Source organism: Novosphingobium sp. SG707 (assembly GCF_012275515.1).
GTDB lineage: Bacteria > Pseudomonadota > Alphaproteobacteria > Sphingomonadales > Sphingomonadaceae > Novosphingobium.
Genome location: NZ_JAAZQL010000009.1, coordinates 108,554 through 166,224, shown reverse-complemented (window position 1 = coordinate 166,224; position 57,671 = coordinate 108,554). Strand labels below are relative to the sequence as shown.

Genomic DNA, 57,671 nt, shown 5'->3' with positions numbered 1-57,671 from the left:
CGTGCGGCCAGTAGACATGGTTTGCTCCTATTGTTGGCGGCCGTTTCTACGGTCCGCATTCTGGCCAAAAGTGATTCTGCACCTCTGGCCGATTGAGCCCCATGTCTAGCCTCTCGCAGTTGCAGCGTAAATGCCGAAATTGCGAAAGACGTATTCACTCTTCCTCATCATCATCCCGCTTGTCGCCCATGCCCAGCAGCTTGAGCTTGCGGTGCAGGGCCGAGCGCTCCATGCCGATGAAGGCGGCCGTCTTTGAAATATTGCCGGAAAAGCGCCGGATCTGAACCCGCAAATATTCCCGCTCAAAGTTTTCCCGCGCCTCGCGCAGGGGCACGCCCATCAGCGAGGACATGCCGGAATCTCCGGCCAGACGCCCGCTGTTGATTTCGGCAGGCAGCATATCGACCTCGATCCGCCCCAGTCTTTCACGCGGGGCCAGAATCACCGTGCGCTCCACCACATTGCGCAACTGGCGCACATTGCCCGGCCATTCATAGGCCTGCATCGCGGCCATCGCCTCGATGCTGATATCGGGCGGGGGCATGCCCTGATCATTGGCATAGCGGGCAAAGAAATGCTGGACCAGCACGGGAATATCCTCGCGCCGCTCGGCCAGAGGCGGCACCGCCACCGGCACCACGTTCAAGCGATAGAACAGATCCTCGCGGAAGGTCTTTTCGATGATTTCCTTTTCCAGATTGCGGCTGGTCGAGGACACCACACGCACATCAACGCGGATCTGGCGATTGCCGCCCACGCGGACAAAGGCCTGCTCGGTCAGAACCCGCAGGATGCGCGCCTGGGTCGACAGCGGCATATCGCCCACCTCGTCCAGATAAAGCGTGCCCCCATCGGCCAGTTCGAGCAGACCTGCGCGCACCAGCTTGCCATTGGCCTCCTCGCCAAACAGTTCCTCTTCGAAACGTTCAGGCGTGATCCGGGCCGAATTGACGCTGACGAAAGGCTTTTCTGCCCGCCCGCTCCACGAATGGAGCAGACGTGCCGCCACCTCCTTACCCACGCCCGATGGGCCGGAGATCAGCAGGCGGCTGCCGGTATTGGCAACGCGTTTAAGTGTGGCGCGTACATGGTTGATTGCGCTGGATGAACCGTGAAACTCCGTCCCCTGCGCCGTATCCAGTTTCAGCCGTGCGTTTTCCCGCCGCAGCCGCTCCGTTTCCGTAGCGCGTTCGACCAGATGCAGCAGGCGCTCGGTCTCAAAGGGTTTTTCGATGAAGTCCATCGCCCCGCGCCCGATCGCGGCCACCGCCGTGTCGATATTGCCATGGCCCGAAAAGATGATGACCGGCAGGTCAGGCTCACGCGTCTTGATCGCGTCCAGCACCTCCAGCCCGTCCATCGGGCTGCCGTGCAGCCACACATCGAGCAGCACCAGCGAGGGCCGCCGCCGGTCCACCTCGTCCAGCGCGGCGCGGCTGTCACCGGCGGTCCGGCATTCATAGCCTTCGTCCGACAGCACACCCGCCACCAGTTCGCGGATGTCCTTTTCATCATCAACGATCAGGATATCGACAGCCATCAGGCTTTTCCTCTTTTCATTCGGCTCATTCCCCCGGCTCCATCACCTTGCCCGCACTCAAAGGATCGCGGGCGAAGCGCAGGGAGACGACGGAGCCACCGCCCTCGGCGCTGGCGAAATTCATGTCGCCGCCGTGTTCTTCGACAATCTTCTTCACAATGGCCAACCCCAGCCCCGTGCCCTTTTCGCGGGTGGTGACATAGGGTTCGACGATACGTTCGCGGTCCTGCGGCAATCCGATGCCATTATCGGCCACCACCGCCACGATGCTCTCGCCCTCGTCGATCAGGCTCAGCCGGATCGCGCCGCGATAGTCCTCGCCCGCCTGCTTCTGCTTGGCCTCGACCGCCTCGGTGGCGTTTTTCAGCACATTGGTCATCGCCTGACCAAACTGATGCCTGTCGCAACCGATGAGGCCGATATCGGAGGGCGCATCGATGGAAAAATCGATGTCTGAGCGCGCAACCTCCTGCAGGAACAGCGATTGCCGCGCCAGATCGACCGGGTCCTCGGAACGGAACACCGGTTTTGGAATGCGGGCAAAGGAGGAGAATTCGTCCACCATCTTGCGCAGGTCGCCCACCTGACGAATGATCGTCGCGGTCAGTTCCTCGAACAATTCGGGATTGTCGCTGATCTGCTTGCGATAGCGGCGCGACAGGCGTTCGGTGGCCAATTGGATCGGGGTCAGCGGGTTCTTGATTTCATGCGCGATGCGCCGCGCGACGTCCGACCATGCCGCCTGCCGTTGATCGAGCAATTGGCGGGTGATGTCTTCAAAGGTGATCACATGGCCGCCCTGCGCCTCGCCCGAGGCGCTGTTGTTGGCCGTCACCTTCACCGCAAGTGTGCGCAGATCGCCCCCGCGTTCGGAGGACACGCCATGCTGGACCACGCCCTCGCGCTTGCCTTCATCGACCATGCCCGCAATCGGCGGCGAAATCTCGGCCAGCGCCTGACCCACCGGCGCGCCATCGCTGCGCCCCAAGAGCAACTTTTGCGCCGAGGAATTCATCAGCCGCACCGCCCCGCCAGCGTCCAGCGAGATGACGCCCGCGGTCACCGACTCCAGCACCGCCTCCATCAGCGCGCGACGCTCGTCGATCTGCTGATTGGCGCGGACGAGGGCGGCCGTCTGGCGCTCGATCTGCTCGGTCATGCGGTTGAACGCGCGGTTGAGCAGGCCGATTTCCTCGGCCCCGCTGCGCCCGGCGATGCGGATTTCATAATTGCCCGCACCCACCCGCTGGGCCGCCGCCACAAGGTCATAGAGCGGCTGCACCTGTCTGTCGGCAAAGCGCAGGGCAAAGACCACCGACAGGCCCACCAGCACCAAGGATATGACAAACAAGGCAATGTTAAACCGCAATTGCAGCAACCGCGCCCTTTGCGTCAGCACCTGATAGGCCTTCACAATATTGTCGGCGCGCTTGCCCTGGCTGATCGCCAAAAGGTCGGATGTGCGCGCGGCATAGAGGTAAAGCCCGGTCCGCTGGTCGATGGCCGTCACCGCCTCAATGCGATCCGCCTTGGCATTGACGACGATCGCCTCGCCGCCATCCACCCGGCGGCGATCCTCGGGCGAGATCTGAACCCGCGCATCATCACGCGCGGGATCGACAATCGCCACGGTGATCATCCGCCCATCGGCGCCCTTTTGCAGGATCGCCACCTCGTCCAGCCCGCGTTGCAACACCTGATAGGAGAGTGCCCGCTGGAAATCGAGGCTGACGATGCTGGTCTGGCTCAGGATATAGCGCAGGTCGCTGGTCATCGCGATGGCCTCGTTCGAGACATCGCGCTGTGTCTGTTCGTAATAGCCGCGCGCCAGCTTGTTGGCGTTTTCCAGAAGCCCACGCGAATTGTCGGAAAACCAGAATTCCACGCCCGACTGAAACAGCCAAGATGCAAAGATCACCACCAGCAGCGTGGGCACCGCCGCGATCAGCGAGAAGAGGAACACCAGTTGCGTGTGCAGCCGCCCCTTGCCGCCCGGAATGCTGGCCCCGCGCCGCACCGCGATCCAGCGCCCGATCAGCACAAGGATCGCCATCGCGGGCAAAAGCATGCCCACCAGCAGCGAAGCGGTCATCCCGCCCGAGAGCAACTGCCCCTTTTCCGCCTGATCCGACACCGCCAGCCATGCCGAAAGGCTGGCCGCCAAAAAGCCGAAAACCGAAATGCCCCAGACGTAGGGCTCCAGATTGGCGCGCCGCGCATAGACCAGCGTTCGCCGCCACCATCGGGGCCATCGTCTCGGTCTTGCCTTATCATCGCTCACCATCGTGGCAGTATTACAACGCCCCTGTGGCAAGAATGCAAGAGGAAACCGACGCATTACCCCAAAGGTCGCCCCTGCCCTAAGGTCGGCGCAGGAAGGAATCGGGGTCTATAGCCAGTTCGCCCAGGCGTTTGCGCAACGTGTTGCGGTTGATCCCCAGCATTTGCGCCGCCCGCAATTGGTTGCCCCCGGTTGCGGCCAGAATGCGGTTGAACAACGGCCTTTCAAACGCCGCCAGTGCCGCGTCATAGACAGTGCCGGAGGGCGGATTATGCTCGCTCAGCCACCGTTCGACCGCGCCGTTCAGATTGAGCGGGGCCTCGATCTGCTCCTCGGCCCGCGCGGCGGAGGCCAGCATCGGCTCCAGCGCAGCAGCATCAATCACATCCTCGCGCGCCAGCAGCGCCAGACGATAGATGAAATTGCGAAGCTCGCGCACATTGCCCCGCCATGGCTGGCGCATCAGCATCGCCTCGGCCTCGGGCGCCAGACGCCGCCGGGGCAAGCCCTCTGTGGCCGCCAGCGCGAGGAAATGCCGAGCCAGCGCCGCAATATCATCCGCCCTTTCGCGCAAAGGCGGCAGATGGATCGGCACGACGTTCAAGCGGTAATAGAGATCCTCGCGGAATTGCCCCGCCGCGATCATCGGCTCCAGATCCTTGTTGGTGGCCGCCACGATGCGCGTGTCGATGCTCACCTCGTCGCGCCCGCCCACGCGGCGAATGCTGCCCGATTGCAGCGCGCGCAGCAGGCGGGTCTGGGCCTGCATCGGCATATCCCCGATTTCGTCAAGGAACAAAGTGCCGCCCGCCGCCTGCTCGAACTTGCCGATATGACGGGCGACGGCGCCGGTAAAGGCGCCCTTTTCATGGCCGAACAATTCGCTCTCGATCAGGTCAGCGGGAATGGCCGCCGTATTGACCGCCACGAAAGGCCCCTTCTGCCGATGCCCCAACTGATGGATCGCCTCGGCCACCAGTTCCTTGCCCGTCCCGCTCTCGCCCAAAATCAGCACGGTCAGATCATTGCGCAGCACGCGCGTAATCATCCGATACACCGCCTGCATCGAAGCCGAACGCCCCACCAGCGGCAAGCCCTGCCCCGGCCCCTCGTCCACGCCCCCGCTCAACGAAGAGCCCTGCGAGCCCGCCGCCTGACGCACGGTGCGCACCAGTTCGTCAATGTCGAAAGGCTTGGGGAAATATTCAAACGCCCCGGTGTCCGACGCGCGCACCGCCGTATCCAGCGTGTTCTGCGCCGAGAGCACGATCACCGGCAGATCGGGATGTATCTCGCGCACGCGGCCCAGCGTCTCGATCCCGTCGCCATCGGTCAGCATCACATCGGTGACCAGCGCGGAAAACTCCCGTGTGGCCAGCAGGCGGTCGCGCTCGACGATTGAATCGCAGCGCACCACCGAAAAACCCTCGGCCTCCAGTGCGGCGGTGATGACGATGGCGATGGACTCATCGTCCTCAACCAGCAAAATGCTCATAGATCCTATCCGTTCAGGGCGTCTGGGGCCGATTTGCGCCGGGGCCTGCCCGATCCGCCCGGCGAGGCCATCGGCAGATGCAGGCGGAAATGAGTCCAGCCCCCCGCCTCGTCGCGGTCATGGGTGATGCGCCCGTTCATGTCGCGCATCAATTTGCGCACCAGCGCCAGACCCAGCCCCTGCCCGGTCTTTTTGCTGGTGACGAAAGGCTCGAAAATCTGGTCGCGCACCGAAGGATCGACGCCGGGGCCATTGTCCGACACGCGCACCTCGATGGGCAGACGCACCGCCTTGCCGCGATCGGTGGCATGCAGTTGCAGACCCGAAACGAAGCGGGTGCGCACGATGATACGTGAATTTTCCACGCCCTGCGTTGCCTCGCGCGCATTGGAGAGCAGGTTGATAAGCACCTGCACCAGCCCGTGCGCGCTGCCCAGAACGGGGGGCAGCGAGGGGTCGAATTCTTCCTCGATCCGCGTCCTACCTTCCTCCTTGGCCCCGCCCGCGGCGGCCAGAATGGTGCTGGCGCGGCGGATGGTTTCATGCAGGTTGCACGGCTCGACCGGATCGGCGGTGCGGCGCGAAAGCGTCTGCATCTGGTCGATCAGCTTGGCGATGCGATCCACCTCATCAGCAATCAGGATGGTGAGCGCACGGTCGCTGCCCTCCACCTTGCGCGCCAGCAATTGCGCCGCCCCGCGAATGCCCGCCAGCGGGTTCTTGATCTCATGGGCCAGCACCTCCGGCCCGCGCAGCCGCCCGTCGCCATCGCCCGGCATCGACTGGCCCAGCGGCTCGACCGTGGCGCTGTCGGCCAGAGTGACCATCATCCAGCCCGGCGCATCCATCACCGGTGTGGTGGCAATGTCGAGCCGTCGGCTGCCCTGGCCCAGAACGTGGGCATCGACCTGTCGCGCGGTGATCGGCGCATCGCTTTCATAGACGCGCTGCATCAGGCGTTCATCATCCAGCGCCACGACATCGACCAGCGAACGCCCCAGCAGGCGGCGCTGGCTCTGGCCCAGAAACTGCTCGGCGGCCGGATTGGCCATCGAGATCTTCTGCCCCGGCGCCAGCAGCATCACCGCCTGAGGCAGGCTGAGCAACATGCGCCGCGCGTCGGGCGCGGGGGGAATGGCGTGGGGCTGATCGGGCGCCATCAGGCCGCGTCTTGCAGCAGCGGCGTGAAAAATTCGTGGAGCGCGGCTTTTACGTCGCGCGGGTCATCCATGAAATTAGCCTTGTTGCGAAACGAGGCCGATCCATGCAGCCCATGCGTATACCAGCCGATATGCTTACGGAACATATTGACGCCGGTCTTGATGTCATAATGGGCGAGCATATCCTCGTAATGCTCGAGAATAACGCCATATTTCTCGGCCAGCGAAGGCTCATCCAGACGCTCGCCCGTCGCCAGCCAATGCATCATCTGCCCCAGCAGCCAGGGCCGCCCATAGGATCCGCGCCCGATCATCACGCCATCGGCGCCCGATTGCTCGACAGCGGCGGCCACGTCCTCGATCGTGCAAATGTCACCATTGACGATGACGGGAATATCGACCGCCTCCTTCACCCGGCGAACAAAGGCCCAGTCGGCACTGCCCTTGTACATCTGATTGCGGGTGCGGCCGTGGACCGTAATCATCTTCGCGCCCAGATCCTGCGCGGTGCGGGCCAGTTCGGGTGCGTTGAGACTGTCATGACACCAGCCCATCCGCATCTTGACCGTCACGGGCACGTCCACCGCCTTGACGCAGGCCTCGATCAACCGCGCGGCCAGATCGGGCACGCGCATCAGCGCAGACCCTGCATCGCCATTAACCACCTTCTTCACCGGACAGCCCATATTGATGTCGATGATGGCGGCGCCCTTGTCAGCCGCGATCTTGGCCGCCTCGGCCATCTGGTCCGGCTCGCAGCCGACGAGCTGCATCGAGACCGGCTCCTCCATCGGGTCCCACGCGGCCTTCTGGATCGACTGGCGCGTTTCGCGGATCGCGGCCGGGCTGGCGATCATCTCGGTCACGTTCAACCCCGAACCATAGCGCCGCACGATGCGCCGAAACGGCAGATCGGTGACAGCCGTCATCGGCGCCAGCACGACCGGGCAATCGATCTGGACAGGGCCGATATGGATCGGTTTCAGAGTGGGGGGGATGGGAGTGTCTGTCATGAATGTTCTGCTATGGGGCGTGCCTAAAAAGTGGGCAGCGCATAAAGGATTGCGCGCCGCACAGCAAGGGATTACCGGCGCGATCCATGAGCAGCGCCCCGACTCAAGCAGATACCCGTAGGTCAGCCATCGTTGTGGCCGCAGGAGCGGGCCTGCGCGCGGGACAGCCCGTGCCCAAGCAATTCGCCCCATGGCGCGGCAAGCCTGTGGTGCGCCATTCGGTCGAGCGTCTGATGGCCGCCGGCGTCGCGCCGATTGTGGTCGTTATCCCCGAGGGCGCGCAGGATGTGGCATCGGCGGCGCTCGATGGTTTGCCGGTGCGGTTGATTACGGGCGGCGCCTCGCGGCAGGATTCGGTGCGTGCGGGGCTGGAGGCTCTGGCCCCCGATGCGCCCGCTATCGTACATATCCATGATGCGGCGCGTCCGATCCTGCCTCTGGCGGTGGTTGAACGGCTGGAAAAGGCGCTGGTGGAACAACCGGGCGCGATTCCGGTTCTTCCTGTCGTGGACAGCTTGTGCAATGCCTCGGACAATCTGATGGGGGCGCCCGCCCGCCGCGAGGCCTTGCGCCGGGTCCAGACGCCGCAGAGCTTTCGCTTTGCCGATATTCTGGCCGCGCATCGCGCGTGGGATGGCCCAACCAATGCAGGGGATGATGCGCAGGTTGCTCAGGCCTATGGTCTGGGCATCGCTCTGGTTGATGGAGATGAAGCCTTGCACAAGCTGACCTATGCCAGCGATTTTGCCGTATCCGGTGCCAAGGGCCTGCCCCCGGTTCGGGTGGGCACGGGCTATGACGTTCATCGGCTGGAAGATGGCGAGGAATTGTGGCTCTGCGGGGTCAGGATCGAGCATCATCAGGGCCTTAGCGGCCATAGCGATGCCGACGTGGCGATCCATGCGCTGGTCGATGCGATCCTGGGCGCCTGCGCGCGCGGCGATATCGGCCAGCATTTTCCGCCCAGCGATCCCCAATGGAAAGGCGCAGCTTCGGACCGTTTTCTGGCCCATGCGGTCAAGCTCGCGGGCGAAGTCGGCTATGTCATCGGCCATGTTGATGTGACCATCATCTGCGAGGCGCCCAAGATCGGCCCCCACCGCGAAGCCATGCGCGCCCGTCTGGCCGCGATCATGGGCGTCGATGTGGGGCTGGTCAGCGTCAAGGCCACGACCACCGAAAAGCTGGGCTTTACCGGGCGCGGCGAAGGCATTGCAGCGCAGGCGGCGGCAACGCTGTTGCTGGCCTGATGGCGCGGCTCCTTGCCCTGACGGCTTCGGCTCTGTTGGTGATCGCTCCCGGCATGGCGCGCGCCGCCGAGCCTTGTTTGTCGCCCGCCGAATTTTCCTCGCTGGTGGGCTTTGCCCTGCCCGGCACGATTGCCGGGGTGGCCCAGCGCTGCGGCCCCTCCCTGCCCGATGGCGCGTTTCTGCGCGGCCCCGCGCGGGGCATGATCGAGCGCTATGCCGCCGCCAAGCCCACGCTCTGGCCCGGCGCCAAGGCCGCCATCAACAAGTTGAGCGCGAACGCGCCCACCGATATTTCCGCCCTTTTGGGCCAATTGCCCGATCCGCAGCAACAGCAGATCGTGGAAACCATGGTGACCGGCATGGTCGCCGAAAAGCTCCCCATCGCCCGCTGTTCGGAATTGGACCGGCTGCTGGCGATCCTCTCCCCCCTGCCGCCTGAAAGCACGGCTGAGGCCATCGGCCTTGCCATCGGCCTCGGGTCGCGCGCCGGACAGGCGCGCTTCGGCAAAATTGTGATTTGCACACAATGACTCAAGCTTCCTTCTTCGCTCCCGACATTATGGAAATGGCCGCGCAGGTGATCGCGGAAAACCGCGCGCTGGGCCGCAAGGTCGTGCTGGCGGAAAGCTGCACCGGGGGCCTCGTCTCGGCGGCGCTGACCGAAATCGCGGGTTCCTCGGCGGTGGTGGAAAGCGGTTTCGTCACCTATTCCAATGCGGCCAAGCAGAAGCTGCTTTGCGTTTCGCCCGATATTATCGACACGTTCGGTGCGGTGTCCTGCGCCTGTGCATGGGCGATGGCGCAAGGTGCGCTGAAGAATTCGGACGCCGATGTGGCCGTCGCGATCAGCGGCATTGCCGGGCCTGATGGCGGCACAGCGCAAAAGCCGGTCGGCCTGGTGGTCTTTGCCAAGGCCGAGCGCAACAGCGAGGAAGTGCTGGCCGAAGAGCGCTTCTTTGCCCCCACCAGCCGCAGCGAGATCCGCGCCGAGGCGGTCAAGGTCGCGCTTGAACTGCTCTTGCCGAAAATGGAGGCCCCGACCGAGGAGGAGTGATCCTCAGGCCGGTTCACCGCCATAGAGTTTGGCCGCACGCTCTTCAAAAGCGGCCACCATCTTGCGGAACGCCTTGTCGAAATATTGCCCGGCAAGGCTTTCGAACAAGGGGTTGCGGAAAGTGAAGCTGACGTCGAATTCCAGCTCGCAGCCGCCATCGACATCGCGAAACTTCCAGACATTGTCCAGATCGCGCATCGGCCCGTCGAGGTAATGCACGGTCAGCTCGCGCGGGGCATCGAACACCACGCGGCTGGTGAATTTCTCGCGCAGCATTTTGAAGCCCACCAACATGTCGGCCACCATTTCGTGTCCGTCATTGCTTTTCACGCGGGTGGCCACGACCCAGGGCAGGAATTCGCCATACCGGCCCACATCGGCCACCAGATCGAACATCTGCTTGGCCGAATAGGGCAGGCGGCGCGTCTCATGAATACTCGGCATCGCGGGATCAGGCTTTCGCCGCCGCCTTGGCGAGCTTGGCCTCGCGGGCGGCGCGCATTTCGGCAAAATCCTTGCCCGCGTGATAGGACGAGCGGGTCAGCGGGCTGGCCGCGACCTGAAGGAAGCCCTTGGCCCGCGCAATCGCGCCATAGGCGTTGAAGGCGGCGGGCGTGACGAATTCCTTGACCTCGGCATGCTTGGGCGTGGGGCGCAGATATTGGCCCATGGTCAGGAAGTCGATCTGCGCGCTGCGCATGTCGTCCATCACCTGATGGACCTCCAGCCGCTGCTCGCCAAGGCCCAGCATGATGCCGCTCTTGGTGAAGATCAGCGGGTTGTGGGCCTTCACCTCCTCCAGCAGGCGCAGCGAGGCATAACAACGCGCGCCGGGGCGGATGGTGGGATAGAGCCGGGGCACGGTTTCCAGATTGTGGTTGTACACATCCGGGCCTGCGGCAACGATGGCCTCGATCGCGGGGCGCATCTTGTTGCGGAAATCGGGGGTCAGGATCTCGATCGTCGTATTGGGCGTGGTGCGGCGCAATTCGTTGATGACCTTGACGAACTGGCCCGCGCCGCCATCGGGCAGATCGTCGCGGTCGACCGAGGTGATCACGATATGCTCCAGCCCAAGCTTGGCGGCGGCTTCGGCCACATGGGCCGGTTCGTTCAGGTCGACCTTGCGCGGCATGCCGGTCTTGACGTTGCAGAAGGCGCAGGCCCGCGTGCAGACATCGCCAAGGATCATTACCGTGGCATGCTTTTTCGTCCAGCATTCGCCGATATTCGGGCAAGCCGCCTCTTCACACACCGTGTTCAGCCCCAGCCCGCGCATCAGGTCGCGCGTGGCGCCATATTCGCGGCTGACGGGGGCTTTAACGCGAATCCAGTCCGGCTTGCGCTGAACCGTGGAATTGGAATCGGGCGAAGGAGGCGTGGAGAGGTCGTTCATGACCCGGCAGATAGGCGCATGATGCAGCTCTTTCCAGAGTTAAGTTTGAGTTTCTGCTGGCCTTCGGACAGGCTTCGGGGCAATCGGCAGCCACGGGCATGACGGGCCGAATCCCCGATGCCCTCCATCGTCAGGAGAACGAGATGTCAGATACGGGTAACGCCCCCGCCACCCCGCCCCTTGACCGTCTTATCGCAGGGTATCACCGTTTCCGCGAAACCGGCTGGAACCCGCATCGCGAACGCTGGAGCACGCTGCGCGAAGGGCAGCAGCCCGAAGTCATGGTGATCGCCTGTTCCGACAGCCGGGTCGATCCTTCGCAGATCTTTGATGTCGATCCGGGCGAAATCTTTGTCGTGCGCAATGTCGCCGCGCTGGTCCCGCCGTTTGAAACCACGCCGGGCCATCACGGCGTTTCAGCCGCGCTGGAATTTGCCGTGCAGGTTCTGAAGGTCCGCGAGATCATCGTGATGGGCCACGGTATGTGCGGCGGCTGCAAGGCGGCGCTGACACAGGAGTTGTATGGCGCCGAACCGGGCCAGGGCGGCTTTGTCGCCAACTGGATCTCGCTGCTCGACGACGCGCGCGATGAAGTGGCGCACAAGCATGGCACCGAGGGCCGCCCCGCCGAGCGAGCAATGGAGCAGGCAGGCGTCAAGGTCAGCCTTGAAAACCTGCGCAGCTTCCCTTGCGTGGCGCAGAAGGAGGCAAAGGGCAGCCTGAAGCTGCGCGGCGCCTTCTTCGCCATTTCGGACGGCCTGCTGCATCTGCTGGATGAAGCCACCGGCGAGTTCGCCCCGGTCGAATAACAGCCCATAACGAAAAGGGGGCGGCGGTTTCCCGTCGCCCCCTTTTTTGCGGGTTGAAAGCGTAAGCCTTACTTACCGGCAGCCTTCTGGGCCGCATAGAGCGACCAGAGTTCAGCCATCGGCTTACGCGGCCCTTCGACCTGCGCGAAAGTGGCCTGCGCACCGGCGTAATCGCCCGCGTCCACTTGCGCGATGCCCAGACGGGTCAGCACGACCGGCTTGTCCACGCCCGGCTTGTTCAGAGCAATCTTGTAAAGGTCGATCGCCTTGGCCGATTCGCCATAGGACAGGAACGCATCGCCCGCGCCCGACACGGTGCCCACGGTCGCATTGGCGGCGCGCGCATCCTTTTCAAAACCGGGCAGCGAGGCCTTGTCCGGGCCGATACGGCTGTTGGCGGTCTTGAGCGCTTCGGCATAGAAGGTCTTGGACGCGTCCAGCTTGCCCGCGGCCACACCGGCCTCGATCACGGCCTTCACTTCGGCCGGGTTACGGCGGGCGTCAGCGGCCTGAACGAATTCGCCATAGTCGCGCTCTTCGGCCCAGCTGTTGGTGCGCGCCATCAGGCGCATCAGGTCAATCGTGTCCTGCGAGGGCAGCTGACCCAGATCGCGCAGCACGGCAATCGCGGCCGACCAGCTCTTGGTCACGGGATAGGCCTTGACCAGCTTGGTCGAGAAATTCACAGCCTGACCGTAATCGCGCGCTTCATAGGCAAAGCCCAGACCGCGACGATACCAGTTTTCCGGCGCCGCCGTCCCGGCAATGTCGATGGCCTTGTTCAGCTCGTCAAAACCGGCCTTCGACTGCTTTTCCTCGAAATTGATTTCGGCCAGCCACACATGCGGCTCGGCTTCCTTGTTGCCGGCGGCGATCGAGGCGTCGAGGTTCTTGCGGGCGCCCGCATTGTCCTTGGCCTGAAGCGCCATCTGGGCCAGCGCGAAGTGCAGCTTGGGCAGCAGGTCGGGCGGGGTCTTGCCGCTGTCGACCATCATTTGAATACCCTTGCCCTGAAGCGTATCGTCCTTGGCCAGGCTGCCAAGCTGGATGCCCCAGTTGCCCGCCGTGAACTTGTCGTCGGGCTTGGTCGCGGCGGCCAGAACCTTTTCATACTGCGCGCGCAGATCGGCAATGCCTTCGGGGCTGGGCGCCTTCTTGACCTTTTCCAGAGCGGTCTGGAACGGCACGCCCACAGCCAGAAACGGCTTGGAAAGGTCGGGACCAGCCGGAGCCGCCATGGCCGGGGCCGCCACCATCACGCCAGCGCCCGCAACAGGCAAAGCCAGCGCCACGGCCACAGCAAAGCGCGAAAGGGAAAGCTTCATTGCAATCTATCTCCTCTTGGCATGGCAACCAGCGTGCCGCCCCAAACTCAACGTTGCGCTTGTTAAGGCAAATCCGCGTCAATGCAACTATAGCCTTAATGGCCTGTCGCGTGTGAACCACGATTGAACTACGACTTTGTGCGCATGGCTGCGGATTTGCGCAAGCATCGCGCCGGGCATGGGCCGTCCAGGTGCGTCCACTTGTGGAAAACGCATTCGATCCGGCCCACTAGGCGACGCAATCGCTGGCCATAGGCGACGCCATGGCCTAGAGACGTTCAATCCGGGCCAGTCCCACAACAATCGAAGAATGAAAACACGCGCGTGAGCGACGAAACCACCTTGTCCGCCAGCCCCATGGGCGAATTTACCCGCGTCGATATCGTCGACGAGATGAAGACCAGCTACCTCGATTACGCGATGAGCGTGATCGTGGCGCGCGCGCTGCCCGATGTGCGCGATGGTTTGAAGCCTGTGCATCGCCGCATCCTGTGGACCTGCCACGAGAACGGCTTTACCCATGCCAAGGCCTATCGCAAATCGGCGCGTATCGTCGGCGACGCGATGGGCAAGTATCACCCGCATGGCGACGCGGCGATCTATGACGCGCTGGCGCGTATGACGCAGGACTGGTCGATGCGCCTGCCGCTGATCGACGGTCAGGGCAACTTCGGCTCGATGGACCCCGATCCGCCGGCCTCGATGCGTTATACCGAAGCGCGTCTGGCCAAGGTGGCCGACAGCCTGCTGGCCGATATCGACAAGAACACCGTCGATTTCGTCGACAACTATGACGGGTCGGAGAGCGAGCCGCAGGCCCTGCCCGCGCGCTTCCCCAACCTGCTGGTCAATGGCGCGGGCGGCATCGCGGTCGGCATGGCCACCAACATTCCGCCGCACAACCTTGGCGAAGTGATCGACGGCGCGCTGGCCACCATCGACAATCCGGCGATCACCACCGACGAGCTGATGAAGATCATTCCGGGGCCGGACTTTCCGACCGCCCCGCTGATCCTGGGTCAGGGCGGTGCGCGCAACGCCTATAACACCGGGCGCGGCAGCATCATCATGCGTTGCCGTCATGAGATCGAGACGGGCCGCAATGATCGCCGCTCGATCGTGCTGACCTCGATTCCCTATCAGGTGGGCAAGTCGGGCCTTGTCGAAAAGATCGCCGAGGCGGCCAAGGACAAGCGCATCGAGGGCATTTCCGACATCCGCGACGAATCGAACCGCGAAGGCGTGCGCGTCGTCGTGGACCTCAAGCGCGATGCCACGCCCGAGGTGGTGCTCAACCAGATCTGGCGCAACACGCCCGCCCAGTCCTCCTTCCCGGCGAATATGCTGGCCATCCGTGGCGGGCGTCCGGAAGTGCTGGGGCTGAAGGATATCCTCACCTCCTTCATCGCCTTCCGCGAAGAAGTGATTACCCGCCGCACCAAGTTCGAGCTGAACAAGGCGCGCGACCGGGCGCATATCTTGCTGGGTCTGGTGATCGCGGTCACCAATCTGGACGAAGTGGTGCGCATCATCCGCGGCTCGCCCAATCCGGGCGCGGCGCGCGCGGCCCTGTCGGCGCGCGAATGGCCGATGGGCGAAATCGCCTCCTATATCCGTCTGGTCGAGGCCATCGAGGAAGGCAGCGACGAGCTTTCGGCGCCCACCTACCGCCTGTCCGAAACGCAGGTGAAGGCCATCCTCGACCTGCGCCTGCACCGCCTGACGGCGCTGGGCCGCGACGAAATCGGCGACGAGCTGGAAGAACTGGCCAAGGCGATTGCCGAATATCTCTCGATTCTGGCCGATCGGGCCAAGCTCTATGGCGTGATCCGTCAGGAGCTGATCGAGGTGCGCGCCGCTTTCGCAACGCCGCGTGTGTCGGAAATCACCGCCGCCGCCGATGGCATTGACGATGAAGACCTGATCGAGCGCGACGACATGGTCGTCACCGTGACGATGGACGGCTATATCAAGCGCACGCCGCTCAGCACCTTCCGCGCGCAGGCGCGTGGCGGCAAGGGCCGCGCGGGCATGGCCACCAAGGAAGAGGATGCCGTGGGGACGATGTTCGTCACCACCACCCATAATCCGGTGCTGTTCTTCTCGACCGCCGGCAAGGTCTATCGCCTCAAGGTCTATAAGCTGCCCGAAGGCGGCCCGGCCACGCGTGGGCGTCCTATCGTCAACATGCTGCCCGCGCTGGACAAGGATGAAACGATCGCAACCGTGCTGCCTCTGCCCGAGGATGAGGCGGATTGGGGCGCGCTTTCGGTGGTGTTTGCCACGGCCAAGGGCAATATCCGCCGCAACAGCATGGATGCCTTTGCCAACATCCCGTCGAACGGCAAATTCGCCATGCGCTTTGAAGAAGGCGACGATGACCGCCTGATCGGCGTGGCCTTGCTGTCGCAGGATGACGATGTTCTGCTGGCAAGCCGTCAGGGCAAGGCGATCCGCTTTGCCGCCGATGAAGTGCGCGAATTCACCAGCCGCACCTCGACCGGCGTGCGCGGCATGTTGCTCAAGGGCGACGATGAAGTGATCTCGCTCTCGATCCTGCACCGCGTGGGCACCAGCAGCGAGGAACGCGAGGATTACCTGAAATTCGCACCGTGGAAGGGCGAAAAGGAAGGCGAACCCTCGATCTCGGCCGAGCGCATGGCCGAATTGGCCGCGCGCGAGGAATTCATCCTCACGGTCTGCACCAATGGCTATGGCAAACTGTCCTCAGCCTATGAATATCGCCGGACCGGGCGCGGCGGGCAAGGCATCACCAATATCGACAATATCGCCCGCAATGGCGAAGTCGTGGCCAGCTTCCCCGCCGTTCAGGCCGATCAGCTGATGCTGGTGACCGATCAGGCCAAGATGATCCGCCTGCCGCTTTCGTCTCTGCGGGTAATCGGGCGCGGGTCGGCGGGCGTGCGCCTGTTCAATGTGGCCGATAATGAGCATGTCGTTTCGGCGGTCCGTCTGGCCGAGAGCGAAGCCGAGGATGAAAGTGTCGAGGAAGCGGCGCCGGAAGATCAGGCGGGCGAAGGGACGGCGGGCGAATGAGCCTGCCGCCTGTTGCCCATAAAGTGCTCACTGCGCCGCAAATGGCGCAGTTCCTTGCCGATGGCGTGTTCAAGGGCGCGCCGGTGGATCTGGCCGATGGCTATATCCACCTCTCGGCCGAGCCGCAGTTGGCAGAAACCATCGACAAGCATTTCGCCGGTATGGGCGATCTGTTTATCGCCACGGTCGATCTGGCGGCGCTGGGCGATGCGGTGAAGTGGGAAGTCTCGCGCGGCGGGGCGTTGTTTCCCCATGTTTACGGGGATTTGCCGCTGTCGGCTGTGGTTGCGCATGGGGCGTTGGTGCGCGCGGGCGATGGTTCGGTGGTTTTGCCTGCGGCGTGAAGATGCGAGGGTCTAGACCCTCGCGCTCCCGTTACTGTCTGCGCTGTGCCATGGCGGCGGCGGCGTGTATCGCGCCCTGCGGGGCGGATATGCCAGCGCCGCAGGCTTTATTCCTATCCCCCAACACCACGCCGGAAGCCACCCACCCATTAATGGGATTGCAAAGGGACAAGTCCCTTTGCCCGCCGGAGGCACCTTCCCTTCCCCAACCTTGCCCCCCTCCCCCACAATAGCTAAGGCCCCACCCCATGACATATGACGTACACATCATCGGCGGCGGCCTGGCGGGAACCGAGGCGGCATGGCAATTAGGCAAGCGCGGTTTCAAAGTTCGCCTTTCGGAAATGCGCGGAACCGGAGAACGTAGCCCGGCCCATCAGGGCGACGGGCTGGCCGAACTGGTCTGCTCCAACTCCTTGCGCAGCGATGATGACACCGCCAACGCGGTGGGCCTGCTGCATTACGAAATGCGGGCGCTCGACAGCCTCATCATGCGCGCGGCGGACAAGGCGCGAGTTCCGGCCGGGTCTGCTCTGGCCGTGGACCGCGATGTGTTCAGCGACACGATCGAGGCCGAACTGACCGCCCTGCCCAATCTGACGCTGACGCGCGAGCGGATTGATACGCTGCCCGATGCGGGCCTGACGATTGTGGCCACGGGACCTTTGACCGCCGCGTCGCTGGCCGAAAAGATCGGCGCGGCAACGGGCGCGGATTCCCTCGCCTTTTTCGACGCCATCGCCCCCATCGTCTATGCCGAGACGATCAATATGGACATCGCCTGGCGCGCGGCGCGCTGGGACAAGGGCGCCGAGGCCAGCATCGCGCTGGGGTCGGACGGCAAGGATTACATCAATTGCCCGATGAACAAGGCCGAATATCTGGCCTTCCGCGAGGAATTGCTGAGCGGCGAAAAGACCGTTTTCAAGGAGTGGGAAGCCAACACCCCCTATTTCGACGGCTGCATGCCCATTGAGGTCATGGCCGAACGCGGCGAGGACACGTTGCGCTTCGGCCCGATGAAGCCGGTCGGTCTGGACGATCCGCGCAGCGTTTCAGAAAAGTTTCCCAAGGGCCGCTGGCCCTATGCCGTGGTGCAATTGCGGCAGGATAACAAGCTGGGCACGCTGTTCAACATGGTCGGCTTTCAGACCAAGCTGAAATATGCCGAGCAGACCCGCGTGTTCCGCATGATTCCGGGGCTGGAAAATGCCGAATTCGCGCGGCTTGGCGGCCTGCACCGCAACACTTTCCTCAATTCGCCCACTTTGCTGGACCGGCAATTGCGGCTGAAATCCTCGCCCCACATTCGATTTGCCGGACAGATCACCGGCTGCGAAGGCTATGTCGAAAGCGCAAGCGTCGGCATGTTGGCGGGCATCATGACCGCCTGCGAACTGGCGGGCCGCGATTGGGCCGAGCCGCCGCGCACCACGGCGCTGGGCGCCCTGCTGGCCCATATTACGGGCGACGCAGAGGCGGACACTTATCAGCCGATGAACATCAATTTCGGCCTGTTCCCGCCCATCGTCACGGAAAAGAAGATCAAAAAGCCCGCCCGCAAGCTGGTCTATACCGAACGTGCGAAGGCCGATCTGGCGCCTTGGCTGGCGAGGATCGCTTAATCCGGGTCATCATCGTCTGTGGCGGGGCGGCCCTTAGGCGCAGCCTTGCCACAGGCGCAATCAGCCTTGGCCTTGTCGCGCTCGGCCTTTTTCGCATCCTGCGCAGCGTAATAGGCGTTCAGTTCCGCGCGGCTGAGGATACCATCGCCATTGCGATCGATCTCCTTGAAACGATTGGACGTCTTGACCGCCCATTCCTCAAAGCTGAGCAGATTGTCGTGGTTGACGTCCAGCTTTTGGAATGCCTTCACGCGGGTTGAAAGCATCTCGTTGCGATTGATCGAGCCGTCGCGGTTGCGGTCATAGCGGTTGAAGCGCCTGTCCTCCTTGGACATCACCTTCTTGGCCGCATTGGGCAAGGCCGGGCCGCGCCCATGCGGATCGGCATCGGGCAGCTCGATAGCTCCCTCGCCCGGCGGGCCGGAAACGACCGGCAGAGGTGCGGCGCGTTCCAGACTGGCCCGCCCCTGCCACCAGAAGAACCCCGCGCTCACCAGAACCAGCGCCGAAACCGCGCCGATGACCAACCGCCCCATTCAACTCCTCTCAACCTATAGGGAAAGTACCTTAGATCCCCAGCATTCCAAGCCGCAAAAGTGTAAAAAGCGAAATGTTTTCCGCGCCCTGACGCCCCTTGGTCCGCGCGGCCAGCCCATGCAGAACCACCAGCGGGCGCATCTTGCGCGGCAAACGAACCGCGCGCCAGCCATGGGCCTCGATCATATCGGCCACTGCGGCCTGCTCCTGCGCATCGCCCAGATGAGCCGCCAGATCGCCCAGCGCCCAGCCCCGGGCCATGCTATCTGCCCCCTCGCCCAACGCGGCGCAGGCGGCAACGCGCCCTTCAATCCACGCTTCGAACGCCGCGACCGGCAAAGGCGCCTCGCCCAGCAGGGCCTCCCAGCCATCGACCAGCCCCATCAGCGCGCCATGTCCACCATCCCAGCAGGACAGAGCCGCCAGCAAAGGCTCGCCCCGCGGCCATTTGTCCGCCGAGTCGCGCAGCCGATCGCGCCACCATGCCAGCCTCATCTGGGCCAGAATCGGTTCACGCGCGCCGCGCACCACGCCCGCCAAGCGCACATCCAGCGCCAGCATCGTCAGCCACCGCTCACGCGTGGCCACCGGCGCATAGGCCACCGCAAAGCGCCAGGGCGCGGGCAAACTATCGAGAAGATCCTGAGACATTGGCGGGCCTTTAGCCCAAGGCGGGCGCGATTACAGCCCCAGATCCGCCAATTCCTGCGTATCGGGCCAGAGCATATCGACCATTGCGTCCAGTTCGGTAAAATCGACATGGCGCTGCATCGGATCGTAACGGTTCAACACCATCGGCTTGGCCTGCGGGCGCAGCAGGCGACGGCGCAGAGCCTTTTGCAGTAAGGTCAGGCGCTGAACAGCCTCGACCATCGCCACTTCGGGCGTCTTGCCGCGAATGCCGGCCCATCGCGCCTCAACCTGGCCCACGCGCTCCATCACCAAGGCGCTGTAATCCCGATGCGGCCCGCGATGCATGGGCAGCGCCAGCTTGATCGCCGCCGAATCATGGGCAGGCAGCAACAGACCATTACGCCGGAAATCGTCGAACCCCACCCGGTCGCGCCCGATCGTATCGAACATCGGCCCGAAGCAGCGCTGAGAAAGCAATTGTTTGGGCAGAATGTGGTGGCGCTGCAGTTCGGGGTCGTAATCGGGGCTGTCCGATTGATTAACAGCGCGGAAGGGCAAAGACGGACGAGCCCGATGACGAATATGGCTCAGCGCCGCCCTTGCCGAGGGTATGGGGCCAAGCCCCGCGACTGGCGACACTGTGGCGACGATTTTCGTCAGCGTGCTAGACATACCCGAAGAATTTTTCCATTTTCCTCGGGAGTTACCCCGAGAATTTCCCCATCCGGCCCTTCAACTTCAACGGGCTCCTTCACCGTCCAGCCGTCCACCAAACTGTGGATAAGTCTTACGGCAACCTTGCCAGCCAAGCCGGGCTGTTTGGCAAGGAGTGGCTCGATTCGCAGTTCGAGTCCAGCAAAAAAACTTAACCCCTCACTAACCACGTTGCCCGCCCCATCGCGCGCCAAGGCCGTCAGGCCCAATGCGGGAAAGGCACCGCCCTTGAGCCAGCCCGGAACGATCCGCCGGAAATGCTCAGCGCTCATGATTGTGCGGGCCGGGCCCCATGCCACCCCCATCGCCCCCGGCAGATCGAGCAGGCCCAGCACCACCCCGGCCATCACCTGGACCACGGGCAATTGGCTGCCCCCGCCGGAAAGATGCTCGCCCGGGGCAAGGCGCAGCCATGCCGAATGATCCAGATCGGTGTCCGCCGCCACACCATAGCGCGTCGCCACCTCGGGCGCGGCCCCGGCCCCGGACAGGCCGGACACATCGAAAGTCAGACCGCTGGACAGCAATTCGAGCCAGTCATCATCGTCCTTTGGCCGGTGCGAGACCGTAAAAACCCGTGCAGCATCAGCAGCTTGCTCCAAAAGATCAAGCACCGCCTGCGCCTTGGGCGTACGCCCTTGCGGAAACTGGACATAAAAAGCGGAGGATGTGGGGGACGGAACTGTCATCAATTCAACCGCGCTATGGCCTCCAAAAAAATGGCGTCACAAAGGACGTATGGCATTTTTCGTTTCATGACGTCGAGTCCCGGGCATTATAACCAAAATGGAACAACGTCGGGGCAACATTCGTATCATCTTATGTATGCTCCATGTTTAACAAATCCCCTACCCTTTCTGTCGGGCGAAAGATGGTCTAGTCCCCTCCATTATGCATGCAGATTTGACACAATGGATCCGCCCCGAATCTTCTCTGTCGGGCAAGGCCTGGCGCTGGCGCGGGGGCAATATGGACATGGCGCAGACCGCCTCGGGCGGGCTCAGCGATGACATCATCACCCAACTGCTTCTCGCCCGCGGCGTTGCGCGTGAGGATCTGCCCCGTCACCGCGCGCCCACACTTCGCGCCTTTCTACCCGATCCGTCCGAATTCCGCGATATGGAACTGGCCGCCCGGCGCATGGCCGACGCCATCGAACGGCGTGAGGCGATCACCATATACGGCGATTATGACGTGGATGGGGCAACCAGCGCGGCTTTGCTGATCCGGCTGATCCGGATGCTGGGCCATGACGCGCGCCATTACATCCCCGACCGCCTGCTCGAAGGCTATGGCCCCACCGGCGAGGCGCTGGTGCGTCTGGGGGCCGAGGGTGCGCAACTGATCGTGACGGTCGATTGCGGGGCCATGGCGCATGAAGCGCTGGCCATGGCGGCGCAGGCGGGCGTGGAGGTGATCGTGGTCGATCACCACAAATGCAGCGCCGAATTGCCGCAGGCGCTGGCACTGGTAAACCCCAACCGGTTGGATGAAAGCGACATTGGGGCGGCGCATGGCCATCTGGCGGCGGTCGGCGTGGCCTTTTTGCTGGGCGTGGCGCTGGTGCGGGTGCTGCGCGGGCGGGGATGGTTTGCCGGGCGGGCGGAGCCGGATCTGTTTGCGCTGCTCGATCTGGTGGCGCTGGGCACGGTGGCCGATGTGGCCGCGCTGCATGGGCTGAACCGGGCGCTGGTGGCGCAGGGGTTGAAGGTGATGGCGCGACGCGAGAATATCGGCATGGCCGCGCTGATCGATGCAAGCCGGTTGAACCGCGCGCCTACGGCCACCGATCTCGGCTTTGCGCTGGGGCCGCGGGTGAATGCGGGCGGCCGCGTGGGCGAGGCAACGCTCGGCGTGCGCCTGCTGACCACGCAGGACGCCGAGGAGGCGCGCGAGATCGCCGCCCAGCTCTCGCGGTTGAACGAAGAGCGCCGCGCCATTGAAATGGCCGTGCAGGAGGCCGCCGAGGCGCAGGTGGAGCGGCAGGGCAACCGCAGCGTGGTCGTGGTATCGGGCAAGGGATGGCATCCCGGCGTGATCGGCATCGTGGCGGGGCGGATCAAGGAAAAGACCGGCAAGCCCACGCTGGTGATCGCGCTGGACGATGATGGCGTGGGCAAAGGTTCGGGCCGCTCGATTTCGGGCGTCGATCTGGGCGCGGCGATCATTGGTGCGCGCGAACTGGGCTATCTGGTGGCGGGCGGCGGCCATGCGATGGCGGCGGGCCTGACCGTGGCGCAGGACCGGCTGGAGGATTTTGCGCAGTGGCTGGACGACCGTCTGGCGGGCGATGTCGGGCGGGCGCAGGGGGCGCAATCGCTGCTGCTCGATCTGGCCGTGGCGCCGCGCGGGCTGCAGCCCGAACTGGTCGAATTGCTGGAGAGCGCGGGCCCCTATGGCATGGGATGGCCGGGGCCGCGCGTGGCGGTGGGGCCGGTGCGCGTGGTCAAGGCCGATGTGGTGGGTGCGGACCACCTGCGCATGATCGTGCGGGGCGAAGATGGCGCCAGTTTCAAGGCGATGGCCTTTCGCGCGGCCCAGACCGAAATGGGCCAGACGCTGATCCATGGCGATCATGGGCGCAAGCTGTGGCTGGCCGGGCGGGCACGAATCGACGATTGGGGACCGCGTCGGGCCGCCGAATTGCATGTCGATGATGCGGCATGGGCCGGTTAACAATCAAAGCGCTGATATTTCAAGATTTATGATAATTTTTGCGTTTTTTCCGATAGTAACGCGTTTTGTGACTTGACCAACCGGCCCCCTCTCCATAAATGCGCGGCCTCACCAAGGCGCAAGCCGAGGTTGGCCCCTTCGTCTAGCGGTTAGGACGCGGCCCTTTCACGGCTGAAACACGAGTTCGATTCTCGTAGGGGTCACCATTGCATAGCTTACCTTGGTTTCAAGGTCGGCCCCTTCGTCTAGCGGTTAGGACGCGGCCCTTTCACGGCTGAAACACGAGTTCGATTCTCGTAGGGGTCACCATTACATAGCCTGCCTTGGCTTCAAGGATGGCCCCTTCGTCTAGCGGTTAGGACGCGGCCCTTTCACGGCTGAAACACGAGTTCGATTCTCGTAGGGGTCACCACTTGTAAATCAGAGCCATCGGCCCCTTCGTCTAGCGGTCAGGACGCGGCCCTCTCACGGCTGAAACACGAGTTCGATTCTCGTAGGGGTCACCATTCTCTCCATCCATGCAGCACCTGCGCAGCCCGCGCCAAGGTACCCTTGCGAGGTCAGGCCGGGCGCATCCTGCGATGATGGGAAGAGCATAAAGCTCTCCCCATAGCTATCGGTCACAGCCGGAAACGCACCCCGCCCGTTACGCTTTCGCGCTTGCCCGCAACGCCCAGTTCGCCCGTGGCGTTAAGGAAAAAGCTGGCGCCCGGCGTCAGCCTGTATTCGACGCCCGCCGCCATGGTGACATCCAGCCGGTTGCGCCCCACGCCCAGCGCCGTCAGACCGGGCGTATAGCCCGCCAGCCCCGCCGTGGCATCGGCCTGGCCGCCCTCGGCCCGATAGCGCGCGCCCAGCGTCAGGAAGCGCCGCCAAGGCCCGGCCGCATCAGGTGCGGTTTCGAAACTCAGCCCCGCATCGACAAAGCCCTGCACCATCCTCGCCGCGTTTACAGACAGGGCAAAGGGATGAGGGCTGACCTCATCAATCGCGCCGCGCTTGGTAATGACCCATGTCGTGCCGATCTGCGGGCGGACGACCCATCCCCCGCCCAGAGGCACCGCATGGCTGATCGAGGCGTCGAAAGACCAGCTTGGCAGCAAATAGCTGCTCATGATCGTCCCGGCGCCGGGCACATAACGGCGGGTCTTGGCCAAGGCCCTGTCGTAATTGGCCGAAAGGGTGAGCCGGGTGATTTCGCCAAAGCGCGCCGCCACACCGCCGATCACCCCGCGCGCCTTGGTTGAAGCGCCCAGCATCGCGACCGACTGATCCTGATCCATCCAGCCCATATAGACCGAAGCGGCATAATTGCCCCCGGCAACGCCCAGTCCGCCCAGCACGCCAAAGCCATTGGTCGTGGCCGAGCTCACACCTTGCGCCTGATTGCCGGAGAACTGGCGCAGGCTGCCCAGCATCTGGCCAAAGCCGAAGAGATGCGGCGTCCCGTTCACCTCGCCCTCACCCATGGAGCGCGAGGCCGCCGCCTGCGACAGGGCGGTTTCTGCGCCGATCTGCATGGCGTCGGCATAAGGTTCGGGCGTCAATTGCGCAAAGGCCGAGGCGATCGGCGCGGCATTGCCGTCCTGAAGCGCCGAAAGCGCCGGGAACAGGGCCGCCGGAGCGCTGTTCGCAGCCATGGCATTGTTGACATAGGCAATCGTATTGCGGACCTGCGGCGTATAATTGGCCGGATTGGCAAATTGCACCAACAGCCCCATATCGCCATTGGCCAGTTTGCGAACCGCCCCGGTGATGCCCGTCACCGTGTCATAGGTTCCTGTAACACCCCCGCTCGCGCTGATCAGGTTGAGCGTTGTGCCCACCTTCACCGGGGCAGAGGCGGCGATCTGCAAAGTGCTGCCCGGCAGGATCGTCAGCCTGCCGTTGACGATCAGCTTGTCCGAAACCGTGGGCGTAATTTCGAACAGCGAAGTCGATCCCCCGTTCAGCGTCACATTGCCGTTCACTGTCATGGTGCCGGGCGAAGCGCCGGGGCTCAGCGTGCCGTTGACCACGACATTGCCGTTGACCGCGCCCGCCGAACCGAAAGTGGCGTTGCCCCCCACAGTAAAGCTGTCCGCATTCATCACCGATCCGGCCAGCCCCACCAGCCGCCCGCCCGTCATCATCACGCTGCCAAAGGTGCCGATGCCCGAGACCGTGGCAAAGCCGCCCGTCTGGGTCATCGAGGCAATGTTGCTCACCGAGGCGAAGGCGACGGGGGCCGCCTGCGAACCGCCATTGACCGAGAGCGTGTTGATGCCCGCGCCGCCATTGATGCTGCCGGAAAACGCGCCGTTCATGGCGATGGCGTCATTGCCCGCCCCGGTGGCCAGGCTGCCCCGGATCATGCCGGTGTTGACCACCGACATGTCCCCGCCATTAAGAATGATGTCGCCCGTGATCGTGCCGCTGTTGGCAAGGCTGAACCGCTGTTGGTCCAAAAGCGAAATCAGCATGGCATTGTTGGTGATCACCTGAATGAAGGCGTTTGTGACAGGGTCGAACCCGTTGCTGTATCGCACATAGCCGTTGATCGTGCCCGAATTGTTGATCGCAAGGGTGGAGCCCGCCGCGCCGGTCATCGAAAGGTCGATCCCGCCAATGATTGTGCCGCTGTTGGCGATGATGCTGTTGCCCACGGTCATGCCGCGCAAAAACACGGATGAGGCGCCGCCGGAATTGAGAATGGCGCCGCTGTTGCTGAATGAGAAACCGTTGTTCGTAAACAGGGTGAGGTTGCTCTCCGCCCGATAGACCGTGCCGATAGTGGCCGAATTGTCGAAGGCGGAGGTCAGCAGGAACAGGCGGCCCACATCAGCCCGATTGGAGAAGCTGCCGAGAAATCCGTCCAGAGCGCGCGGAAAAGTCGGCGCAGAAAAGTTGAACGAGGAAACCATGCCGGTCGTGGCCAACTGATTGATGATCGCGCCGTCGCCGCCGACATAGATAGTGTCCGTATAGCCCGACGGCCCGGTGATCGTGACCTGCGAGGAAGCGCCTGAGGCCAGTGTGAATTCGTTGGTGAAGCCGGGAAGCAGCGCGCCGCCCAGCGACACCGTGGCCGTCCCGCTGCGCTGATGGCCGATCCAGTTGACGCCTGCCCCGCCGTTGATCGTGCCCGTCACGCCGAAACCCGATCCGGTCTCCACCAGATAGTCATCGGCGTTGCCAAAGTTCAGATTGCCGTTGATCGTGCCGCCCTTGGCAACATAAAATCCGGGCATGTTGTAAAAGCTGGACGCCCAGTAGTTCAGATTGACGTTGCCGTTGATCGTGCCCGAATTGATGATCGTGCCCCCCGCGGTGCGGATCGCATCGCCGAAGCCGGTGATCGTACCGCCCGCCAGATTGGTCAGCATGTAATATGGGCTGTAACTGCTGTCGTTGGTGATGGCCGCGCTTGCGGTGCTGGTCAACGTGCCGCTGTTGGTGATGGAGGCGGTGGTGTTGACGGTATTGGTGCCGATGACGACCGCCGAATTGCCTGCGGTGATGGTCCCGTTGTTCGTAAGTGTGGAGGCGCGCACCCCATAGCCGACATTCGAGGTGATCGTGCCGTTATTGGTCACGCCGCCGCCCGTATACACCGCCGCTATTATGGTGGCGCTGTTGTTGAGATCGGTGAAACTGATCTTGCCATTGTTGATGACATTGCTCGATTGCAGGAAAACAGACCCATATCCGGGCCAGTACGGACTGTTTTGCAGCGTCATCGAGAGCGCGCCATTATTCGTTATGGTCAGCGCCGTCGGAAGGGTGGTCATGCCGGGCTGCATGACGGCGGCCTCCTGTATCGCCACCGCGTTGGTGGCGGCAATCGTGCCGTTGAGCACCACATTGCCCTGCCCCGCCAGATTGACCGTGGAGCCGAAGGCGCCGTTCGTGTTCAGCGTCAGCGCCGCGCCGCCTGCGACCTGATAGCCAAGGCTGGTGAAACCACTTCGCATGGCCAGCGTCGCGCTTTCATTGCCGGTCACGTCATAGCGCAGCACCGAATTGGACGCGCTGACCGTGCCGTTGATCCCGGCATAGCCACTGGTACCGCTGCCCGAAATGGTGGTGATCAGCGCATCTCCCGAACCCAGCGTGAGGTTGCCGTAGAGCATGCCGCCCGTCTTGGCCCAATATTTGTTGTAGGAGCCGTAATAGGACGGCGCAGGCGAGAGAAGATTGACATTGCCGTTGATCGTGCCCGCATTGGCCACCGACACCAGAGCGGAGGTGGAAAGACTGGATATCGCGGCGGTGGAGCCCATGATCAGGCCGCCCTCACGATTGTCGATGAACGAATTCATATCGAGCAGCACACCGGTCGCGCCGCTGATCGTCCCGGTGTTGACCAGCGAAGAGGCAAAGAGACTGGCCCCGACCGTGGCGCCGGTGATGGCGCCGCTGTTGGTGTTGTTGGTATTGGGGGTACCGTTGGTTTCGGTCAGCACCAGCCCCGTTCCGCCCAGCGAGAGGATCGCGCCGGTGTTGCTCAGGCTCTTGGCGTTCTGGTCATAGACGCCGGTGCCGTTGGCTATGATCGTGCCATCGTTGACGAAAGAGGCCAGGCTGGAGCCCTGCGCGCCGATCTGGATCGTGCCGAACAGCGTTGCCTTGTTCACCAGCGAACCCGCGCCATTGATGCCAAGACCATTATAGGCGGTAAAGCCCTGCCCCAGGGTGACCGTTGCGCCCGAAGCCACATTGGCATTCATCACGAAAAAATTCGTGGGCAGCGTCAGAGCATTCGACAGTTCGGCATTTTTCAGGAAATTAACCTGCAGCAAGTTCGTGCCGGCGCCGCCGTCCAGCGTGCCGTTGATCCCGGTCACCAATGCGCCATTCACGTAATTGGCGACCACCGTATCGTCCGCGGGGCCCAATAGGACATTGCCGTTGATCGTGCCGGCCGAGGAGTCCAGCATCGCGCCGTCCATGCCCAATGTGGTCACGATATTGCCGTTGATCGTGCCGGTGTTCGACAGCGTCAATTTGCCCGAGACCGAGATCGCATCGGCACCGGGCAAAGCATTGATGGTGCCCAGGAAATAATTGTTGATCGACACATTGGAGCCGATGATGCCCATTCCACCGCCGGTATTGGTGATGAGCCCCAGGTTGTTCAACGCCAGGGAGGAGCCGTTGGCAATGGTGGCCGCGCCCTTGCTGGCGATGGTTGCGCCGGCATCGTTTTCTATGGTCAGATAGTTGCCGGAGTAAATCGCGCCGCCCGCGCCGTCATTGGCGATCACGTGCGAATTGATGATCGTGTTGCTCAAAGAGGCGGACTGCGCGGAGGCGATGCTGATCGTGGCGGCGTTGCTGGCGGAATGGATGATGGAATTATTGGAGATCAGATAATTGCTGTCGACGTTGCCCTGGCTGATCGCGGAGAGGCTGCCGCCTTCGATTGTGCCGCTGTTATGGATCTGGCCGAAACGGGCCGCAATGGCGCCGATCGTCCCGGTGCCGGTGTTGATGATTGAATCGAGCCTCGCATAATTGCCGCTGGTGGAAATGGCCACGCCGCTCGTGCCGCTGATAGTCCCTTCGTTGTAAACCATTACTCTGGTGGGGGAATAGATCGAATAGGGTCCGGGGCTCTGCGTCAGGGCAATGCCGGTGGTGCCCGAAACGATGCCTGTCGGGGCGACGCTGATCGAGGCATAGGTGCCGCTGAAATCGTAGGTGCTGACCAAGGTCGTGCCCGAGGTCACGGCAATGCCCGGCGCGCCATAGGCGGTCACGATGCCGTTCACGGTAATGACGGCATTGCGTGAATAGTACCCATTGGGCGAGGGGATCGCCACGGTAATGGCCGAGGCGCCCGTATTCGTCACCGTGGCATCGCTGACCACGGTCAGCGGGGCATAGTAGGCGGTGAGGGTTACGCCATTGGTGGTGGTGCCGGTGCAGGTGATATCCGTGAGCTGCGGGTTCGGACTGGGCGAACATTCCGCCCACGCCCGAACCGGGGCGCCCACGGCCAGAGCGGCAAGGCTGATACGCGCGACGAAAAGCGCCGCTCGATACGAGCGACGGCCATTACTGTTCTGGATCACCAGTTGCCCCTGTCTTTGCTGTGCGGGACTATGGTATTATGCGTATAGAATAGAGTCATTACAAATTGTTCAAAAATTAATATTTTTTATAAACCGCAAACATCCAGCCTACGCGCCCGCCGCCTGCCTGACCATTGCCGTAGATTTTATGGCCATCTTCTTTCCTGCTGCCACGGCCGCCTTTGCCCGAGGCGATGACCGGCCTTCACCCGCGCCGAGCCTGCGCAACAGGGCAAAATGCCGGGGCAGCGCCGCCTTGCGAACAATGAGGCGTCAGGCGCAGAGAGCCGCGCCCATGGACACCGCCATCCCATCCCGCCCCTGTGCCGAGAGAATTTGCCACCGGCTTGATGTTTCGCGCTATTCTTGCGCTCAATGCTTGGCGGTTTCATAAAACTGTCATACGCCTTCCCCATGCGCTGATGGCGAGCGTCTGGCCTGATGCAGGCGCCAAGGAATGGACGATCCGAGCAATGCGCGACAGCAAGCTACCCTGGCCTGCCATCATCCTCGAATTCCTGACGCTTTTGCTGCTCTATCTGGATGGAGCGGGCTTGCTGATGGTGACTCTGACCGGGGCGTTCTGGACCTTTTCACTGCTGGCTGTGTGGTGGTGGTGCAGCGATCAGGCCGAACCGGACGCCCCGCGCGAAATCGAGGGCAATGCCCGCCAGCAACAGCTTGAACAGGGCCATATGGTGCGGCGCGCGCTGATTTCGGCGCTGGAGGGCACGGGCGCGCCGATGATGCTGGTGGACCGGGCGCGAATCATCGACGCCAATGCGGCTGCCCGTTCGGCTCTGGGCGAACATATTCTGGGGCAGGACCCGCGCATTGCGCTGCGCCATCCCGATGCGATCCGCCTTCTGGACAGCGCCGATGATGAAACCGCCACTGCCAGCATCCGAGGCCTGACCCGCAGCGGCAGCCTGTGGCAATTGACGCGCCGCCCGGTCTATCCCGGCCTGTGGGTGATCGAGGCGCGCGACCGCACCGCCGAGGCCGATATCAGCCGCGCCCACACCGATTTCGTCGCCAATGCCAGCCATGAATTGCGCACCCCCCTCTCCTCGGTCATCGGCTATGTCGAAACGATCAGCGAGAGCGTAGGCAAGATGGATGGCGCGGTGATGCAGCGCTTTCTGGGCACGGTATTGCGTGAGGCGCGGCGGATGCAGGCGCTGCTCAATGATCTCATGTCCCTATCGCAGCTTGAGGCGGAAAAGCATGATGCGCCAACCTCGCAGATTGATCTGACGCCGCTGGCCGCGCGGGTGGTGGGCGAATTTGCGCCGCCGCCGGGCAATCCGGCCCGCGTCGAATTCGTCAAGCCCGATGAGCCGTTCGAGGTCGCCGGCGATGTGAAGCAGATCGAGCAGGTCCTACGCAATCTGATCGACAATGCGTTGAAATATGGCGACGCGGATCAACCGGTGACGGTCGCGCTGACCCATGCGCCGCGCGGCATGGCCGAATTTCTGGTCACAGACCGGGGCGCGGGCATCTCGGCTGACCATCTGCCACATCTGACCCGGCGTTTCTATCGCACCGATCCGGGCCGCAGCCGGGCGGCGGGCGGCACCGGGCTTGGTCTTGCGATTGTCAAACATGTGGTCGAACGCCATCGCGGCAAGCTGGACATTACCAGCAAGGTGGGCGTGGGCACCAAGGTTTCCGTGCGCCTGCCGCTGATCCCGGCCAAAGAGCAAAAAGTCACAAGTTCGTCATAGTCCTGTCATGAAAGCGATGCATGGCGCTTTCAAGGCTGGTTGGAACGGACATGGATGTTGCCTTTTGTGACATGTATGTGACGATCATTCCATCACAGCTTGAACAGGGAATTGCGTCCAGTGGCAGAACATACGGTCAAAGCCTTTGACGAGGAAATCACCACGCTGCGTGGGCTGATCGCCGAAATGGGCGGTCTGGCCGAACTGGCGATTGGCGAAGCCGTCGAAGCGCTGACGAAGCGCTCGCAGGAACTGGCCGCGCAGGTGATCGAGCGCGACAAGAAGATCGACCGGCTTGAGGCCGAGGTTGATCGGCTTGCCGTCAAGATCATCGCCCTGCGCGCGCCCATGGCCGACGATCTGCGCGAGGTGCTGGCCGCCCTGAAGATCGCGGGTATTCTCGAACGCATCGGCGATTATGCCAAGAACATCGCCAAGCGCGTGTCGCGGATCGAGGGGCGGCTGAATTCCGAGCCCCAGACGCTGATCCCCGCGATGGCCGAAATCGCGGGCGAGATGGTGCATGATGTGCTGACCGCCTTTGCCGCGCGCGATCCTGCGCTGGCGGTGGACGTGATCGAGCGCGATGCGCGGGTCGACGCCTTTTATGACAGCATTTTCCGCAACATGGTCTCGTTCATGATGGAGAATCCCTCCACCATCACCTCGGCCGCGCATCTGCTGTTCATCGCGCGCAACATTGAGCGGATTGGCGATCACGCCACCAATATTGCCGAACAGGTCTATTACGCGGCCACCGCCGAATATGTGGTCGACCGGCTGGAACGGCCGGAAAACTGAACGTTAACAGGGGGCACCCATGAAACAACCCCGGCTCTTGCTGGTAGAAGATGATCCGGCGCTGGCGGAACTGCTGGAATTCCGTTTTCAGGCCGAGGGCTATACGGTCCTGTCCACGCCCGATGGCGACGAGGCGCTGTTGCTGGCCGCCGAGGAGGCGCCCGATCTGGTCCTGCTCGACTGGATGATCGAGGGCACCAGCGGAATCGAGGTCTGCCGCCGCCTGCGCCGCGACAAGGCCACCGCCCATGTGCCCATCATCATGCTGACCGCGCGCGGGGCCGAGGACGATATGATCCGCGGCCTTGAAACCGGGGCCGATGATTACATCACCAAGCCCTTCAGCCCCCGCGAGCTGATCGCGCGTGTTTCGGCCATCATGCGCCGCATCCGCCCGGCGCTGGCGGGTGAACAGATCACCGTGGGCGACCTGACGCTGGACGCCACCGCGCATAAGGTGACGCGCAAGGGCACGATTCTCGCGCTGGGGCCGACCGAGTTCCGCCTGCTCAAATTCTTCATGGAACATCCCGGCCGTGTCTTCTCGCGCGGGCAATTGCTCGACGCGGTGTGGGGCACGGACAGCGATATTGAATTGCGCACCGTGGACGTCCACATCCGCCGCCTGCGCAAGGGTATCGAATTGGAAGGCGCGGTGGACCCGGTCCGCACGGTGCGTTCGGCAGGTTACGCTCTCGAAGCGGTCTGAACCCCGCCAAACCCTGAATCAAAAAGGGCGGCTCCAAAAGGGCCGCCCTTTTTTATATCATGCGCCCGGCATCGGCGGCACCGGCAGATCCGGCGCATCGCTGTCGTCCTCATGCACTTCAACCAGCCCGCGGCCGACATGGCTGCGGCTGCGGCTGTAGAAGTAATAGACGAAGAGCCCGACCACGCCCCAGCCAAGGAACAGGCTGATCGTGGCCTTCGACAGGCTGATGAAGAGATAGATGCAGCCCGCGATCGAGATGGGCGCCACGATGTTGACGCCCGGCGTGCGGAACGGACGATGACGATTGGGATCGGTCCGGCGCAGCACCATCACCGCCACCGACACCGCGCCAAAGGCGAACAGGGTGCCCGAATTCGACACGTCGGCCAGCAGGCCCACCGGGAAGAAAGCGGCAAACAGCGCCACGAACACACCCGTCAGCACGGTGATGACATGGGGCGTATGGAACTTGGGATGAACCTTGGAGAAGAATTCGGGCAGCAACCCGTCGCGGCTCATCACAAAGAAGATGCGGGTCTGGCCGAACATCATCATCAGGATCACCGAGGGCAGCGCCAGAATGGCCGCTGCGCCCACCAGCCAGCCGACGAAGGGATGGCCCACCTGGCGCAGCGTCCAAGCCAAGGCCTCCTTGGAGCAGACCACGGCGTTTTCATTGAGCGCCTTGCAGGCGTCCGACAGCGCGGCCGTACCGGGCGAGAGCACTTCGCCATGCGCGCCGAAAACGGGCTGTGCGCCCACGGTGCCGATCACGCCTGCGGCCACCAGCATGTAGAAGATGGTGCAGATGGCAAGGCTGCCGATCAGGCCGATCGGCATGTTGCGCTGGGGGTTCTTGGTTTCCTCGGCCGCGGTCGAAACCGCGTCAAAGCCGACATAGGCAAAGAAGATCGAGGCGGCGGCCCCCGAAATACCGGTAAAGCCAAGCGGAGCAAAAGGCTTGAAATTGCCCGATTTGATAACCGGCAGCGTCAGCGCGATAAACATGGAAAGGGCAACGATCTTGATCGCCACCAGCGCGGCATTCACCGTCGCGCTCTCCTTGGTGCCCAGCACCAGCAGCCCGGTGATGATCGCCGCGATCAGCATCGCGGGAAGATTGATGATACCCCCGTCGAATGGTCCCCGCACCAGTTCGAGGGGGACCGTAATATGGAAGGTATTTTGCACAAAGCCGATCATATAGCCCGACCAGCCGACCGACACGGCACCCGCCGCAATGGCATATTCCAGAATGAGCGCCCAGCCCACCATCCATGCCACCAGTTCGCCCATCACCGCATAGGAATAGGTGTAGGCAGAGCCCGACACCGGCACCATGCTGGACATTTCGGCATAGCACAGAGCGGCCACGGCGCAGACAAAACCGGCGATAATGAAGCTGAGCATCATGCCCGGCCCCGCCTTTTGCGCGGCCTCGGCCGTCAGAACGAAAATACCCGTCCCGATCACCGCGCCCACGCCCAGCATGGTCAATTGAAAGGCGCCCAGAGAGCGATGAAGTGATTTTTTCTCAGCCGTGGCCAATATGGCATCCAACGGCTTGACGCGACCGAACATGCAGTTCCCCTGAACGCAATAAGCAATGGGCAAGAAAATTAACGGATCGCGCAACATTCGCAAGGGCGGATTATGCGTAGTCCACCGGTGGATTATCCATCTTGCCTTGTCGCGGCGCCAGAGTCACGCATTGATGGCGCGTACCGATGGCGCTTTACCCCATGCCCCGCGCCGGGCTAGAAGCGCCCTTATGTCTACGACCTTTCAGATCGATACGGCCACCAGCCGCGCCAACCCCACCCCCACGCCGATGCGCCGGCTGACCATTCCGGCCATCCGACAGCGCAAGAAGGACGGCGTGACCGCAGAGCCTGTGGTGATGCTGACCGCCTATACCGCGCGTCAGGCGCAATTGCTGGACGCGCATTGCGACCTGCTGCTGGTGGGCGATTCGCTGGGTCAGGTGATCTATGGCCTGCCCTCGTCGCTGCCCGTCACGCTGGACATGATGGTGGCCCATGGCGCCGCAGTGGTGCGCGGCAGTTGGCATTCCGCTGTCATCGTCGACCTGCCCTTCGGCACCTATGAAGCCTCGCCCCAGCAGGCATTTGAAACCGCCGCGCGGGTTTTGCGCGAAACGGGATGCGCGGGGGTAAAGCTGGAAGGCGGCGCGGCGATGGCTGAAACCGTGGCCTTTCTCTCTCAGCGCGGCATTCCGGTGATGGGCCATATCGGCCTGACGCCGCAGGCGGTGAACCAGTTGGGCGGCTATGGCGCACGCGGGCGCAGCGAGGCCGAGGCGGAAAAGATCCTGGGCGATGCGCGCGCTCTGGACAAGGCCGGGGCCTTTGGCATCGTCGTGGAAGGCGTGGTCGAACCTTTGGCCGTGGCGATCACCAAGGCGGTGGCCTGCCCCACCATCGGCATCGGCGGCTCGGCGCAATGCGACGGACAGGTACTGGTCACCGAGGACATGCTGGGCATGTTCGAGCGCGTGCCGCGTTTCGTCAAACGCTATGCCGATGTCGCGGGCCTGATTTCACAGGCCGCCGCCGACTATGCCGCCGAGGTGCGCGGCCGCAGCTTCCCCGGCATCGAACAGACCTATCAGCCCAAAGCCTGACCCGGCGGAGTATTTTTCAAGTGACGCAATTTTTGAGGCATTTCGGCGGCTCGCTGATTTTTTCCGCCGTCTGTCTGGCGCTGGCCGCCGCCTATGGCTGGCATGATACGGGGTCGATTTCGGCCGTGGGCGGGATGATCTGGATCGTCCTCGTTCTGGCCGTGCTGGAAGTGTCGCTGTCCTTTGACAATGCGGTGGTCAATGCCGCCGTGCTGAAGGATATGGATGCGATCTGGTGCAAACGCTTCCTCACATGGGGCATGCTGTTTGCGGTGTTTGGCACGCGCGTGGCCTTTCCGTTGCTGATCGTGGGCTTTACCGCCGGGCTGGGTCCGGTCGAGGCGATGCATCTTTCGCTCAATGAACCGGCGCAATATGAGGCAATCATGCGCCATGCCCATATCCCGATTGCGGGCTTTGGCGGGGCGTTTCTGGCGATGGTGGGCCTCGGCTTCTTCATCGACCCGGACAAGGAAACACACTGGCTGCGCTGGGTCGAGGTGCGGCTGAAGCTGGTCGGCTCGATCAAAGCGGGCGAGGTTGCGCTGTTGCTGCTCGCGCTGGTGCTGATCGGGCGCTGGCTGCCGGGGGAAGAGGCCTATACCCTGCTGGTGTCGGGCGTGTTCGGCATTGTGACGTTCATCGCGGTCGAGGCGCTGGGCCATTTCCTGGAAAGCCGCGAGGCGGCGCGCGCGCTGGCGGGCACGGCGGTGCGTTCGGGGCTTGGCGGATTCCTCTATCTCAACGTGCTGGATTCCTCCTTCAGCCTTGATGGCGTGATCGGCGCTTTTGCCCTGTCGAACAATATGGTCATCATTGCTCTGGGCCTGTCGATCGGCGCGATCTTTGTGCGTTCATTGACCGTGCTGCTGGTCGAACAGGGCACGCTGTCGGAATATGCCTTCCTTGAGCATGGCGCCTTCTGGGCGATCATTGCGCTGGCGGCGATCATGCTGGGTTCGGCGCTGATGGAAATCCCCGAAACGGTGACGGGTCTGATCGGCGCGGTACTGATCGGGGCGGCGCTGTGGGCCTCTGTGCGGGAAAATCGGCGCGAGGCGGCGTAAGGCGGCACGGGGTGCCAGTGTGGTTCGTTTGCCACAATGAACGGCTATTCATAAAAATGCCATATACGCCCCATTGAAGCCCCGGCCTTTCTGTGCAAATCGGGCGTTGGAAGAAAAAAAGGGAGGGGAAGGGCGGCTTTCGAGCCGCCCTTTTTCATTTCAGCACGATGGGCGCATTTTTGAAAATTGTACTTATTGGTACATCGGACTTGATAGCGCTATCAGTGCTGCAAGTCATATTGCTTGAGCAAATCGTAAAGCGTCGGGCGGCTGATCCCCAGCAGCTTGGCGGTTGAGGAAATATTGCCCTCGCTGCGCGCCAGTGCCTGACGGATCACCCGCCGGTCGGTAATCTCCCGCGCGGATTTCAGGTTGAGCGGCAGGTCCTCCTCACCCCCCGGCGCGTCCAGATCAAGGTCGCCCGCATGGACCAGCTTGCCATCGGCCATAATGACCGCGCGCTTCACCCGGTTTTCCAGTTCGCGCACATTGCCCGGCCATCCCCACGCATCCATCGCGGCCAGCGCATCGGGGGCAAAGCCCTTGACCGCCGGGTTCATCTCTTTGGCAAAACGCGCAAGGAAAGCCCGCGCTAGCAGCGCCGCATCGCCCGGCCGCTCGGCCAGCGAGGGGATTTTGACCACGATTTCGGCCAGCCGATACCACAGATCCTCGCGGAAACGGCCATCGGCGATCATCGCCTCAAGGTTCTGATGGGTGGCGCAGACGATGCGCGTATCGACCGCAATCGAACGCCGCCCGCCGATCCGCTCGATCACCCGCTCCTGCAGGAAACGCAGCAATTTGACCTGCAGCGCGAAGGGAATATCGCCTACCTCGTCAAGAAACAGCGTGCCGCCATGGGCCTGCTCGATCTTGCCCTCGGTGGTTTTGACCGCGCCGGTAAACGCGCCCTTTTCATGGCCGAAGAGTTCCGATTCCAGCAGGTTTTCCGGAATCGCCGCGCAATTGATCGCGACAAAAGCCCCTGCCCGCCCGCTGGCCTCGTGCAATCCGCGCGCCAGCAATTCCTTGCCCGTCCCGCTGGCGCCCAGCAGCATGACCGAAACATTGGTGCCCGCCACCCGCTCTATCGTGCGCGCCACGCGCAGCATTTCGGGCGCGGCGGTGATCATCGTGCCCAACACGCGATTGTCCTTGCCCGCCCGCACGGCCAAGGCGCGGTTCTCCGCCTCCAGGCGGTGGAGCCGATAGGCGCGGGCCGCGATCAGCGCCATTTCATCGAAATCCATCGGCTTCTGATAGAAATCATAGGCCCCGCGCTCGATGGCCTGCAAGGCGCTTTCGCGCGCGCCATGCCCGCTGGCCACGATCACCTTGGTGTCGGGCTTCAAGCCCATGATCTCGTCCAGCAAGGCAAAGCCCTCGCTGGTGCCGTCCGGATCGGGCGGCAGGCCAAGGTCGAGCGTGACGACCGCCGGCTCCTCGCTGCGCAGCGCGGCCATGGCGCTGGCGCGATCCCCGGCCACGATCACCTCGAAATCCTCATAGGCCCATTTGAGCTGAGCCTGGAGCCCCGGATCATCCTCGATCACGAGCAGTTTGGGCCGCGTCTCGCTCATTTCAGGCAACCTTTTGATCATTATCCATGGTCTTCAGAATTTCCGCCGCGCTGGCCAAAGGCAGGCGGACGATAAAGCGCGTGCCGATCCCCTCGCGGCTTTCCACATCCAACCGCCCGTGCATCGCGCGCACCAGTTCGCGCGCCTCATAGGCGCCAATGCCAAAGCCGCCCGGTTTGGAGGAATCGAAAGGCTTGAACAGGCGGTTGCGGACAAATTCAGGGGCCATGCCGTGCCCTGAATCGACAATCTCGATCCGCCCATACAGGCCATCGCCCGCAATCGAGACAAAGACCGGCATGTCGGGCGCGCTGGCGTCCACCGCATTCTGGATCAGATGGGTCAGCACCTGCTCGATACTGTGGCTCTGGCCCGCGATGGTGCAGGCGTCACGCTCGATCACCTGAACATTGTGTCGCACGCGGAAGGTTTCGGCCAATTGCCGCGCCAGTGCGCCCACCTCGACCGGCTCGGCCTTGTCCCCCGCGCTGGTGCCATAGCGGGAAAGGCGGGCGACCAGATGGTTGAGCTTGTCGGCCGAATTGCGCAAAGTCACCAGCATGTCGGCCCGGAAATCGGGGTTTTCGGCATGACGTTCAGCATTGCGGGCCAAGAGGGAAAGCTGGCTCGACAGGTTCTTGATGTCATGCATGACAAAGGCGATACGGCGGTGGAATTCATCAAAGCGCGCCGCCTCGGCCAGCGCCTGCTGCCCCTGATGCTCGGCCAGATAGGTGCCGATCTGTTGGGCCACCACGCGCAGCAGGTCAAAGTCTTCCCAGTCCAGCTTGCGGTCCTGGGGCGGGCGGGCAAGGATCACCGCCCCCACCAGCCGACCGTTGTGCTGCAGGGGCACCACGGCCCATGCGCGGCTTTCCTCGCGCAGCCATTCGGGGATGGCAATATCGGCGCCTCCATTGGCGCGCACCGTGTCCAGATCGACGATATGGTCGCTGGCGGCCAGAAAATGCGCGGCGGCCAGACCCAATGCCTGCGCGGGAACATCGACGGTCGGCCATTGCCAGCGCGCGGCCAGCACCATCTCGCCGGTGTCATCAGGCGTCAGCAACAGGCCCGCCGGGCTGTCGGTAATATCGGCCATCGCCTGCACGGCGCGCTGGTGCAGCGGGGCGGCGTCGCGCCCCTGCCCGCCGATTGTGCGCGCAAAGCGCAGCCATTCCTCACGATATTCATAGCGGTGCTTGAAGAAATGCTTGGTGAACATCACCCGCATCCACCCGCGCATCCGCCGCGAGGGCAGCAACAGCGCGGCGGCCGAAATCGCCGCGATCAGGAAACTGAACTGCCACCACCGGCCAAGCTCGCCCCCCGCGCTGGCCAGCCAGCGCGCAATCGCGATCATACCCACGAAATAGAGGCCGATCACGATCAGCGAGATCGACTGGAACGTCACCGTGCGCGAAGGCTTCAACCGCAGGGTCTCGCGCCCCTTGGCCGCGCCCAGCGCCAGAATGCCCGCAAAGCCGATATCCAGCAGCCCATGCAGCGAGGCCAGCTCGACAGGCCAATGTTTGGCCAGATAGGCCACCGTATAGAGGTTGAGTTCAAACACCCACACCGCCGCCAGCGCCAGCGCAGGCCAGCGCAGCATTTGTCGCCCGGTGCTGGACGCGCTGGCATAGAGATTGTGCACCAGCACCAGCGAGCCCACCACGCCCAGCATCGCCAGCATGATGTTCAACTGATAAAGCTCGACCTCGTTGAGCAGCGCCGGATTGATGCGATGCTCGATGAACTGCACCGTGGGCACCAGAATATCGACAAGGCACAAGGCGGCCACCACCGGCCCCACCTCGGTCAGGCTGGTATGGCGCCCGTCGCTGGCGAACATCGCATAGATGGCCCACAGATAGGACAGGTTGCGCAGGCCCAGCAGCCCTTGGGCCACCAGGCTGAGTTCACCCTCGACCACCACGGCAAGGCACCACAGCGCCGTCATGGCCAGCGCGACGACAATCGCCTTGCCCGCCCCGCTGTAGCGCTCGCGCTGGCCCCAGATGCTGACGGCCACGGTGATTGCGGCGCACGCGCCCGCCACATGCGCGGTGCTGGCCACCCAGTCCCACAGGCCGGGACCAGCCGACATCCTAGCGTGCCCCCTCGTGCCAGAGCACCACGCGCAGCGTTTGCAGGATGATCAGGATGTCGAGGAAAGGCGTGTAATTCTTCACGTAATACAGGTCATATTCCAGCTTGTTGCGCGAATCCTCAAGGCTGGCGCCATAGGGATAATTGACCTGCGCCCAGCCGGTGATGCCGGGCTTTACCATATGGCGCTCGGCATAATAGGAGAGCTTGTCCTCAAGGTCGGAGACGAATTCGGGCCGTTCCGGGCGCGGGCCGACAAAGCTCATCTCGCCTTTCAGCACGCTCCAAGTCTGGGGCAGTTCGTCGATGCGCACCTTGCGGATGAAATTGCCGATGCGGGTGACGCGCGGATCGTTCTTGGCGGCAAATTGCGCGCCGTTGGCCTCGGCATCCAGCCGCATCGAGCGCAGCTTGATAACGTCAAAGCTCTGGCCATACAGGCCCACGCGGCGTTGGCGGAAGAAGGCGGGGCCCTTGCTGTCCAGCTTCACAAGAATGGCGAACAGCACGATCACCGGCGCCGTCATGGTCAGCAGGAGCAGGCTGACGATCACATCGAATATCCGCTTGGCGGCGCTGGAAAAGGCCCGGCCCGAGGAAAAACCGTCCGAGAAGATGAACCAGCTGGGGTTGACCGTATCAAGATCGACGCGGCCCGTCTCGCGTTCCATAAAGCTGGAGAAGTCATTAACATGAACGCCTGCCGTCTTGATGCGCAGCAGGTCTTTCAGAGGCAGCGCGTTGCGGCGCTCTTCCAGCGCCAGCACCACCTCGGACACGCCAAGGTTTTCGACATGGCGCTTCAGATTGTGGATCGCCGTGCGCGGGATCGCTTCCTCGACAATCGGGGCCGCCTCGCTCATGCCGACATAGCCGACGATGACAAAGCCGCTCTCGGCCCGCTCGCCAAGCTCGCGCAGGCGCTGCGCCCGGTGGCCCGCGCCCAGCACCAGCACCCGGCGCCGAAACGCCGCCGTGCCCAGAATGCCGCCCACGATCAGCCGATTCATCACCAGCAGCGCAATCGCCCCCAGCATCGCGTAGAACAGGGTGGAACGCCAAAAAATTTGGCTGGTAAACAAAGAGTTGAACAGGGCCAGCGCGATCACGCCCAGCGACACCGCCACCAGCAGCCGCGCCGAGGCGAAACGCACCGAGCGCAAGGCATCGGCGCCGTAGACCCCCACCGCGATCATCGCCATCTGCATCACCAGCGCAAAGGCAATCAGCGGTTGCAGGCGCGTTTCAAAACTTTCCGAGGGCATACCCAACTGGTCCGCCCGCAAGCGCCAGGCAAAGTCGCCCGAAATCATCAGCAGAACCAGATCGATCAATCCAAGCAGGATCACCGAATGGGGGATGTAATGTTTGAAAAGACGAATCATCGGCCTGCTCAAGTTTGGCGCCGGCCATCAGGCAGGCTTTGAGCAAGACTTAGGGATGAGACGTAAAATGTCGGTAAATTTGACAAAGCACCGGGCCGATCGACCCGGCATTTCGCCGGTATCAAACTAGAACTCGCTCCAGTCTTCGCCCGATGGCGCGGGGGCCAGCGCCAGATTGCCCGCAATCGGCATGACATTGCGCTGGGGCACGCTGCTCAGGCGGCGGGCGGCGGCCTTGTCCTTGGACTGGGCGCGCGCGTCTCTGTCGCGGGTGCGGAATGTGCGCACCATGGCCGAAAGCTGCTCGGCCTCATGCGCCAGATCGCGGGTGGCTGCGGTGGTCTGTTCGACCATGGCAGCGTTCTTCTGGGTCACGCGGTCCAGTTCGCTGACGGCATTGTTGACCTGATGGATGTTCTGCGCCTGCAATTCGGCGCTGGTGGCGATGTCGGTGATGACCTCGTTGATCTCGCCCACCCGGCCCAGAATATGGCGCAGCAGATCGCCCGTCTCGCGCACAAGAGCGACGCCGCCCGAAACCTGATCGGCCGAATCATGGATCAATCCGCCAATGTTGCGCGCCGCATCCGCGCTGCGCTGGGCCAGCGCGCGCACCTCATTGGCGACCACGGCAAAGCCCTTGCCCGCCTCGCCCGCGCGCGCGGCCTCAACACCAGCGTTGAGCGCCAGTAGGTTGGTCTGAAACGCAATCCCGTCGATCACGCCCACGATCTTGCCGATTTCCGTGGCCGAACTTTCCAGCGCCGCCATCGCGTCGATCGCCCGCGTCACCACGCCCGCGCCCTCGTCGGCCTGCGTACAGGTTTCGGCAATCGCGCGCTGCACCTCGGTGGCACGGGTGGCGGTTTCCTGCACCCCGTCAGTCACCTGGCTCATGGCGGCGGCGGTTTCTTCCAACGTCGCGGCCTGCTGGGTGTTGCGCTGGGCCATATCGTCGCTGGCGCTGCGGATGTCCTGAATGGATTCCATCACGCTGGCCGCGCCCACCCGCACCGACCCGATTGCCTTGGCCAGCGAGATCAGCGCCTGATTGAAATTGACGCGCAACTGTTCGTAATCGGCGGGAAAGGCCGTCTCGATGCGAAATTCCAGATCCTGCGCGGCCAGCCGGTCCAGGCCCTCGCTCAACGCGCGCACCACCTTGTGCTGCTGCTCATCGGCCACCTGCTTGGCCACGGCGGTTTCGCGGAACACGGCGGCGGCCGCATACATCTGGGCCACCTCGTCGCCATTGTCCTCGCCCTCCAGCGCGACATCGTAATTGCCCGAAGCCATGGCGTTCAGACATTGCGCCAGATGCGACACCGGCTCCACCACCGCGCGCGAGACGAACAGCCCCGCCCACAGCAAGGTGCCCGCGCCCACCACGATGGTGATCAGCGTGGTGATCACGGCAGCCATGATCAGCCCGTCCACGCCCCCCGCCGTGCCCGCTGCTGCGCTGAGCGCCTGATTGGCGGCATAGAGCCGGTAATGCAGAAAGGTCGCCGCCGACACCTGCACCACGCTGACCGCGGCCAGCGCGCCAAGGCAGAACACCAGTTTCTGTCGGATGCCTGGGGTTGAACTGTTCCCGAAAAGCACGCGCGCGACCTCTCATCCTGTTTTGATCCAATTCCGGCTCTTAACGCGCCTGCCGCCAAATCAGACCTTATGCGGTATCCGGCAAATCTACCTATGCCCGTGCGCGCTTGTGCATCTGCGCTCTTGCATCCGCGAAAGGATTGGCCAAAGGAAGGCGCGTGTTAGCCAGACTTCCCCGCCCCGCCGCGATCCTGTTCGCTTTGCTGATGCTTGCCGTGACGGCATGGTGCTTTTCGGTCACGCCCCCGCCGATCAAGACGGCGAAGAAGGGCGGCTATACCGACGGACGCCTCTATCACGATATCGCCGCGCAGGTGGCACAGGGGAAACCCTATCATCAGGCGGCGGCCGAACTGCACCGGGCGCATCGCTATCCGCTCAAACCCTTTTTCACCATGCGCCCGCCCACGGAAATGGAAATCTCCGCCGTCATCGGCTGGAAGGGTTTTCAGAAATTGTGCATCGTGATGCTGGTGGCCGGGATCTTTACATGGGCCATCGCGCATGAGGGGCGGCTGACGGGGGCGGAACGGTTTCTGGCCGGGGCGGCGGTCGCCGTGGGGGGCACGGCGGTATCCTCGGACTGGCTGATGGCGTTGCAGGAATATCCGGCGGGATTGTGCATTGCGGTGGCCTTTGCCGGTGTGATCGGCTGGCCCCGGCAATGGTGGTATGTGGTGCCGGTGCTGGGCGCGGGTCTGTTCATCCGCGAACTGGCGCTGCCTTTTGCACTGCTTGCCGCTGTCTATGCAGGCTGGAACCGGCGCTGGGTCGAGGTGGGCGCGTGGGCGGCGCTGATCGCGGCATGGGGCGTGTTCATGGCCCTTCATGCACAACTGGCCATGGCGCAATGGCGCCCCGGCGATATCCAGTCGCAGGGCTGGCACGCCATGCAAGGCTTTTCGGGCTTTCTGAAGGCGGTGATCTATACCACGCCGCTGCAACGCCTGCCTTTGCACTGGGCGCTGTTTGGCGCGGCGCTGCCGCTGGCGGGCTGGCTGGCGCTGGGCGGGCGCGAGGGGATCTTCGCCAATCTGCTCGTCTGGGGTTATGCGGTGATGATCGCGATGTTCTCGCGGCCCGACACGTTCTATTGGGGCGCGATCATGAACCCGTGGTATCTGGTCGGCTATGCCCTGCTGCCGCGCGCCATGGTTCAGCTCTATTGGGCGATGCGCGGACAACGGCGGGCCGAGGTCGCGCCCCTGCCCGCCGGGGCATGATTATCCTGCCGGACTGATCGTGCCGGTATAGGATCCAAGGATCTTCAAAACCGCCGCCCATGCATCGACATTCTGCTGCAACTGCGCCGGGTCGATCTTGTCCAGCGTATCGTCAGGCGTATGGTGCCAGTCGAAATAGCGGGTCATATCCTGATTGAGGTCAATCACCGCCGTCTTCTGCTTTTCAGCAATATAGCCCACATCCTCGCCGCCCTCGGGCGTGCCATCGCCGGTATAGATGCCCATTTTCGCCAGTTCGGCCCCGATCCGCTCGGCCAGAGGTTTGTCCTGCGGGGCCATGCGGAACAGGAAGCGGAATACTCGGTCGGCCCCGGTGTCCGATTCCATCACCAGCGCATGGGGCTCATTGGCATGGGCCTTGGCATAGGCCTGACCGCCAAAGCCACCCATTTCCTCAGTCCCGGCCCACAGGACGCGGATCGTGCGCGCCAATTGGCCCGACCGCGCGGCCTCCAGCGCGGCGGCGGTGATGATGCCGCAGCCCGAGGCGTCGTCAATCGCCCCCTGCCCCAGATCCCAACTGTCGAGATGGCAGGCAACGAGGATCGGCGCCAGTTTGGGGTCGCGCCCCGGCAATTCGGCGATCACATTGCCCGACATCACCTGCCCCGTAAAACGCGGGGTCAAGGTGACGCTGGCGGTCAAAGGTCGCCCCTTGGCCGCCAGCCGCGCGATCAGATCGGCATCGGGGTTGGACACCGCGCCCGAGGGCAGCGGCTCGCCCTGCGGCGGGATGCGGGTCACACCGGTATGCGGGCTGCGCGTATGATCGGTGCCGATCGAGCGGATCAGCAGAGCCGAAGCGCCCTTGGCCGCCGCGATGGTCGGCCCCTGCCGCCGCGCCTCGCCAAAGGGGCCATAGCCGCCGCCGTCCTGCGCCGCTTTCATCGCATGATCAACAAAGGCGATCTTGCCCCGCAAAGACCCTTCCGGCGCCAGTTTGAGCGCATCGAGCGTGGGGAAATAGATCAGTTCGCCCGTGATCCCCTGCGCCGGGGTCGCGCCGGAATAGCCCAGCGCCGTCACCGCCAGTTTCTGCGGCACGGGCGCGGTGATCGCGGCCTTTTCCTCGCCGCGCACCCATCCGGCAATCGGAAAGGGTTCGGAGCGCACATTGGCAAAGCCCAGCGATTTCAGCCGAGCCACTGCCCAATCGCGCGCGGCAGCCTCGCGGTCAGTGCCGCCAAGGCGCTGCCCCACATCGGTGGTCAGGTCGGTTATGATGGAAAGGGCATCGGATAAATGGGCATCGCCCCCTGCCGCGCAGGCAGGAGAAGCCATCAATCCGGCTGATAAGGCCAACAGGCTGTAGAATTTTCGCATGGGGCCAGGCTATCGCCCAAGCGCCCGCTTGGCAACCGCGCGCCCAGGATGTAGAGCGGCGCGCAATTCCTCATCCGTTTATCTGGAGACCGCCACGTGGCCGCCCAATATGCCTTCGTCATGAAGAACATGACGAAAACTTTCCCCGGCGCGCAAAAGCCGGTGCTGAACAACATCAGCCTGCAGTTCTATCAGGGCGCCAAGATCGGTATCGTCGGCCCCAACGGTGCGGGTAAGTCGACGCTGATCAAGGTGATGGCCGGTATCGACACCGACTATACCGGCGAGGCATGGGCGGGTGAAAACATCACCGTGGGCTATCTGGAGCAGGAGCCCCAGCTCGACAACAGCAAGACGGTGCTGGAAAACGTCAAGGACGGCGCGCGCGCAACGGCCGACATGGTCGAGCGGTTCAACCAGATCGGCATGGAAATGGCCGAGGAAGACGCCGATTTTGACGCGCTGGGCGCTGAAATGGCCGAGCTGCAGGACAAGATCGACGCCGTGGACGGCTGGACGCTGGACAACCAGCTTGAGATCGCCATGGAAGCGCTGCGCTGCCCCCCCGGCGACTGGGCCGTGGACAGCCTGTCGGGCGGTGAACGCCGCCGTATCGCGCTGACCCGCCTGCTGATCCAAAAGCCTGACATCCTGCTGCTCGACGAACCGACCAACCATCTGGACGCGGAATCGGTCGAATGGCTGGAAAACCATCTCAAGGAATATCACGGCGCGGTGCTGATGATCACCCACGACCGCTACTTCCTTGACAATGTGGTGGGCTGGATCCTCGAGCTCGACCGTGGAAAGTACTTCCCCTACGAGGGCAATTACTCGACCTATCTGGAAAAGAAGAGCCAGCGTCTGGCGCAGGAAGACCGCGAGGCCACCGGCCGCCAGAAGGCGATCAACGACGAATTGGAATGGATCCGCGCCGGCACCAAGGGCCGCCAGACCAAGTCCAAGGCCCGTATCAAGAAGTTCGAGGAACTGGTTGCCAGCCAGGAAAACCGTGGCCCCGGCAAGGCCCAGATCGTCATTCAGGTGCCCGAGCGCCTCGGAGGCAAGGTCATCGAGGCCAAGAACATCTCCAAGGCGTTTGGCGACAAGGTGCTGTTCAACGACCTGTCGTTCCTGCTGCCGCCGGGCGGCATTGTGGGCGTGATCGGGCCGAACGGCGCGGGCAAGTCCACGCTGTTCAAGATGATCACCGGTCAGGAACAGCCCGATTCCGGCACGATCGAAATCGGCTCCACCGTGCGTCTGGGCTATGTTGATCAGAGCCGCGACCACCTTGATCCGACCAAGAACGTTTGGGAAGAAATTTCCGACGGGCTGGATTATATGAAGGTCAACGGCTTCGACACCTCGACGCGCGCCTATGTCGGCGCCTTCAACTTCAAGGGTCAGGATCAGCAGAAGAACGTCGGCAAGCTGTCGGGCGGTGAACGCAACCGCGTCAACATCGCCAAGATGCTCAAGCGCGGCGGCAACGTGCTGCTGCTCGACGAACCGACCAACGACCTTGACGTGGAAACGCTGGCCGCTCTGGAAGAAGCCATCGAAAACTTCGCAGGCTGCGCCGTGGTCATCAGCCACGACCGCTTCTTCCTTGACCGTCTGGCCACGCATATCCTTGCCTTTGAAGGCAACGGCCATGTCGAATGGTTCGAAGGCAATTTTGAGGCCTATGAAGAAGACAAGCGCCGCCGCCTTGGCGATGCGGCCGACCGTGCGAGCGCCGGCGCCTACAAAAAGCTGACGCGTTAATCGCGGTTTTAGCGTATAAAGGGGGCGGCAGGCGCAAGGCTTGCCGCCCCTTTTTGTATGAACAAAGGCCAACGGCCCGGTTCAGAATGTGGACAGCGCCCCAAGCCTATACGGAAGATCACAGGAAGTGAACCGGCCGTGCGAAGGGAAGCATGGCGCCCGGCCAACGCTTCGACTGGGAGGTGGCTTATGAAGACGATCAACGGGCGGATGCGCCCTCTGGCCAATCTGGCGATGAGCCTGGCCCTGCTGTCGATCCCGGTGCAGGCGATGGCGCAAGACAATCATGGCGATCGCGGCGGTTGGCGCGGTGCGGAAGGTTCGGGCGGCGAACGCCGCGGCGGCGGCGCACCGATGCAGGGCCAACCCCAACGTCAGCCGCAAAGTCAGCCTCAGGGACAACCGGGCGGCTTTGGCGGCCACGGCGGCGGACAGCCATCGTGGGGCGGCGGCAACGCTGCTCCGGCGGCCCGTCCCGCTCCGCCAGCGCCCCCTGCCCCTGCGGCGCCGGGCGGCTGGAACGGCGGCAATCGCGGACCGGATCGCGGCGGCTGGAGCGGCGGCCCGGGCAATGTACAGCCTCAACGCAATGATGGGCCCCGTGGCGATATGCAGCGCGGTGATATGCAGCGCCGGGATGGTCCGCGCGGCAATGAGAACTGGCGCGGCGGCGGCAATGAAAGCTGGCGCGGCACGCCGGGCTGGCCCCAGAGCGGTGTCAATCGCGGGCCGCAAGGCTGGGATCGCGGACCGCAGGGCGCGTATAATCGCGGCCCGAACAACGGCCCCGGCTGGAACGGCAATCGCGGTCCGGGCAATCCGGGCATGAACGCCCCGCGCGGCGACTATCGCCGCTGGACACCGGACTGGCGCCGCGACAACCGCTACGACTGGCAGCGCTATCGCTCCAGCAACCGGATGGCGTTTCACATCGGGCGCTATAACCCGCCCTATCGCGGCTATGCCTATCGCCGGCTCAGCGTGGGTCTGTTCCTGCAGCCGCTGTTCTACAGCCAGAGCTATGTGATCTATGACCCCTACAACTATCGCTTGCCGGCGGTTTACGGGCCTTATCAGTGGGTGCGCTATTACGACGATGCGCTACTGGTAGATACGTATACCGGCGAGGTCGTCGATGTGCTCTACGATTTCTTCTGGTAAACAAAAGCCCAAAAGGGTCGCAACGGACAGGGCGGGGTTGATCCCCCGCCCTGTTCTGCTTCATATCGCAAACCCATGACCAAACCCGATCCCGCACCCGACCGTGACGCTCTGATCGCCCAGGGCGATGCCGTGCGCGCGCGGCTCGATGCCGACCCCTATGCCTATCGCGTTCCGCTGGACACGATGGACATGTATGCGATCACTGATTTCCTCTCGGCGGCCGAATGCCATCGCTTCATGACGCTGGTGGATGAAGTCGCGCGGCCCTCGGCCACGTTTGAACCGGGCAACCAGCAGGACTATCGCACCAGCTTTTCCGGCGATGTCGACCGGGCCAACCCCTTTGTCGCCATGATCGAGCGGCGGATCGACGACCTGATGGGCATCGATCCGGTCTGCGGCGAGGCGATACAGGGACAGCGCTATGCCGTGGGTCAGGAATATCGCGGCCATTGCGACTGGTTCCCGCCGCTCTCGGCCTATTTCCAGAAAGAGGTTCCCTGTGGCGGGCAGCGCAGTTGGACCGCGATGATCTACCTCAACGAACCCGACGAGGGCGGAGAGACCGACTTCATGCATGTCGGCGTCTGCGTTCAGCCGCGTCTGGGCATGTTGCTGGCGTGGAACAATGCCAACCGCAATGGCGAGGTCAACACTTACACCCAACATGCCGCCAAGCCCGTCACCAAGGGGCAGAAATATGTGATCACCAAATGGTATCGCACGCGGGAATGGTCGGCGCGGATGGCGGATGCGGAGTAAGGGTTTGAGGTTTGAAGGGTTTGCCTCCGGCGGGCAAAGGGACTCGGTCCCTTTGCAATCCCGTTAATGGGGTGATGGCTGGAAGACGGGTCTTGGTGCTGATGAAATTAAAGCCTGCGGCGCGATAGTGAGGCACCGCAGGCTTTAATTTGAGGCGCCGCGTCCGACACTCTTGGTCGAACCCCTTGCGCAACGCAGACATTAATGGGAGCGCGAGGGACTAGTCCCTCGCATAATTCCCTTAAACTTACCCCTCCAATGCCTCAGCAATCAGCTTGCGCGTATTCTCCACACCATAGAGCGCGATGAACGAGCCCATACGCGGCCCCTGCGAGCTGCCCAGCAGCGTCTCATAGAGCGCCTTGAACCAGTCGCGCAGGCTCTCGAAGCCGAAATGCGGGTCCTTGCCGATTTCATAGACGATGTTCTGCAGCAATTCGGCCGTGGCATCGTCGCTGGTCGCGGCCAGTTCCTCGTCCAGCGCGGTCAGAGCGGCGGCCTCGCCTTCCTCGGGCTTGCGGCGGTGCAGCGTGGGCGCGATAAAGTCGCGGTTATAGGCCAGCGCGCGCGTCACCAGCGCATCGAGCGCGGGATGGGCTTCGGGGCGGGCGTCCTCAACATAATTGGCAAGGTAAGACCAGACCTGATCGCGCGTGGCATGAGCGCCCAGCACGCCGACCAGATTGAGCAGCAGGCCAAAGCTGACGGGCAGCTTCTCGCCCTCGCCGCCCTGATAGCCATTGGTGCGCAGCAGGTGCCACACCGGATTGCCCAATTGCTGCTCGATCGGCTGCGTGCTCAGCTTCTCGCGGAACTGCCAATATTCGTCCACCGCGCGGCCAATAATGCCGGGGTGCAGGCTCTTGGCGCTCTTGGGATCTCGGAAGAGGTAGAAGCCCAGCGACTCCTCGCTGCCATAGGTCAGCCACTGCTCGATGGTCAGGCCGTTGCCCTTGGACTTGCTGATCTTCTCGCCCTTTTCGTCGAGGAAAAGTTCATAGATCAGCCCCTCCGGCTTCTGCCCGCCCAGCACGCGGGCGATCTTGCCCGATTGCGTCACCGAGTCGGTCAGATCCTTGCCGCACATTTCGTAATCGACGCCCAGCGCCACCCAGCGCATGGCCCAGTCGACCTTCCATTGCAGCTTGGACCGGCCACCGAACACCGTCTGCTCAACGATCTCGCCTTCATCCTCGAAACGGATCATGCCGGTTTCGGCATCGACCACCTCGATGGGAACCTGCAGTACCACCCCGCTCTTGGGGGAAACGGGCAGAATAGGCGAATAGGTCTTGCGGCGCTCCTCGCGCAGCGTGGGAAGCATGATGCCCATGATCTTGTCGTAGGCGCGCAGCACGCCGCGCAAGGCATCGTCAAACGCGCCCGAATTATAGCGGTCGCTGGCCGAAACGAACTCGTAGTCAAAACCGAACTGATCGAGGAATTCGCGCAGCATCGCATTGTTATGATGCGCAAAACTCTCATGCGTGCCGAAAGGATCGGGAATGCGGCTCAAGGGCTTGCCCAGATTGTCGGCCAGCACCTGTCCATTGGGCACATTGTCGGGCACCTTGCGCAAGCCATCCATGTCATCCGAAAACGCCACCAGACGGGTCGGCGCGCCGGTCAGCACCTCATAGGCGCGGCGCACCAGCGTGGTGCGCAACACTTCCTGAAACGTGCCGATATGCGGCAGGCCCGAGGGACCATAGCCCGTCTCGAACAGCACCGGCTCTCCGTTCGGTTTCCCGTTCGGATAGCGTTTCACGATCTTGCGGGCCTCCTCGAAAGGCCATGCTTTGGAAACCTGTGCGGCGGCAAGAAGTGCTTCGTCTGTCATAGTGCCACGCCTTTTGCCCAAGGGGGCCCAAATGGCAAGCGGGGAAACGCGCCCCTCGTAGGAACACGAATGGCGCCTTTGTATTTTTATCAGGCATGGATGGCAATCTGGCCCCCGCCAGTCTGCGAGCCTTGAGGTGCCTTCATGAACCTTCGTCGTCAGGAAACCGCCCCATCCCCCGCTGCCCGCCCGATGGACCCGCGCGACCGTTTGCGCCTTTATGGCCCGATCCGCCCGATGCAGCCCGCGCCAAGTCTGATCGAACGCATTTTGTTCTCCTGACGGGGTAAAACCGGCCTGCCATCCATTGCCAACCGGCCCGCGCCCCGGCATCAGTCGGGGCGATGGATGACGCCTCCCCCTTTCCTGGCCCTACCCTGCCTGTGCTGGACCTGCCCGCCCTGCATGCCAATCACAGCGGCTGCTGGCTGCGTATGCGGGGCGGCGCGACCAATGCGGTGGGCAAGGGCGAGGCGATTGTTACCGCCGCCGATACGCCGCTGCTGATCCTCAACGCGCCTTTGGTGGCCAGCCGGCTGGGCTATCCCGATCTGTCGGGGCTGGATCTGCTGGAGCTTTACGCCTTTGTGCATCCCGCGCGCTTTGTCGTGCCCACACCCAAGGGGTTGGCCCAGGCGCTGGGTCTGGCGCAGCCGACGGGCGATGCCGATGTTCCGCTGTTGCTGCAACAGGCCGCAGCCGCGCTGCTGGCCCATTGCGGCGCACCCGACTGGGCCGAGCGCGAGGGGGCGTGGACCGCGCTGCAGGGGCTGGCCAAGCTGCGCTGGGCATGGGCGCCGGTGCTGGCCACGGCGATTGAAAAGCCCGCCCGCGCCGAACGCTGGCTCTTTTCCCGCCTGCCCGAATGGGAGGAAACCGCCGAGCGCCCCCAGCCCGCGCAGGTCGATCTATTGCAGGCCGATGTGCTGAGCCAATTGGACCATATCACCGGCCATGGCAGCGAATCCCGCCCCGGCCAGCAGGATTACGCCGCCCGCGCCGCCCATATCTTTGCCCCCCGCACCGCGCGCGGCGCCCCCCATATGCTGTTGGCCGAGGCGGGCACGGGCACCGGCAAGACTTTGGGCTATCTGGCCCCCGCCTCGCTATGGGCTCATGCCAGCGGCGGGACGGTCTGGGTGTCCACCTATACCAAGGCGCTGCAGCGGCAATTGCGGCGCGAGGCGCGACGCGTCTGGAGCGATTCCAATCGCGTGGTGGTGCGCAAGGGGCGCGAGAATTACCTGTGTCTTTTGAACCTTGAGGATGCGCTGCAAGGCGGGTTTGGCGGGCGGGCGGCGATTCTGGCGCAACTGGTCGCGCGCTGGGCCGCCTATACGCAGGATGGGGATATGATCGGGGGCGATCTGCCGGGCTGGCTAGGGACGCTGTTCCGCCAGCGCGGGATCACTTCGCTGACCGACCGGCGCGGCGAATGTGTCTATGCCGGTTGCCCGCATTACCGCAAATGTTTCATCGAACGGTCCGCCCGCGCCAGCGCCGAGGCCGATCTGGTCATCGCCAATCACGCGCTGGTGATGGTGAACGCCGCGCGGGGCAAGGATGTCGCCCTGCGCCCCACCCGCATCGTCTTTGACGAAGGCCACCATGTGTTCGAGGCCGCCGACAGCACCTTTTCCGCCGACCTGACGGGCGCGGAGGCGATCGAATTGCGCCGATGGGTCATTGGCCCGGAAAAAGGATCAAAGGGCCGCCGCCGGGGCCTGTCCGCCCGCCTTGCCGATGTGGCCAGCTATGACGAAGCGGGCGCCCGCGCCATCGCCGCCGCGCGTGAGGCGGCCGAGGCACTGCCCGGCGATGGCTGGCTGCAACGCGTGGTCGAGGGCGAGCCGAGCGGCGAAATCGAGCAATTGCTGGCCGCCGTGCGCGCCACCACCTTTGCCCGCGACGAAAGCGGCGGGCAGGAGGCTGGCTATGGCGTGGAGACCGAGGCGGCCTCTTTGGATGGCCCATTTATCGAGGCCGCTCTGGCGGCAGGCGAGGCTCTGGCTGCCTTACGCAAACCTTTGATCCAATTAGGATTGCGGCTGGAGGCGATCATGGACGAGCCGCCCGACTGGCTGGATGGCCAAGGCCGCGCGCGGATCGAGGGTGCGCGCTCATCCCTGACATGGCGGGTCGATCTGATCGCCGCGTGGGAGGCTTTGCTGGCGCGTCTGTCGGGTCCGGTCGATCCGGGCTTTGTCGATTGGCTGGCGGTGGACCGGGCCGATGGGCGCGAATATGACATGGGCCTGCATCGCCGCTGGGTTGATCCGATGCAGCCCTTTGCCGCGACGGTTTTGAACGGCGCGCATGGTGTGATGATGACCAGCGCTACCCTGCGCGACCGGGCCGGGGACGCGGATTGGGATCAAAGCTGGGAAGGCGCGGTAGCACGTTCGGGCGCGCAGCATATCGAGGTCACGCCCGAAGTGGCGGCCTTTGAAAGCCCCTTCGACTATGCCAATCAGGCCGAGGTTTTAATCGTCACCGACATTCCGCGCGGCGATATTCCGGCGCTGGCCGGTGCCTATGGGCAGTTGATCGAGGCGAGCGGGGGCGGCGCGTTGGGCCTGTTCACGGCGATCCGGCGCTTGCGCGCGGTGCATGGGCGGATTGCCGACCGCATGGCGCGCAACGGCCTGCCGCTCTATGCCCAACATGTCGATCCCATCGACACCGGTACGCTGGTCGATATTTTCCGCGATGATCCCCATGCGTCTTTGCTGGGCACGGATGCGTTGCGCGACGGGGTGGACGTGCCGGGGGATTCATTGCGGCTGGTCATCATGGAGCAGGTGCCTTGGCCCAAGCCTTCGATCCTGCACCGCGCGCGCCGTCTGGCCCATCCGCAGGGCGGGCAGGCGCATGACGACCGCATCATCCGCGCGCGTCTGGCACAGGCCTTTGGCCGGTTGATCCGGGGGCGCGGCGACCGGGGACATTTCGTTGTCCTGTCCGCCGCTTTCCCCTCGCGCCTGCTCACCGCCTTTCCCGCCGGAACGCCGGTTGTGCGCTGTACGCTTGCAGAGGCTTTACAAAGGCTGCGCGCCCATGCTTCAGGCGGAACTTCACCTTTATCGCAGGCCGAGTCTTCGGCCCAGAGTCGAAATGATTGCCAGAATGGTTGATGTCCGATGAAAACGCTGGGCCTGTTGCGTCACGCCAAATCCGATTGGGGCGATGCGCGCGCCCGCGATTTCGACCGCCCGCTCAACGCGCGCGGGCGCAAAGGCGCGCCGCTGATGGGCAAGCATATTGACGAATATTGTGCCGAGCGGGGCCTGCGCTGGGATCGCATTCTGGCCTCGCCGGCCGTGCGCGCCGCCGAAACCATCGAGCTTGGCGCGCAGGGGGCCGGTTATGGCCATGCGCTGCCGGTGAACTGGGACCGACGGATCTATCTCGCCTCATCGGCCTCGCTGCTTGATGTGCTGCGCGATCAGGATGACGCGGTCGAATCAGTGCTGCTGGTCGGGCATAATCCGGGGCTGGAGGATCTGATCTTCGACCTCGTGCCGGATGACGGCTCGTCGCCCCTGCGCGATGTGGTTGAGCAGAAATTCCCCACCGCCGCCTTTGCGGTGATAGAGGTGGATGTGACCAGCTGGAAGGATATCGAGGAAGGGCAGGCGCGCCTTGTCCATCTGATGCGCCCGCGCGATCTTGATCCCGCGCTGGGGCCGGAAAGACTGTAGCTTTTTACGCCAGCGCGCGGGCCAGTTGCGCGCGCAAAGCGATCAGATCTGCCACCAATTGCGGATCCCCGGTTGGCGCAGGCGCGACCGGCTCGGGCGCCAGTTCCATTTTGTCACGCGATTGCAGCCACTTTTTTGCCCCGCGCAAAGTGAACCCCTCCCGATGGACCAACCGGTCGATCACGGCGAGCAATTCGACATCTTCGGGACGATAAAGGCGCCGCCCTCCAGCACGCTTGACCGGGCGCAGCATCGGGAATTGCTCTTCCCAATAGCGCAGGACGTGCGGCTGGATCGACAGCGCCTTGGAAACTTCACCAATCGTGCGGAATGCGTCAGGCGCCTTATCCGTCATGCCAGCCACACTCCGCCGATCATTCTATCGCGCGCGTTAATTCGCGACGCGATCTTTCAGCATCTGGCTGGCGCGGAAGGTCAGCACGCGGCGCGGCGTGATCGGCACTTCGACGCCGGTCTTGGGATTGCGGCCCACGCGCTCGCTCTTGTCGCGCAGCAGGAAAGTGCCAAAGCCTGAGATCTTGACGTTCTCGCCTTCGGCCAGAGAGTCTGAGACGAGATCGAGGATCGATTCCACCATGTTGAGGGAATCGGCCCGCGACAGGCCCAGTTTGCGGTTGATGGCTTCGGCCAGATCAGCTCTTGTCAGTGTAGACATAGATCGCACTACTACCCCCTCCAAAGGCCTCTTGTGGGCACCCCTCGCCGCACAAGATAGCAAATATCGCGGGTAATACAATGCTATCCCGCGTCGAATTCGACGCAATATAAGCAAAACTGAAAGAAAGGGTTTAGACCCGGATCAGGCTTGCGCCCCACGTAAATCCACCGCCCATCGCCTCCAGCATGACCAGCTGGCCCGGCTGGATCCGGCCGTCGCGGATCGCGCAATCCAGCGCCAGCGGCACCGAGGCAGCCGAGGTGTTGGCGTGATCCTGCACCGTCACCACAACCTTTTCAGCCGGCATGTGGAGCTTCTTGGCGGTGGCCTCCAGAATGCGGGCATTGGCCTGATGCGGCACCAGCCAGTCGATATCCTGCGGCGTAAACCCTGTTTCTTCAAGCACTTCGCCAAGGACCGTGGCCAGATTGACCACGGCATGACGGAACACTTCGCGACCCTTCATGCGCAGCTTGCCCACATCCCCCGTGGTCGAAACACCGCCATCGACGAAGAGCAACTGGTTATGCGAGCCATCGGCATGAAGCTTGGTGGCCAGAATGCCCGGAGCATTGGCGTCATCGCTTTCACGCGCCTCCAGCACCACCGCGCCCGCGCCGTCGCCGAACAGAACGCACGTCGTGCGGTCTTCCCAATCGAGGATACGGCTGAAAGTTTCCGCGCCGATCACCAGCGCACGACGCGCCTGACCACAGCGCAGCATCGAATCGGCCACGCCCATCGCGTAGAGGAAGCCAGAGCAGACCGCCGCCACGTCAAAGGCGATTCCGCCATTGGCACCAATCGCATGCTGCACGATCGTGGCCGTCGCCGGAAAGGTCTGGTCCGGGGTCGCCGTGGCCAGAATGATGAGGTCTATGTCCTTGCCATCAACCCCGGCTGCCTCAAGCGCCTGACGCGCCGCCGCCGTAGCCAGCGAAGAAGTCGTTTCCCCCTCGCCCGCCAGATAGCGTTGGCGGATGCCGGTGCGCTCAACGATCCATTCGTCGCTGGTGTCCACCTTTTCGGCCAGCTCCGCATTGGGAACCACCCGCGTGGGCAGCGCGCTGCCCGTACCGATCAGAACCGAACGACGCATCATCCCTGGCCAGCCTCAGCCGTAACCTTGTGGGGCGCGCGCAGCGTCTCGGTGCCGAGCCTTGCCAGGTCGGCCTTGATCCGTTCGGTCAGATTTTCCTCCAGCAGCCGTTGGGTCACCCCAACCGCATTCGCCACCCCCAGCGCATTCGCGCTGCCATGGCTTTTGACGACAACCCCGTTCAGGCCGAGAAACACGGCGCCATTATGATTATTGGGGTCGAGATGATGTTTGAGCAGATCTGTCGCCGGGCGTGAGATCAGGAAGCCGATCTTCGAACGCAGCGAGGACGAGAAGGAGCGGCGCAGCAGATCGCCCACAAAACGGGCGGTGCCTTCAATCGCCTTGAGCGCGATATTGCCGGAAAAGCCGTCGGTCACAACGACATCGACCTCGCCGCGACAGATCTTGTCCGCCTCGGTAAAGCCATCGAAGGTCATCGAGAGATCACCGGCCCGCTCCTTGAGCAAGGCGGCGGCATCACGCAGTTCCTCGGTGCCCTTGTTGTCTTCGGTGCCGATATTGAGCAGGCGGACGCGCGGCTCGGGCTGGCTGTTGACGATCCGCGCATAGGCCGCGCCCATGATCGCGAATTGCACCAGATTGCGCGCATCACATTCCGTGTTGGCGCCCAGATCGAGCATGACGACATCGCTGGGCTGATACGTGGGCATGATCGCGGCCAGAGCCGGACGGTCGATGCCGGGTATCGTGCGCAGGGCAAGCTTGGCGATCGCCATCAGCGCGCCGGTGTTGCCCGCGCTCAGGGCCGCGCCTGCCGAACCATCCTTGACGGCATGGATAGCCATGCCCATCGATGTGGTCCGCGCGCGGCGCAGAGCCTGACTTGGCTTCTCCTCCCCACTGATGACATCATCAGCGTGGAGGATCTCTACCAACGGACGCAGAGCCGCATGACGGTCCAGCGTCCGCTCAATCCTCGATTGGTCGCCCACGAGGAGGAAGCGCACCTGCGGATAACGGTCCGCCGCCAGGGCCGCGCCAGCGACCATGACTTGCACACCTTCATCCCCGCCCATCGCGTCGATTGCGATACGCGGAAAATTCATGATGCAACTACCCCTTCACAGGCCCCAACCGGGGGCCGGACATTAGAGACCGACAGCGATGATCTCACGACCATTGTAATGGCCGCAAGACGGGCAGAGGTTGTGCGGGCGCTTCAGTTCGCCGCAGTTCGAGCACTCGTGGAAAGCTTCGACCTTCAGCGCATCATGGCTGCGACGCATACCGCGACGGCTGGGGGAAGTTTTTCTCTTAGGGACAGCCATTTCGGCACCTATTCCTGAAAAATACGAATTAGACGACAAAAGCCGCCAGACATGCGTTGCCGCATAGGCGGATGCGAAGCGGCGCCTATACCGGATTTCTCGTGCGTTGCAAGTCGCTGATGGCTACGGCGCCCATGAAAGATCGCAAGGGAGTTACAAATATGAACCTGCTCGGCCTCACGCCGGTGCTTTTGCC

General features: G+C 63.3%; 47 protein-coding genes and 4 tRNA genes (2 of these 51 running past the window's edge). 25 read left to right on the top strand and 26 right to left on the bottom strand.

All coding sequences use genetic code 11. From position 1 onward, the window contains the following. The 6 genes from hfq to dusB form a co-directional block, all read right to left on the bottom strand. Positions 1 to 18: the 5' end (the start) of an RNA chaperone Hfq gene (hfq, locus tag FHW92_RS21260; protein WP_168605279.1), read on the bottom strand. Its footprint begins 582 nt before the window's first position; only the first 18 of its 600 coding nucleotides appear in the window; it begins with the start codon at positions 16 to 18; the stop codon falls past the left edge of the window. A 136-nt stretch (positions 19 to 154) separates the two neighbouring features. Beyond that, positions 155 to 1,540 (bottom strand): sigma-54 dependent transcriptional regulator, encoded by a 1,386-nt coding sequence (locus FHW92_RS21255; RefSeq protein WP_168605278.1) that lies wholly within the window; start codon positions 1,538 to 1,540, stop codon positions 155 to 157. Positions 1,541 to 1,565: 25 nt separating this feature from the next. Beyond that, positions 1,566 to 3,824 carry an ATP-binding protein gene (locus tag FHW92_RS21250; RefSeq protein ID WP_168605277.1) on the bottom strand — a complete coding sequence of 753 codons (2,259 nt, stop codon included), beginning with the start codon at positions 3,822 to 3,824 and terminating at the stop codon, positions 1,566 to 1,568. Between the two features lie 76 nt (positions 3,825 to 3,900). Next, entirely contained in the window at positions 3,901 to 5,316 is a 1,416-nt protein-coding gene (locus FHW92_RS21245) for a sigma-54 dependent transcriptional regulator (RefSeq protein WP_168605276.1), read from the bottom strand. Between the two features lie 5 nt (positions 5,317 to 5,321). Beyond that, positions 5,322 to 6,476 (bottom strand): ATP-binding protein, encoded by a 1,155-nt coding sequence (locus FHW92_RS21240; RefSeq protein ID WP_246870330.1) that lies wholly within the window; start codon positions 6,474 to 6,476, stop codon positions 5,322 to 5,324. Further along, on the bottom strand, positions 6,476 to 7,489 hold the full coding sequence (gene dusB, locus FHW92_RS21235; protein ID WP_168605275.1) for a tRNA dihydrouridine synthase DusB: 1,014 nt from the start codon (positions 7,487 to 7,489) through the stop codon (positions 6,476 to 6,478). The genes FHW92_RS21240 and dusB overlap by 1 nt, the downstream gene beginning before the upstream one ends. Before the next feature lie 86 nt (positions 7,490 to 7,575). Here dusB and FHW92_RS21230 point away from each other — a divergent pair, with 86 nt between their 5' ends. The 3 genes from FHW92_RS21230 to FHW92_RS21220 are packed head-to-tail and all read left to right on the top strand — an operon-like array spanning position 7,576 to position 9,793. Then, complete coding sequence (locus FHW92_RS21230) at positions 7,576 to 8,739, top strand: bifunctional 2-C-methyl-D-erythritol 4-phosphate cytidylyltransferase/2-C-methyl-D-erythritol 2,4-cyclodiphosphate synthase (RefSeq protein WP_168605274.1); 1,164 nt, start codon at positions 7,576 to 7,578, stop codon at positions 8,737 to 8,739. Further along, a complete protein-coding gene (locus FHW92_RS21225; protein ID WP_168605273.1) occupies positions 8,739 to 9,269 on the top strand; it encodes a hypothetical protein in 531 nt (176 codons plus the stop codon). Before FHW92_RS21230 ends, FHW92_RS21225 begins: the two co-directional genes overlap by 1 nt. After that, the gene (locus tag FHW92_RS21220) at positions 9,266 to 9,793 is read left to right on the top strand and encodes a CinA family protein (RefSeq protein WP_168605272.1); all 528 of its coding nucleotides are present in this window, start codon (positions 9,266 to 9,268) and stop codon (positions 9,791 to 9,793) included. Before FHW92_RS21225 ends, FHW92_RS21220 begins: the two co-directional genes overlap by 4 nt. A 3-nt stretch (positions 9,794 to 9,796) precedes the next feature. Here FHW92_RS21220 and FHW92_RS21215 read toward each other — a convergent pair whose 3' ends face one another. Then, entirely contained in the window at positions 9,797 to 10,237 is a 441-nt protein-coding gene (locus FHW92_RS21215; RefSeq protein ID WP_168605271.1) for a type II toxin-antitoxin system RatA family toxin, read from the bottom strand. Between the two features lie 7 nt (positions 10,238 to 10,244). Then, a complete protein-coding gene (gene lipA, locus FHW92_RS21210; protein ID WP_168605270.1) occupies positions 10,245 to 11,189 on the bottom strand; it encodes a lipoyl synthase in 945 nt (314 codons plus the stop codon). A 143-nt stretch (positions 11,190 to 11,332) separates the two neighbouring features. On the opposite strand from lipA, the gene FHW92_RS21205 reads away from it, so the two are divergent. Beyond that, positions 11,333 to 11,998 (top strand): carbonic anhydrase, encoded by a 666-nt coding sequence (locus tag FHW92_RS21205; RefSeq protein ID WP_168605269.1) that lies wholly within the window; start codon positions 11,333 to 11,335, stop codon positions 11,996 to 11,998. Positions 11,999 to 12,066: 68 nt separating this feature from the next. Here the strand turns inward: FHW92_RS21205 and FHW92_RS21200 are convergent, their stop codons facing one another. Further along, positions 12,067 to 13,323: a hypothetical protein gene (locus FHW92_RS21200; RefSeq protein ID WP_168605268.1), complete on the bottom strand. Its 1,257-nt coding sequence runs from the start codon at positions 13,321 to 13,323 to the stop codon at positions 12,067 to 12,069. A gap of 324 nt (positions 13,324 to 13,647) precedes the next feature. Between FHW92_RS21200 and gyrA the strand changes: the two genes are divergently transcribed. The 3 genes from gyrA to trmFO all read left to right on the top strand — a co-directional run bounded on the left by gyrA (position 13,648) and on the right by trmFO (position 18,349). Beyond that, positions 13,648 to 16,380 (top strand): DNA gyrase subunit A, encoded by a 2,733-nt coding sequence (gene gyrA / locus FHW92_RS21195; RefSeq protein WP_172249367.1) that lies wholly within the window; start codon positions 13,648 to 13,650, stop codon positions 16,378 to 16,380. Then, entirely contained in the window at positions 16,377 to 16,724 is a 348-nt protein-coding gene (locus tag FHW92_RS21190; protein WP_168605267.1) for a DUF952 domain-containing protein, read from the top strand. The genes gyrA and FHW92_RS21190 overlap by 4 nt, the downstream gene beginning before the upstream one ends. A gap of 248 nt (positions 16,725 to 16,972) precedes the next feature. Beyond that, on the top strand, positions 16,973 to 18,349 hold the full coding sequence (gene trmFO / locus FHW92_RS21185; RefSeq protein WP_168605266.1) for a methylenetetrahydrofolate--tRNA-(uracil(54)-C(5))-methyltransferase (FADH(2)-oxidizing) TrmFO: 1,377 nt from the start codon (positions 16,973 to 16,975) through the stop codon (positions 18,347 to 18,349). On the opposite strand, the gene FHW92_RS21180 is transcribed toward trmFO, so the two are convergent. From FHW92_RS21180 to FHW92_RS21165, 4 genes are read right to left on the bottom strand one after another with little or no spacing between them, the layout of a single operon-like run. Beyond that, positions 18,346 to 18,885 (bottom strand): EF-hand domain-containing protein, encoded by a 540-nt coding sequence (locus tag FHW92_RS21180; protein WP_168605265.1) that lies wholly within the window; start codon positions 18,883 to 18,885, stop codon positions 18,346 to 18,348. The genes trmFO and FHW92_RS21180 overlap by 4 nt on opposite strands. Before the next feature lie 31 nt (positions 18,886 to 18,916). Next, positions 18,917 to 19,537: a hypothetical protein gene (locus FHW92_RS21175; protein WP_168605264.1), complete on the bottom strand. Its 621-nt coding sequence runs from the start codon at positions 19,535 to 19,537 to the stop codon at positions 18,917 to 18,919. Between the two features lie 30 nt (positions 19,538 to 19,567). Further along, positions 19,568 to 20,191, bottom strand: coding sequence for an AHH domain-containing protein (locus FHW92_RS21170; RefSeq protein WP_168605263.1), 624 nt, complete (start codon positions 20,189 to 20,191; stop codon positions 19,568 to 19,570). Next, positions 20,176 to 20,922, bottom strand: a complete 747-nt coding sequence (locus FHW92_RS21165; protein WP_168605262.1) for a hypothetical protein — start codon at positions 20,920 to 20,922, stop codon at positions 20,176 to 20,178. The genes FHW92_RS21170 and FHW92_RS21165 overlap by 16 nt, the downstream gene beginning before the upstream one ends. A 280-nt stretch (positions 20,923 to 21,202) precedes the next feature. Between FHW92_RS21165 and recJ the strand changes: the two genes are divergently transcribed. From recJ to FHW92_RS21140, 5 genes are all read left to right on the top strand, one after another. Next, a complete protein-coding gene (gene recJ / locus FHW92_RS21160) occupies positions 21,203 to 22,909 on the top strand; it encodes a single-stranded-DNA-specific exonuclease RecJ (protein WP_246870340.1) in 1,707 nt (568 codons plus the stop codon). A 131-nt stretch (positions 22,910 to 23,040) separates the two neighbouring features. Beyond that, a tRNA-Glu gene (locus FHW92_RS21155) sits at positions 23,041 to 23,115 on the top strand. Between the two features lie 28 nt (positions 23,116 to 23,143). After that, positions 23,144 to 23,218: transfer RNA gene (locus FHW92_RS21150), tRNA-Glu, on the top strand. A 28-nt stretch (positions 23,219 to 23,246) separates the two neighbouring features. Continuing rightward, a tRNA-Glu gene (locus FHW92_RS21145) sits at positions 23,247 to 23,321 on the top strand. Between the two features lie 19 nt (positions 23,322 to 23,340). Next, positions 23,341 to 23,415: transfer RNA gene (locus tag FHW92_RS21140), tRNA-Glu, on the top strand. A gap of 114 nt (positions 23,416 to 23,529) precedes the next feature. On the opposite strand, the gene FHW92_RS21135 is transcribed toward FHW92_RS21140, so the two are convergent. After that, positions 23,530 to 28,965, bottom strand: coding sequence for an autotransporter outer membrane beta-barrel domain-containing protein (locus tag FHW92_RS21135; protein WP_168605260.1), 5,436 nt, complete (start codon positions 28,963 to 28,965; stop codon positions 23,530 to 23,532). A gap of 422 nt (positions 28,966 to 29,387) precedes the next feature. Between FHW92_RS21135 and FHW92_RS21130 the strand changes: the two genes are divergently transcribed. The 3 genes from FHW92_RS21130 (at position 29,388) to phoB (ending at position 32,205) form a co-directional block, all read left to right on the top strand. Then, positions 29,388 to 30,695 carry an ATP-binding protein gene (locus FHW92_RS21130; protein WP_168605259.1) on the top strand — a complete coding sequence of 436 codons (1,308 nt, stop codon included), beginning with the start codon at positions 29,388 to 29,390 and terminating at the stop codon, positions 30,693 to 30,695. Between the two features lie 120 nt (positions 30,696 to 30,815). Beyond that, on the top strand, positions 30,816 to 31,496 hold the full coding sequence (gene phoU / locus FHW92_RS21125) for a phosphate signaling complex protein PhoU (RefSeq protein WP_168605258.1): 681 nt from the start codon (positions 30,816 to 30,818) through the stop codon (positions 31,494 to 31,496). Between the two features lie 19 nt (positions 31,497 to 31,515). Beyond that, a complete protein-coding gene (phoB, locus tag FHW92_RS21120) occupies positions 31,516 to 32,205 on the top strand; it encodes a phosphate regulon transcriptional regulator PhoB (RefSeq protein ID WP_168605257.1) in 690 nt (229 codons plus the stop codon). Between the two features lie 57 nt (positions 32,206 to 32,262). On the opposite strand, the gene FHW92_RS21115 is transcribed toward phoB, so the two are convergent. Next, a complete protein-coding gene (locus FHW92_RS21115; protein ID WP_168605256.1) occupies positions 32,263 to 33,789 on the bottom strand; it encodes an amino acid permease in 1,527 nt (508 codons plus the stop codon). A 190-nt stretch (positions 33,790 to 33,979) separates the two neighbouring features. Here FHW92_RS21115 and panB point away from each other — a divergent pair, with 190 nt between their 5' ends. Together panB and FHW92_RS21105 are read left to right on the top strand one after the other, a co-directional pair. Continuing rightward, positions 33,980 to 34,852: a 3-methyl-2-oxobutanoate hydroxymethyltransferase gene (gene panB, locus FHW92_RS21110; protein WP_168605255.1), complete on the top strand. Its 873-nt coding sequence runs from the start codon at positions 33,980 to 33,982 to the stop codon at positions 34,850 to 34,852. Positions 34,853 to 34,872: 20 nt separating this feature from the next. Then, a complete protein-coding gene (locus FHW92_RS21105) occupies positions 34,873 to 35,919 on the top strand; it encodes a DUF475 domain-containing protein (RefSeq protein ID WP_168605254.1) in 1,047 nt (348 codons plus the stop codon). Positions 35,920 to 36,140: 221 nt separating this feature from the next. On the opposite strand, the gene prsR is transcribed toward FHW92_RS21105, so the two are convergent. The 4 genes from prsR to FHW92_RS26275 form a co-directional block, all read right to left on the bottom strand. After that, positions 36,141 to 37,502 carry a PEP-CTERM-box response regulator transcription factor gene (gene prsR, locus FHW92_RS21100; RefSeq protein ID WP_168605253.1) on the bottom strand — a complete coding sequence of 454 codons (1,362 nt, stop codon included), beginning with the start codon at positions 37,500 to 37,502 and terminating at the stop codon, positions 36,141 to 36,143. Between the two features lies 1 nt (position 37,503). Further along, on the bottom strand, positions 37,504 to 39,609 hold the full coding sequence (gene prsK, locus FHW92_RS21095; RefSeq protein ID WP_168605252.1) for an XrtA/PEP-CTERM system histidine kinase PrsK: 2,106 nt from the start codon (positions 39,607 to 39,609) through the stop codon (positions 37,504 to 37,506). A gap of 1 nt (position 39,610) precedes the next feature. Then, a complete protein-coding gene (locus FHW92_RS21090; RefSeq protein WP_168605251.1) occupies positions 39,611 to 40,996 on the bottom strand; it encodes a TIGR03013 family XrtA/PEP-CTERM system glycosyltransferase in 1,386 nt (461 codons plus the stop codon). A 126-nt stretch (positions 40,997 to 41,122) separates the two neighbouring features. After that, positions 41,123 to 42,601, bottom strand: a complete 1,479-nt coding sequence (locus tag FHW92_RS26275) for a methyl-accepting chemotaxis protein (RefSeq protein WP_168605250.1) — start codon at positions 42,599 to 42,601, stop codon at positions 41,123 to 41,125. A 158-nt stretch (positions 42,602 to 42,759) separates the two neighbouring features. Between FHW92_RS26275 and FHW92_RS21080 the strand changes: the two genes are divergently transcribed. Beyond that, on the top strand, positions 42,760 to 43,824 hold the full coding sequence (locus tag FHW92_RS21080) for a hypothetical protein (RefSeq protein WP_168605249.1): 1,065 nt from the start codon (positions 42,760 to 42,762) through the stop codon (positions 43,822 to 43,824). Here FHW92_RS21080 and FHW92_RS21075 read toward each other — a convergent pair whose 3' ends face one another. Then, positions 43,825 to 45,168, bottom strand: a complete 1,344-nt coding sequence (locus tag FHW92_RS21075) for a M28 family peptidase (RefSeq protein WP_168605248.1) — start codon at positions 45,166 to 45,168, stop codon at positions 43,825 to 43,827. Positions 45,169 to 45,264: 96 nt separating this feature from the next. Between FHW92_RS21075 and ettA the strand changes: the two genes are divergently transcribed. From ettA to FHW92_RS21060, 3 genes are all read left to right on the top strand, one after another. Further along, positions 45,265 to 46,938, top strand: coding sequence for an energy-dependent translational throttle protein EttA (gene ettA, locus FHW92_RS21070; protein WP_168605247.1), 1,674 nt, complete (start codon positions 45,265 to 45,267; stop codon positions 46,936 to 46,938). Between the two features lie 189 nt (positions 46,939 to 47,127). After that, positions 47,128 to 48,099: an RcnB family protein gene (locus tag FHW92_RS21065; RefSeq protein WP_246870329.1), complete on the top strand. Its 972-nt coding sequence runs from the start codon at positions 47,128 to 47,130 to the stop codon at positions 48,097 to 48,099. Between the two features lie 75 nt (positions 48,100 to 48,174). Further along, entirely contained in the window at positions 48,175 to 48,864 is a 690-nt protein-coding gene (locus tag FHW92_RS21060; protein WP_168605246.1) for a 2OG-Fe(II) oxygenase, read from the top strand. 247 nt (positions 48,865 to 49,111) lie between these two features. Here the strand turns inward: FHW92_RS21060 and FHW92_RS21055 are convergent, their stop codons facing one another. After that, positions 49,112 to 50,704 carry a lysine--tRNA ligase gene (locus tag FHW92_RS21055; RefSeq protein ID WP_168605245.1) on the bottom strand — a complete coding sequence of 531 codons (1,593 nt, stop codon included), beginning with the start codon at positions 50,702 to 50,704 and terminating at the stop codon, positions 49,112 to 49,114. Positions 50,705 to 50,848: 144 nt separating this feature from the next. Here FHW92_RS21055 and FHW92_RS21050 point away from each other — a divergent pair, with 144 nt between their 5' ends. The 3 genes from FHW92_RS21050 (at position 50,849) to FHW92_RS21040 (ending at position 54,405) form a co-directional block, all read left to right on the top strand. Continuing rightward, complete coding sequence (locus FHW92_RS21050) at positions 50,849 to 50,986, top strand: hypothetical protein (protein WP_168605244.1); 138 nt, start codon at positions 50,849 to 50,851, stop codon at positions 50,984 to 50,986. Positions 50,987 to 51,048: 62 nt separating this feature from the next. Next, positions 51,049 to 53,838, top strand: a complete 2,790-nt coding sequence (locus tag FHW92_RS21045) for an ATP-dependent DNA helicase (RefSeq protein ID WP_172249365.1) — start codon at positions 51,049 to 51,051, stop codon at positions 53,836 to 53,838. Positions 53,839 to 53,844: 6 nt separating this feature from the next. Then, on the top strand, positions 53,845 to 54,405 hold the full coding sequence (locus FHW92_RS21040) for a histidine phosphatase family protein (protein WP_168605243.1): 561 nt from the start codon (positions 53,845 to 53,847) through the stop codon (positions 54,403 to 54,405). A gap of 4 nt (positions 54,406 to 54,409) precedes the next feature. On the opposite strand, the gene FHW92_RS21035 is transcribed toward FHW92_RS21040, so the two are convergent. The 5 genes from FHW92_RS21035 to rpmF all read right to left on the bottom strand — a co-directional run bounded on the left by FHW92_RS21035 (position 54,410) and on the right by rpmF (position 57,475). Continuing rightward, positions 54,410 to 54,760, bottom strand: coding sequence for a MerR family transcriptional regulator (locus FHW92_RS21035; protein WP_168605242.1), 351 nt, complete (start codon positions 54,758 to 54,760; stop codon positions 54,410 to 54,412). 36 nt (positions 54,761 to 54,796) lie between these two features. Further along, complete coding sequence (locus FHW92_RS21030; protein WP_168605241.1) at positions 54,797 to 55,081, bottom strand: integration host factor subunit alpha; 285 nt, start codon at positions 55,079 to 55,081, stop codon at positions 54,797 to 54,799. Positions 55,082 to 55,214: 133 nt separating this feature from the next. After that, complete coding sequence (locus FHW92_RS21025) at positions 55,215 to 56,186, bottom strand: beta-ketoacyl-ACP synthase III (RefSeq protein WP_168605240.1); 972 nt, start codon at positions 56,184 to 56,186, stop codon at positions 55,215 to 55,217. Then, positions 56,183 to 57,253, bottom strand: a complete 1,071-nt coding sequence (plsX, locus tag FHW92_RS21020) for a phosphate acyltransferase PlsX (protein WP_168605239.1) — start codon at positions 57,251 to 57,253, stop codon at positions 56,183 to 56,185. Before plsX ends, FHW92_RS21025 begins: the two co-directional genes overlap by 4 nt. Positions 57,254 to 57,295: 42 nt before the next feature. Further along, entirely contained in the window at positions 57,296 to 57,475 is a 180-nt protein-coding gene (gene rpmF, locus FHW92_RS21015) for a 50S ribosomal protein L32 (RefSeq protein ID WP_127707171.1), read from the bottom strand. 161 nt (positions 57,476 to 57,636) lie between these two features. On the opposite strand from rpmF, the gene FHW92_RS21010 reads away from it, so the two are divergent. Then, a protein-coding gene (locus tag FHW92_RS21010; protein ID WP_210428624.1) for an MAPEG family protein crosses the window boundary here: on the top strand, positions 57,637 to 57,671 show its 5' portion. The gene runs 379 nt beyond the window's last position; only the first 35 of its 414 coding nucleotides appear in the window; it begins with the start codon at positions 57,637 to 57,639; the stop codon falls past the right edge of the window.

What these genes read in the sequence shown, in the direction of transcription:
- FHW92_RS21255 (WP_168605278.1), bottom strand. Translation starts at nt 1,540, where the DNA reads ATGGCTGTCGATATCCTGATCGTTGATGATGAAAAGGACATCCGCGAA.
- FHW92_RS21250 (WP_168605277.1), bottom strand. Translation starts at nt 3,824, where the DNA reads ATGGTGAGCGATGATAAGGCAAGACCGAGACGATGGCCCCGATGGTGG.
- FHW92_RS21245 (WP_168605276.1), bottom strand. Translation starts at nt 5,316, where the DNA reads ATGAGCATTTTGCTGGTTGAGGACGATGAGTCCATCGCCATCGTCATC.
- FHW92_RS21240 (WP_246870330.1), bottom strand. Translation starts at nt 6,476, where the DNA reads ATGGCGCCCGATCAGCCCCACGCCATTCCCCCCGCGCCCGACGCGCGG.
- dusB (WP_168605275.1), bottom strand. Translation starts at nt 7,489, where the DNA reads ATGACAGACACTCCCATCCCCCCCACTCTGAAACCGATCCATATCGGC.
- FHW92_RS21230 (WP_168605274.1), top strand. Translation starts at nt 7,576, where the DNA reads ATGAGCAGCGCCCCGACTCAAGCAGATACCCGTAGGTCAGCCATCGTT.
- FHW92_RS21225 (WP_168605273.1), top strand. Translation starts at nt 8,739, where the DNA reads ATGGCGCGGCTCCTTGCCCTGACGGCTTCGGCTCTGTTGGTGATCGCT.
- FHW92_RS21220 (WP_168605272.1), top strand. Translation starts at nt 9,266, where the DNA reads ATGACTCAAGCTTCCTTCTTCGCTCCCGACATTATGGAAATGGCCGCG.
- FHW92_RS21215 (WP_168605271.1), bottom strand. Translation starts at nt 10,237, where the DNA reads ATGCCGAGTATTCATGAGACGCGCCGCCTGCCCTATTCGGCCAAGCAG.
- lipA (WP_168605270.1), bottom strand. Translation starts at nt 11,189, where the DNA reads ATGAACGACCTCTCCACGCCTCCTTCGCCCGATTCCAATTCCACGGTT.
- FHW92_RS21205 (WP_168605269.1), top strand. Translation starts at nt 11,333, where the DNA reads ATGTCAGATACGGGTAACGCCCCCGCCACCCCGCCCCTTGACCGTCTT.
- FHW92_RS21200 (WP_168605268.1), bottom strand. Translation starts at nt 13,323, where the DNA reads ATGAAGCTTTCCCTTTCGCGCTTTGCTGTGGCCGTGGCGCTGGCTTTG.
- FHW92_RS21190 (WP_168605267.1), top strand. Translation starts at nt 16,377, where the DNA reads ATGAGCCTGCCGCCTGTTGCCCATAAAGTGCTCACTGCGCCGCAAATG.
- trmFO (WP_168605266.1), top strand. Translation starts at nt 16,973, where the DNA reads ATGACATATGACGTACACATCATCGGCGGCGGCCTGGCGGGAACCGAG.
- FHW92_RS21180 (WP_168605265.1), bottom strand. Translation starts at nt 18,885, where the DNA reads ATGGGGCGGTTGGTCATCGGCGCGGTTTCGGCGCTGGTTCTGGTGAGC.
- FHW92_RS21175 (WP_168605264.1), bottom strand. Translation starts at nt 19,537, where the DNA reads ATGTCTCAGGATCTTCTCGATAGTTTGCCCGCGCCCTGGCGCTTTGCG.
- FHW92_RS21170 (WP_168605263.1), bottom strand. Translation starts at nt 20,191, where the DNA reads ATGTCTAGCACGCTGACGAAAATCGTCGCCACAGTGTCGCCAGTCGCG.
- FHW92_RS21165 (WP_168605262.1), bottom strand. Translation starts at nt 20,922, where the DNA reads ATGACAGTTCCGTCCCCCACATCCTCCGCTTTTTATGTCCAGTTTCCG.
- recJ (WP_246870340.1), top strand. Translation starts at nt 21,203, where the DNA reads ATGGACATGGCGCAGACCGCCTCGGGCGGGCTCAGCGATGACATCATC.
- FHW92_RS21130 (WP_168605259.1), top strand. Translation starts at nt 29,388, where the DNA reads ATGGCGAGCGTCTGGCCTGATGCAGGCGCCAAGGAATGGACGATCCGA.
- phoB (WP_168605257.1), top strand. Translation starts at nt 31,516, where the DNA reads ATGAAACAACCCCGGCTCTTGCTGGTAGAAGATGATCCGGCGCTGGCG.
- FHW92_RS21115 (WP_168605256.1), bottom strand. Translation starts at nt 33,789, where the DNA reads ATGTTCGGTCGCGTCAAGCCGTTGGATGCCATATTGGCCACGGCTGAG.
- panB (WP_168605255.1), top strand. Translation starts at nt 33,980, where the DNA reads ATGTCTACGACCTTTCAGATCGATACGGCCACCAGCCGCGCCAACCCC.
- prsR (WP_168605253.1), bottom strand. Translation starts at nt 37,502, where the DNA reads ATGAGCGAGACGCGGCCCAAACTGCTCGTGATCGAGGATGATCCGGGG.
- prsK (WP_168605252.1), bottom strand. Translation starts at nt 39,609, where the DNA reads ATGTCGGCTGGTCCCGGCCTGTGGGACTGGGTGGCCAGCACCGCGCAT.
- FHW92_RS21090 (WP_168605251.1), bottom strand. Translation starts at nt 40,996, where the DNA reads ATGATTCGTCTTTTCAAACATTACATCCCCCATTCGGTGATCCTGCTT.
- FHW92_RS21075 (WP_168605248.1), bottom strand. Translation starts at nt 45,168, where the DNA reads ATGCGAAAATTCTACAGCCTGTTGGCCTTATCAGCCGGATTGATGGCT.
- FHW92_RS21065 (WP_246870329.1), top strand. Translation starts at nt 47,128, where the DNA reads ATGAAGACGATCAACGGGCGGATGCGCCCTCTGGCCAATCTGGCGATG.
- FHW92_RS21060 (WP_168605246.1), top strand. Translation starts at nt 48,175, where the DNA reads ATGACCAAACCCGATCCCGCACCCGACCGTGACGCTCTGATCGCCCAG.
- FHW92_RS21055 (WP_168605245.1), bottom strand. Translation starts at nt 50,704, where the DNA reads ATGACAGACGAAGCACTTCTTGCCGCCGCACAGGTTTCCAAAGCATGG.
- FHW92_RS21050 (WP_168605244.1), top strand. Translation starts at nt 50,849, where the DNA reads ATGAACCTTCGTCGTCAGGAAACCGCCCCATCCCCCGCTGCCCGCCCG.
- FHW92_RS21045 (WP_172249365.1), top strand. Translation starts at nt 51,049, where the DNA reads ATGGATGACGCCTCCCCCTTTCCTGGCCCTACCCTGCCTGTGCTGGAC.
- FHW92_RS21040 (WP_168605243.1), top strand. Translation starts at nt 53,845, where the DNA reads ATGAAAACGCTGGGCCTGTTGCGTCACGCCAAATCCGATTGGGGCGAT.
- FHW92_RS21035 (WP_168605242.1), bottom strand. Translation starts at nt 54,760, where the DNA reads ATGACGGATAAGGCGCCTGACGCATTCCGCACGATTGGTGAAGTTTCC.
- FHW92_RS21030 (WP_168605241.1), bottom strand. Translation starts at nt 55,081, where the DNA reads ATGTCTACACTGACAAGAGCTGATCTGGCCGAAGCCATCAACCGCAAA.
- FHW92_RS21025 (WP_168605240.1), bottom strand. Translation starts at nt 56,186, where the DNA reads ATGATGCGTCGTTCGGTTCTGATCGGTACGGGCAGCGCGCTGCCCACG.
- plsX (WP_168605239.1), bottom strand. Translation starts at nt 57,253, where the DNA reads ATGAATTTTCCGCGTATCGCAATCGACGCGATGGGCGGGGATGAAGGT.
- rpmF (WP_127707171.1), bottom strand. Translation starts at nt 57,475, where the DNA reads ATGGCTGTCCCTAAGAGAAAAACTTCCCCCAGCCGTCGCGGTATGCGT.